Annotated in this window: 51 protein-coding genes, 1 tRNA gene and 1 pseudogene (2 of these 53 running past the window's edge); 21 read left to right on the top strand and 32 right to left on the bottom strand. The window is 65.4% G+C overall.

Annotated elements, in window-relative coordinates; translation table 11 throughout:
- From ACI48I_RS17630 to ACI48I_RS17660, 7 genes are all read right to left on the bottom strand, one after another.
- A protein-coding gene (locus tag ACI48I_RS17630; RefSeq protein ID WP_498574939.1) for a 1,6-dihydroxycyclohexa-2,4-diene-1-carboxylate dehydrogenase crosses the window boundary here: on the bottom strand, positions 1 to 514 show its 5' portion. Its footprint begins 272 nt before the window's first position; 514 of the gene's 786 nt are visible here — the first part of the coding sequence; its start codon is at positions 512 to 514; its stop codon lies beyond the left edge, outside the window.
- Positions 515 to 516: 2 nt separating this feature from the next.
- On the bottom strand, positions 517 to 1536 hold the full coding sequence (gene benC / locus ACI48I_RS17635; protein ID WP_498574940.1) for a benzoate 1,2-dioxygenase electron transfer component BenC: 1020 nt from the start codon (positions 1534 to 1536) through the stop codon (positions 517 to 519).
- Between the two features lie 85 nt (positions 1537 to 1621).
- Complete coding sequence (gene benB / locus ACI48I_RS17640; protein WP_498574941.1) at positions 1622 to 2113, bottom strand: benzoate 1,2-dioxygenase small subunit; 492 nt, start codon at positions 2111 to 2113, stop codon at positions 1622 to 1624.
- A complete protein-coding gene (benA, locus tag ACI48I_RS17645) occupies positions 2110 to 3486 on the bottom strand; it encodes a benzoate 1,2-dioxygenase large subunit (protein WP_193686023.1) in 1377 nt (458 codons plus the stop codon). Before benA ends, benB begins: the two co-directional genes overlap by 4 nt.
- Positions 3487 to 3509: 23 nt before the next feature.
- On the bottom strand, positions 3510 to 4430 hold the full coding sequence (gene catA / locus ACI48I_RS17650; RefSeq protein WP_498574942.1) for a catechol 1,2-dioxygenase: 921 nt from the start codon (positions 4428 to 4430) through the stop codon (positions 3510 to 3512).
- 31 nt (positions 4431 to 4461) lie between these two features.
- Positions 4462 to 4752 carry a muconolactone Delta-isomerase gene (catC, locus tag ACI48I_RS17655; RefSeq protein ID WP_193686025.1) on the bottom strand — a complete coding sequence of 97 codons (291 nt, stop codon included), beginning with the start codon at positions 4750 to 4752 and terminating at the stop codon, positions 4462 to 4464.
- 24 nt (positions 4753 to 4776) lie between these two features.
- Positions 4777 to 5886: a muconate/chloromuconate family cycloisomerase gene (locus ACI48I_RS17660; protein WP_498574943.1), complete on the bottom strand. Its 1110-nt coding sequence runs from the start codon at positions 5884 to 5886 to the stop codon at positions 4777 to 4779.
- Positions 5887 to 5987: 101 nt separating this feature from the next.
- On the opposite strand from ACI48I_RS17660, the gene ACI48I_RS17665 reads away from it, so the two are divergent.
- On the top strand, positions 5988 to 6902 hold the full coding sequence (locus ACI48I_RS17665) for a LysR family transcriptional regulator (RefSeq protein ID WP_498574944.1): 915 nt from the start codon (positions 5988 to 5990) through the stop codon (positions 6900 to 6902).
- Between the two features lie 71 nt (positions 6903 to 6973).
- On the opposite strand, the gene ACI48I_RS17670 is transcribed toward ACI48I_RS17665, so the two are convergent.
- The 3 genes from ACI48I_RS17670 to ACI48I_RS17680 are packed head-to-tail and all read right to left on the bottom strand — an operon-like array spanning position 6974 to position 9655.
- A complete protein-coding gene (locus ACI48I_RS17670; RefSeq protein WP_193689086.1) occupies positions 6974 to 7936 on the bottom strand; it encodes a Bug family tripartite tricarboxylate transporter substrate binding protein in 963 nt (320 codons plus the stop codon).
- Between the two features lie 41 nt (positions 7937 to 7977).
- Positions 7978 to 8316 (bottom strand): AtuA-related protein, encoded by a 339-nt coding sequence (locus tag ACI48I_RS17675; RefSeq protein WP_193686028.1) that lies wholly within the window; start codon positions 8314 to 8316, stop codon positions 7978 to 7980.
- The gene (locus ACI48I_RS17680) at positions 8303 to 9655 is read right to left on the bottom strand and encodes an acyclic terpene utilization AtuA family protein (protein WP_498574945.1); all 1353 of its coding nucleotides are present in this window, start codon (positions 9653 to 9655) and stop codon (positions 8303 to 8305) included. The genes ACI48I_RS17675 and ACI48I_RS17680 overlap by 14 nt, the downstream gene beginning before the upstream one ends.
- A gap of 117 nt (positions 9656 to 9772) precedes the next feature.
- Between ACI48I_RS17680 and ACI48I_RS17685 the strand changes: the two genes are divergently transcribed.
- Positions 9773 to 10696, top strand: a complete 924-nt coding sequence (locus ACI48I_RS17685) for a LysR family transcriptional regulator (RefSeq protein ID WP_498574946.1) — start codon at positions 9773 to 9775, stop codon at positions 10694 to 10696.
- Between the two features lie 45 nt (positions 10697 to 10741).
- Here ACI48I_RS17685 and ACI48I_RS17690 read toward each other — a convergent pair whose 3' ends face one another.
- The 9 genes and pseudogenes from ACI48I_RS17690 to ACI48I_RS17730 form a co-directional block, all read right to left on the bottom strand.
- Complete coding sequence (locus ACI48I_RS17690; RefSeq protein WP_193686031.1) at positions 10742 to 11335, bottom strand: 3-hydroxyacyl-CoA dehydrogenase NAD-binding domain-containing protein; 594 nt, start codon at positions 11333 to 11335, stop codon at positions 10742 to 10744.
- A gap of 76 nt (positions 11336 to 11411) precedes the next feature.
- The gene (locus ACI48I_RS17695) at positions 11412 to 12992 is read right to left on the bottom strand and encodes an isocitrate lyase (RefSeq protein ID WP_193686032.1); all 1581 of its coding nucleotides are present in this window, start codon (positions 12990 to 12992) and stop codon (positions 11412 to 11414) included.
- 914 nt (positions 12993 to 13906) lie between these two features.
- Positions 13907 to 14326 carry a hypothetical protein gene (locus tag ACI48I_RS17700; protein ID WP_193686033.1) on the bottom strand — a complete coding sequence of 140 codons (420 nt, stop codon included), beginning with the start codon at positions 14324 to 14326 and terminating at the stop codon, positions 13907 to 13909.
- Positions 14327 to 14373: 47 nt separating this feature from the next.
- Positions 14374 to 14592 (bottom strand): hypothetical protein, encoded by a 219-nt coding sequence (locus tag ACI48I_RS17705; protein ID WP_227496783.1) that lies wholly within the window; start codon positions 14590 to 14592, stop codon positions 14374 to 14376.
- Between the two features lie 118 nt (positions 14593 to 14710).
- Positions 14711 to 14833: pseudogene (locus tag ACI48I_RS17710) on the bottom strand (AlpA family phage regulatory protein); the annotation flags it as partial.
- 359 nt (positions 14834 to 15192) lie between these two features.
- Positions 15193 to 15267: transfer RNA gene (locus tag ACI48I_RS17715), tRNA-Val, on the bottom strand.
- A gap of 39 nt (positions 15268 to 15306) precedes the next feature.
- Complete coding sequence (gene dnaQ / locus ACI48I_RS17720) at positions 15307 to 16014, bottom strand: DNA polymerase III subunit epsilon (protein WP_193686035.1); 708 nt, start codon at positions 16012 to 16014, stop codon at positions 15307 to 15309.
- Positions 16015 to 16069: 55 nt separating this feature from the next.
- Complete coding sequence (gene rnhA / locus ACI48I_RS17725) at positions 16070 to 16510, bottom strand: ribonuclease HI (protein WP_193686036.1); 441 nt, start codon at positions 16508 to 16510, stop codon at positions 16070 to 16072.
- 24 nt (positions 16511 to 16534) lie between these two features.
- Entirely contained in the window at positions 16535 to 17308 is a 774-nt protein-coding gene (locus ACI48I_RS17730; RefSeq protein WP_498574947.1) for a class I SAM-dependent methyltransferase, read from the bottom strand.
- A gap of 11 nt (positions 17309 to 17319) precedes the next feature.
- Here ACI48I_RS17730 and gloB point away from each other — a divergent pair, with 11 nt between their 5' ends.
- A complete protein-coding gene (gene gloB / locus ACI48I_RS17735; RefSeq protein WP_498574948.1) occupies positions 17320 to 18144 on the top strand; it encodes a hydroxyacylglutathione hydrolase in 825 nt (274 codons plus the stop codon).
- 233 nt (positions 18145 to 18377) lie between these two features.
- Here gloB and aceB read toward each other — a convergent pair whose 3' ends face one another.
- Positions 18378 to 19967 (bottom strand): malate synthase A, encoded by a 1590-nt coding sequence (aceB, locus tag ACI48I_RS17740; protein WP_193686039.1) that lies wholly within the window; start codon positions 19965 to 19967, stop codon positions 18378 to 18380.
- Positions 19968 to 20150: 183 nt separating this feature from the next.
- On the opposite strand from aceB, the gene ACI48I_RS17745 reads away from it, so the two are divergent.
- Complete coding sequence (locus ACI48I_RS17745; protein ID WP_498574949.1) at positions 20151 to 21074, top strand: LysR family transcriptional regulator; 924 nt, start codon at positions 20151 to 20153, stop codon at positions 21072 to 21074.
- Positions 21075 to 21205: 131 nt separating this feature from the next.
- Here the strand turns inward: ACI48I_RS17745 and ACI48I_RS17750 are convergent, their stop codons facing one another.
- The 4 genes from ACI48I_RS17750 to ACI48I_RS17765 form a co-directional block, all read right to left on the bottom strand.
- Positions 21206 to 21409 (bottom strand): cold-shock protein, encoded by a 204-nt coding sequence (locus ACI48I_RS17750; protein ID WP_182988379.1) that lies wholly within the window; start codon positions 21407 to 21409, stop codon positions 21206 to 21208.
- A 301-nt stretch (positions 21410 to 21710) separates the two neighbouring features.
- Positions 21711 to 22091 (bottom strand): Hpt domain-containing protein, encoded by a 381-nt coding sequence (locus ACI48I_RS17755; RefSeq protein ID WP_498574950.1) that lies wholly within the window; start codon positions 22089 to 22091, stop codon positions 21711 to 21713.
- A gap of 3 nt (positions 22092 to 22094) precedes the next feature.
- Positions 22095 to 22745, bottom strand: a complete 651-nt coding sequence (upp, locus tag ACI48I_RS17760; RefSeq protein WP_193689087.1) for a uracil phosphoribosyltransferase — start codon at positions 22743 to 22745, stop codon at positions 22095 to 22097.
- 96 nt (positions 22746 to 22841) lie between these two features.
- Positions 22842 to 24518: an isovaleryl-CoA dehydrogenase gene (locus ACI48I_RS17765; protein ID WP_498574951.1), complete on the bottom strand. Its 1677-nt coding sequence runs from the start codon at positions 24516 to 24518 to the stop codon at positions 22842 to 22844.
- Between the two features lie 330 nt (positions 24519 to 24848).
- Here ACI48I_RS17765 and ACI48I_RS17770 point away from each other — a divergent pair, with 330 nt between their 5' ends.
- Both ACI48I_RS17770 and ACI48I_RS17775 read left to right on the top strand, forming a co-directional pair.
- Complete coding sequence (locus ACI48I_RS17770; RefSeq protein WP_193686043.1) at positions 24849 to 26585, top strand: putative bifunctional diguanylate cyclase/phosphodiesterase; 1737 nt, start codon at positions 24849 to 24851, stop codon at positions 26583 to 26585.
- Positions 26582 to 28075 (top strand): HDOD domain-containing protein, encoded by a 1494-nt coding sequence (locus ACI48I_RS17775; protein WP_498574952.1) that lies wholly within the window; start codon positions 26582 to 26584, stop codon positions 28073 to 28075. The genes ACI48I_RS17770 and ACI48I_RS17775 overlap by 4 nt, the downstream gene beginning before the upstream one ends.
- A 111-nt stretch (positions 28076 to 28186) precedes the next feature.
- On the opposite strand, the gene aroC is transcribed toward ACI48I_RS17775, so the two are convergent.
- Positions 28187 to 29278, bottom strand: a complete 1092-nt coding sequence (aroC, locus tag ACI48I_RS17780; protein ID WP_193686044.1) for a chorismate synthase — start codon at positions 29276 to 29278, stop codon at positions 28187 to 28189.
- Positions 29279 to 29490: 212 nt separating this feature from the next.
- Between aroC and ACI48I_RS17785 the strand changes: the two genes are divergently transcribed.
- On the top strand, positions 29491 to 31740 hold the full coding sequence (locus ACI48I_RS17785; RefSeq protein ID WP_498574953.1) for a GGDEF/EAL domain-containing response regulator: 2250 nt from the start codon (positions 29491 to 29493) through the stop codon (positions 31738 to 31740).
- Between the two features lie 48 nt (positions 31741 to 31788).
- Here the strand turns inward: ACI48I_RS17785 and ACI48I_RS17790 are convergent, their stop codons facing one another.
- The gene (locus ACI48I_RS17790) at positions 31789 to 32241 is read right to left on the bottom strand and encodes a CBS domain-containing protein (RefSeq protein WP_193686046.1); all 453 of its coding nucleotides are present in this window, start codon (positions 32239 to 32241) and stop codon (positions 31789 to 31791) included.
- A 182-nt stretch (positions 32242 to 32423) separates the two neighbouring features.
- On the opposite strand from ACI48I_RS17790, the gene ACI48I_RS17795 reads away from it, so the two are divergent.
- Genes ACI48I_RS17795 through ACI48I_RS17805 form a run of 3 tightly spaced genes read left to right on the top strand, consistent with a single transcriptional unit; the run spans position 32424 to position 34844 of the window.
- Entirely contained in the window at positions 32424 to 33734 is a 1311-nt protein-coding gene (locus ACI48I_RS17795; protein ID WP_193686047.1) for an O-acetylhomoserine aminocarboxypropyltransferase, read from the top strand.
- A gap of 1 nt (position 33735) precedes the next feature.
- The gene (locus tag ACI48I_RS17800; protein WP_498574954.1) at positions 33736 to 34557 is read left to right on the top strand and encodes an alpha/beta fold hydrolase; all 822 of its coding nucleotides are present in this window, start codon (positions 33736 to 33738) and stop codon (positions 34555 to 34557) included.
- Positions 34554 to 34844, top strand: coding sequence for an Mpo1-like protein (locus tag ACI48I_RS17805; RefSeq protein ID WP_193686049.1), 291 nt, complete (start codon positions 34554 to 34556; stop codon positions 34842 to 34844). Before ACI48I_RS17800 ends, ACI48I_RS17805 begins: the two co-directional genes overlap by 4 nt.
- Positions 34845 to 34964: 120 nt before the next feature.
- Here ACI48I_RS17805 and ACI48I_RS17810 read toward each other — a convergent pair whose 3' ends face one another.
- On the bottom strand, positions 34965 to 36338 hold the full coding sequence (locus ACI48I_RS17810) for a YihY family inner membrane protein (RefSeq protein ID WP_498574955.1): 1374 nt from the start codon (positions 36336 to 36338) through the stop codon (positions 34965 to 34967).
- A 74-nt stretch (positions 36339 to 36412) separates the two neighbouring features.
- Here ACI48I_RS17810 and wrbA point away from each other — a divergent pair, with 74 nt between their 5' ends.
- The 8 genes from wrbA to ACI48I_RS17850 all read left to right on the top strand — a co-directional run bounded on the left by wrbA (position 36413) and on the right by ACI48I_RS17850 (position 46911).
- Entirely contained in the window at positions 36413 to 37036 is a 624-nt protein-coding gene (gene wrbA, locus ACI48I_RS17815; RefSeq protein WP_193686050.1) for an NAD(P)H:quinone oxidoreductase, read from the top strand.
- Positions 37036 to 37434, top strand: coding sequence for a DUF2069 domain-containing protein (locus ACI48I_RS17820; protein WP_193686051.1), 399 nt, complete (start codon positions 37036 to 37038; stop codon positions 37432 to 37434). The genes wrbA and ACI48I_RS17820 overlap by 1 nt, the downstream gene beginning before the upstream one ends.
- Positions 37427 to 38836 carry an FAD-binding oxidoreductase gene (locus ACI48I_RS17825; protein ID WP_498574956.1) on the top strand — a complete coding sequence of 470 codons (1410 nt, stop codon included), beginning with the start codon at positions 37427 to 37429 and terminating at the stop codon, positions 38834 to 38836. Before ACI48I_RS17820 ends, ACI48I_RS17825 begins: the two co-directional genes overlap by 8 nt.
- An 11-nt stretch (positions 38837 to 38847) precedes the next feature.
- Positions 38848 to 39285 carry a DUF4124 domain-containing protein gene (locus ACI48I_RS17830; RefSeq protein ID WP_498574957.1) on the top strand — a complete coding sequence of 146 codons (438 nt, stop codon included), beginning with the start codon at positions 38848 to 38850 and terminating at the stop codon, positions 39283 to 39285.
- Positions 39273 to 41822, top strand: a complete 2550-nt coding sequence (locus tag ACI48I_RS17835; protein WP_498574958.1) for an FtsX-like permease family protein — start codon at positions 39273 to 39275, stop codon at positions 41820 to 41822. Before ACI48I_RS17830 ends, ACI48I_RS17835 begins: the two co-directional genes overlap by 13 nt.
- Positions 41822 to 42886, top strand: a complete 1065-nt coding sequence (locus ACI48I_RS17840) for a lipocalin-like domain-containing protein (RefSeq protein ID WP_193686055.1) — start codon at positions 41822 to 41824, stop codon at positions 42884 to 42886. The genes ACI48I_RS17835 and ACI48I_RS17840 overlap by 1 nt, the downstream gene beginning before the upstream one ends.
- Before the next feature lie 43 nt (positions 42887 to 42929).
- Complete coding sequence (locus ACI48I_RS17845) at positions 42930 to 44768, top strand: ABC transporter transmembrane domain-containing protein (protein ID WP_193686056.1); 1839 nt, start codon at positions 42930 to 42932, stop codon at positions 44766 to 44768.
- Positions 44769 to 44883: 115 nt separating this feature from the next.
- Positions 44884 to 46911, top strand: a complete 2028-nt coding sequence (locus ACI48I_RS17850) for a methyl-accepting chemotaxis protein (protein ID WP_498574959.1) — start codon at positions 44884 to 44886, stop codon at positions 46909 to 46911.
- A gap of 45 nt (positions 46912 to 46956) precedes the next feature.
- On the opposite strand, the gene ACI48I_RS17855 is transcribed toward ACI48I_RS17850, so the two are convergent.
- The 5 genes from ACI48I_RS17855 to ACI48I_RS17875 are packed head-to-tail and all read right to left on the bottom strand — an operon-like array spanning position 46957 to position 52604.
- Positions 46957 to 47841, bottom strand: a complete 885-nt coding sequence (locus ACI48I_RS17855) for a lysylphosphatidylglycerol synthase transmembrane domain-containing protein (protein ID WP_498574960.1) — start codon at positions 47839 to 47841, stop codon at positions 46957 to 46959.
- Positions 47834 to 48763 carry a glycosyltransferase family 2 protein gene (locus tag ACI48I_RS17860; RefSeq protein ID WP_498574961.1) on the bottom strand — a complete coding sequence of 310 codons (930 nt, stop codon included), beginning with the start codon at positions 48761 to 48763 and terminating at the stop codon, positions 47834 to 47836. The genes ACI48I_RS17855 and ACI48I_RS17860 overlap by 8 nt, the downstream gene beginning before the upstream one ends.
- Entirely contained in the window at positions 48764 to 50236 is a 1473-nt protein-coding gene (locus ACI48I_RS17865) for an ArnT family glycosyltransferase (protein WP_498574962.1), read from the bottom strand.
- A 2-nt stretch (positions 50237 to 50238) separates the two neighbouring features.
- Positions 50239 to 51240, bottom strand: a complete 1002-nt coding sequence (locus ACI48I_RS17870) for an NAD-dependent epimerase/dehydratase family protein (protein WP_498574963.1) — start codon at positions 51238 to 51240, stop codon at positions 50239 to 50241.
- Positions 51237 to 52604: a UDP-glucose dehydrogenase family protein gene (locus tag ACI48I_RS17875; protein ID WP_498575044.1), complete on the bottom strand. Its 1368-nt coding sequence runs from the start codon at positions 52602 to 52604 to the stop codon at positions 51237 to 51239. The genes ACI48I_RS17870 and ACI48I_RS17875 overlap by 4 nt, the downstream gene beginning before the upstream one ends.
- Positions 52605 to 52808: 204 nt before the next feature.
- Here ACI48I_RS17875 and ACI48I_RS17880 point away from each other — a divergent pair, with 204 nt between their 5' ends.
- From ACI48I_RS17880 to proA, 3 genes are all read left to right on the top strand, one after another.
- Positions 52809 to 53891 (top strand): threonine aldolase family protein, encoded by a 1083-nt coding sequence (locus ACI48I_RS17880; RefSeq protein WP_498574964.1) that lies wholly within the window; start codon positions 52809 to 52811, stop codon positions 53889 to 53891.
- A 23-nt stretch (positions 53892 to 53914) separates the two neighbouring features.
- The gene (locus tag ACI48I_RS17885) at positions 53915 to 54709 is read left to right on the top strand and encodes a thymidylate synthase (protein WP_498574965.1); all 795 of its coding nucleotides are present in this window, start codon (positions 53915 to 53917) and stop codon (positions 54707 to 54709) included.
- 118 nt (positions 54710 to 54827) lie between these two features.
- Positions 54828 to 55892 carry the beginning of an anti-phage protein ProA gene (proA, locus tag ACI48I_RS17890; RefSeq protein ID WP_498574966.1) on the top strand. Its footprint extends 4875 nt past the window's final position, so 1065 of the gene's 5940 nt are visible here — the first part of the coding sequence; it begins with the start codon at positions 54828 to 54830; its stop codon lies off the right edge, out of view.

A 55892-nucleotide genomic window follows, 5' to 3' on the forward strand; every position in this document is an offset into this window, starting at 1 on the left:
AGGCCAGGCTGGCGGTCAGCGCATTGACGCCGCCCTTGGCGGCCGAATAGGGAATCCGGTGAATGCCGCGCGTCGCCACCGAGGAGATGTTGACGATCGCCCCGCCCTTCTGCGCGATCATCGCCGGCAGTACGGCGCGGCAGCACCACAGGGTCGGGAACAGCGAGCGCCGGATCTCGGCCTCGATCTGCGCTTCCTCGTATTCCTGATAAGGTTTGGCCCAGATGGTGCCGCCGACGTTATTCACCAGCACGTCGATGCGGCCGAATTCGCGCAAGGCCGTCTCCATCAGTGCGCTCGCGCCAGCATACGTCTCGAGGTCGACGTTGGCGAGCGTGACCAGGGCGCCCAGCGCCTGCGCCTCGGCGCCGGTTTCCTCCAGCACCCGGGCGCGGTCGGCCAGCACCAGCTGCGCACCTTCGCGCGCCGCGGCCAGCGCGACGCCGCGCCCGATGCCCTGGGCCGCGCCGGTAACGACGACGGCCTTGCCTTCAAAACGGTTTTGGTTCGTCATCACTAAGCTCCTGCATTCGGCGAGAATTTCTCGTAATGGAAACTGGCGGGCGTGACGCCGATGTCGCCCAGCCAGCCGCGCACGGCGTCCACCATCGGCGGCGGGCCGCACAGGTAGACGTCGACGTCGCCGTCGTTCATCCAGGCTGGCTCGACATGGGCCGTGGCATAGCCCTTGCGCGGATGCGTGCTCTCGGGCGCCGCCACGCAGGTGACGTAAGTGAAGTTCGGATGGGCTGCCGCGATGCGCTCGAGTTCATCGAGGCCGATCAGGTCGAAGTCGTTGGTGACCGCATAGACCAGGCGCACCGGATGGGCGAAACCGCTTTGTTCGAGGCTGCGCAGCATCGACAGGAAAGGCGCGATGCCGGTGCCGCCGGCGAGGAACAGGACCGGCCGCGCGACCGGGCGCAGGTAAAAACTGCCGAAGGGGCCGAGGAAGCTGATGGCGTCGCCCGCGCCCGCCTGGTTGGCGAGGTAGTCGCTCATGCGCCCGTTCGGCACGTTACGCACGACGAATTCGACGCGGCCGGCGCCGGGCGCCGAACTGAAGGAGTAGGAGCGCGTCTGCTCGGTACCGGGAATCTGGACGTTCACGTACTGGCCGGGCAGGAAGCCGGGGGCCGCGCCATCGTCCAGGTCGATGGCGAAGCGGATGGTCGAAGGCGAGAACTGCTCGACCGAAGCGATCTTGCCGCCATAGCTGTGGGCGCCCGACTTGCAGGCCTGCGAGGTGGCCAGGATCTTGACCACGCAATCGCTTTTGGGGCGCATCTGGCAGGCCAGCACGAAACCCTTGGCCGCGTCGGCGGCTTCGAGCGCGTCTTCGATATAGCTGGACTCCGGCATGTCGTAGCTCCCGGACTCGCAATGGGCGCGGCAGGTGCCGCAGGCGCCGTCGCGGCAGTCCAGCGGAATGTTGACGCGCTGGCGATAGGCGGCGTCGGACAGGGTCTCCTTGTCGTTGCACGCGATGAAGCGGGTGATCCCGTCTTCGAACTGCAGGGCGATGTGATGGCTCATGGTGTCTCCTTGGCCGCGGACCGCCCTGCCGGGCTGCGTTGCGGCGATGTGTGAAGCTTGGGTAACGCTGCTTGGATGTGGCTGTTCAGATGTGATACACGTCGATCACCTGGTGGATGTAGTCATTCTTCAGAACGATGTACTTGTCCAGGATCTTCGGCTGGCTGCCGGCGAAATCGATCACGTAGCGCGACATGCCGAAATAGGAAAAATCGGTCTTGTAGCGGTGGCTCAGCGTGTGCCAGTTGAAGCGCACCGTGACCACTGTTCCTTCCTGCTTCTCGATTTCGATGTTGGCGATGTTGTGGCTGGTACGCGTGTCCGGCACCGTAGCGCTCGAGCGTTCGGTCTTGATCCGGAATACGCGGTCTTCCAGGCCCTGGCGCGTCGGGTAGTAGATCAGCGAGATCTCGCGCTGCGGGTTTGAGACCAGCTGGCCGTCGTCGTCCCAGGATGGCATCCAGAACTGCGCGTCCGGGTGGTAGCAGTCGAGCCACTCGTCCCAGGCCTCGTCGTCCAGCAGGCGCGCTTCGCGGTACAGGAATGCCGCGACGTCAGTGATGGCGATGGCGCTCATGGCTGCTCTCCCTGGGCCGCTTTGGCATTCTTCATGACGTCGAGCCAGTAGCGGTGCTGCACCGTATATAGCCCCTCGTCCTCGGTGCGCACGCCGCTCAGCACCGGCGCCAGGCCGATTTCCCTGGCCGCCTCGTCCGGGCCCTGGATCCACTGTTTGGCCCCGCGGCACATGTCGTTCCAGGGCATGGCGCTGCCGGCGTAGCCGGTCTGGCAGGCGCGGAATTCTTCCAGGTCGTCGGGCGTGGCCATGCCGCTGACGTTGAAGAAGTCCTCGTACTGGCGGATGCGGCGGGCACGCGCCTCGTCGGATTCGCCTTTCGGCGCGATGCAGTAGATCGTGACTTCCGTCTTGTCGACCGCGATCGGGCGCAGCACGCGGATCTGGGACCCGAACTGGTCCATCAGGTAGACGTTCGGGTACAGGCACAGATTGCGCGAGCGCTCGACCATCCAGTCGGCGGTCGGCTTGCCGTACTGCGCCGCATACTCGGCGTGGCGCGGGTAGTTCGGCCGGTCTTCGGGATTGGCCCACTTGGTCCAGAGCAGCATGTGGCCGTGGTCGAAGGCATAGAAGCCGCCGCCCTGGCGACCCCACTTGCCGGCATCCATGGCGCGGATCTTGTCTTCGCGCTCGGCCTCTTCCTTCCTGCGATTGGTCGTGGCGGCGTAGTTCCAGTGCACGGCCGAGACGTGGTAGCCGTCGGCGCCGTTCTCGGCCTGCAGCTTCCAGTTGCCCTCGAAGGTATAGGTCGAGGCGCCGCGCAGCACTTCCAGGCCGTCGGGCGACTGGTTGACGATCATGTCGATGATCTTGCCGGCCTCGCCGAGGAATTCCTCGATCGAGGGCACGTCCGGGTTCAGGCTGCCGAACAGGAAGCCCTTGTAGTTGGCGAAGCGCGCCAGCTTTTTCAGGTCGTGCGAGCCTTCCTTGTTGAAGCAGTCCGGATAGCCCGCGTCTTCCGGGTCCTTCACCTTCAGCAGCTTGCCGCTGTTATTGAAAGTCCAGCCGTGGAAGGGGCAGGTATAGGTCGCCTTGTTGCCGCGCTTCAGCCGGCAGAGCTGGGCGCCGCGGTGGCTGCAGGCATTGATGAAGGCGTTCAGCTCGCCCTGGCGGTTGCGTGCGATGAACACCGGCTGCCGGCCCATCTGCAGCGTGTAGTAGTCGTTGTTGTTCGGGATCTGGCTTTCATGGGCCAGGTAGATCCAGTTACCCTCGAAGATGTGCTTCATCTCGAGTTCGAACAGTTCCGGATCGGTGAACGCGCTGCGGTGCAGGCGGTGGTCGCCGGTTTCGTGATTTTCAACCAGCAGCGCGTCGAGGTCGATGTTGCTGGCCGTGGGACGTGCAGGCACGGGATGGATCGGGATCATGGTGTTCTCCTCTCAGGCTTCGCTTATGCCGCGGCGCGCTGGCGCTCGACTTGTGCGCTCGGTGCGGCTTCGATGTCGCGGTGCAGGCGGAAATCGAAATCGATCGATGCGAAGGGCTTGTCCTGGCCACGCGCGGCAATCGCTGCCGGGTCCTCCACGCGGGTGACCGGCGGCACCAGGCCTTCGCGGCTGGCGAATGCGAAGTCGTCCCACAGGTATTCATCGCCGTCGATGTTGATTTGCGTGGTCAGCTTGCGCTGGCCGGGGGCGCTGACAAAAAAGTGGATGTGGGCCGGGCGCTGGCCGTGGCGGCCCAACTGGTCGAGCAGCGTCGCGGTGCTGCCGCCCGGCGGACAGCCATAACCCTTGGGCATGATGGTCTGGAAAGCGTAGCGGCCCTGGTCGTCGGTGACGATCGTGCGGCGCAGGTTGAAGTGCGATTGAGTGGAATCGAAGAAGGAGTAATTCCCGAGCAGGTTGGCGTGCCAGACTTCGACTTTCGCGCCCGGCACCGCGTTGCCGTCGGCATCGAACACGGTACCCTGCATGAACAGTACCTCGCCCTGCCCGCTCTCGGTCCCGTCGTCGAGGCGCGCAAAGCCTTTGGCCTCCGGCGCGCCGGCCACGTACAGCGGACCTTCGATGGTGCGCGGCGTGCCGCCTTCGATGCCGGCGCGCGCTTCCGCCTCGTCGGCGCGGATGTCCATGAAGCGCTCCAGGCCCAGGCCCGGGGTCAGCAGGCCCAGTTCATTGTTCTTGCCGGCGTTGGTGAGGAATTCGACGCCCTTCCAGAATTCGCTCGGCTGGATGTCGAGGTCTTCCATCGCCTTGCACAGGTCGGCGACCAGGCGCAGGACGATGGCCTGCACGCGCGGGTTGGCGGGACGGTCGGCGGCGTCGACGATCCATTGTTTGGCCAGCAGGTCGATTTGTTGGTGGTTCATGTTTGTCTCCTAGGATTGGACTGGTTTCGGATTACAGGTCGCCAGCGCGGACGGACGAGGGGTGGCGGCACAGGGGCGTGACCGCGATCCGCATGTAAGGGAACAGCGGCAGCGACATCAACAGCGCGTGCAATTCTTCGTTGCCGGGCACGTCGAAGATGCTGACGTTGGCGTACTGGCCGGCGACGCGCCACAGGTGGCGCCAGCTGCCCTCTTCCTGCAGGCGCTGCGCGAGCGCCTTTTCTTGCGCCTTCAGGGCGTCGGCCTGGTCTTTCGGCATCGACTGCGGCAGCTGGACTTCCATCGTTACGTGAAACAGCATGGTGGTCTCCTCTTGTATTTGGGTTCAACGGCGGCGCATGCGGCGCAGCCTGGCGGCGTCGACGCGCACGCCCAGGCCCGGCTTCGACGGCACCTGCAAGGCGAAGTCGGCGTAGACCAGCGGCTCTTCCAGCACTTCCTCGGTCAGCAGCAGTGGCCCGAAAAGCTCGGTGTCCCAGGACAGGTCGGTGAAGGTGGCGCACAGGTGCGCCGTGGCGGCGGTACCGATGCCGCCCTCCAGCATCGTGCCGCCGTACAGGCCGATGCCGGCCAGCTGGGCGACGGTGGCGACCTCCTTCGCCGGGAACAGGCCGCCGGACTGGGCGATCTTCACGGCGAACACGTCGGCACCGTGGTTGCGGGCGATGTCGAAGGCGTCGAGCGGGCCATGCAGCGCCTCGTCGGCCATCAGCGCCACGTCGAAGCGGGCCGCCAGGCGGCGCATCCCGGCGCGGTTCTCGGCGCGCACCGGCTGCTCGACCAGGTCGATGCCGCCGGCTTCCAGCTGGGCGATACCGCGCACGGCATCGAGTTCGTTCCAGGCCTGGTTGACGTCGACCCGCACGCTGGCGCGGTCGCCGAGGGCGCGCTTGATGGCGAGCACGTGGTCCACGTCTTCCTGCAGGGCGCGCGCGCCGATCTTGAGCTTGAAAATGCGGTGGCGGCGCTTTTCCAGCATCGCCTCGGCCTCGGCGATGTCCTTCGCCGTGTCGCCGCTGGCCAGGGTCCAGGCCACCGGCACGCTGTCGCGCACCCGGCCGCCAAGCAGTTCGGAGAGCGGCACGCCGAGGCGCTGGCCTTGCGCGTCGAGCAGCGCCGTCTCGATCGCGCATTTGGCGAAGCGGTTGCCCTGGATGGTCTTGCGCAGCTTTTTCATCACGAGCGCGACCTTCGAAGCGTCCATGTTCATGATCAGCGGCGCGATGTGGGCGTCGATGTTCGCCTTGATGCTCTCCGGGCTTTCTTCGCCGTAGTTGAGGCCACCGATCGTGGTCGCCTCGCCCCAGCCTTCGATGCCGTCGTCGCAACGGACCCGGACCAGGACCAGCGTCTGCGTGTTCATGGTCGCGACGGAGAGCTTGTGCGGCCGGATGGTCGGGACGTCGACAAGCGTGGTTTCGATTTCGCGGATCATATTTAATTCGTATAATGGGATAAGTGAATACACGATATTCCTGAACATGATGACCGTCCAACACTGATTTGGTATCGCTTCGATACCCTGGAGGTATGAACATGGAGCTGCGCCACCTGCGCTATTTCGTCGCCGTCGCCGACGAAAAGAACTTCACGCGCGCGGCCGCACGCCTGCACATCGCGCAGCCGCCGCTGAGCCGGCAGATCCAGCAGCTGGAAGAAGAACTGGGCGTGGTGCTGATCGAAAAGGGTTCGCGGCCGGTGCGCCTGACCGAGGCCGGCAAGTTCTTCCATGCCCATGCCGCCGAACTGCTGGCCAAGGCCTCCGACCTGAAGGCCATGACCCAGCGCGTCGGCAAGATCGACCGCAAATTCGCGATCGGCTTCGTCGCGTCGACCTTGTACGGGCTGTTGCCGGAGATCGTGCGGCGCTTTCGCAACCGCTACCAGTCGCTCGAGATCAGCTTCCACGAGCTGACCACGATGGAACAGCTGCAGGCGCTCAAGGAGGGAAGGATCGATGTCGGCTTCGGCCGGCTCAAGAGTGAAGATCCGGCGATCCGCCGCATTGTGTTGCGCGAAGAAGCCTTGATCGTGGCCCTGCCCGTCGGGCACCGCCTGAGCGCGATCGAGGGTCCCCTGAAGCTGTCGCAGGTGGCGCAGGAGACGCTGCTGGTCTACCCGAAAGCGCCCCGTCCGAGTTTTGCCGACCAGGTGCTGGCCACCTTCAAGGAACGCAACCTGGTGCCGCAAACGGTGCTGGAGGTGCGCGAACTGCAGATCGCGGTCGGCCTGGTGGGCGCCGGCCAGGGCGTGGCCGTCGTTCCGCAAAGCCTGCAGGGCATGATCCGCACCGACGTCGTCTACCGGCCGCTCGACGAAGTCACGGCGGTCTCGCCGATCATCTTCAGCGCGCGCCACATGGACCGCTCACCGGAGCTGGTCAACATGCTGGAAGTGATCTACGAAATCTACGAGGAACTGGGGATCGCGCACGTCAGGCACAGCTTGTAGTGGCCCCAGCAAAAAGGCCAGCATGGAAGCTGGCCTCGTCTGTTTGTTGCCGGTCCTCGACCGGCGACTCGCTATTCTTTTTCGATCCCCGCCTTGCGGATGATCTCACCCCATTTCTTCGACTCGGCCTGCTGGAATGCCGCCAGCTCCTCGGGCGAGGTCAGGAAGATCGCGGTGCCGCTGGTCGCGTAGAAACCGCTGTTGGCGCCGGGGCTTTTCGCGGCCTTGCTCAGCAGCTCATTGAGCCTGGCGACCACCGGCGCCGGCGTTTTCGCCGGCGCATAGGCGGCGAACCAGTAACCGACGTCATAGCCCTTGACGCCGGCCTCGGCGATCGTCGGCACATCCGGCATCAGCGGCGAGCGGTGGCCTTCCGAATAGCCCAGGGCGCGCAGCTTGCCGCTCTTGATATGCGGCAGGCCGGTGGCGGAATCGGTAATCATCATCTGGATCTGGCCGCCCAGCAGGTCGGTGATGGCGTAGGTGTTGCTCTTGTAGGGAACATGCAGCAGCTGCACGTGGGCCAGCTGCTGGAACAGTTCGCCCGCCACCCGGCTCGACGAACTGCCGCTGCCGAAGCTGATCTTGCCCGGCTCCTTTTTGGCGAGGGCGATGAAGTCGGCCACGCTCTTCACGGGAGACGAGGCATTGACGACCATGATCTGTCCGCCCTTGCCGAGTGCCGTAATCGGCGCAAAACTCTTCACCGGGTCGTAGGGCACGGATTTGTACAGGTGCTCCGCAGCCGCGTGGGTGGTATTCGTCGCGATGAGGACCGTGTAGCCGTCCGGCGCGGCGCGCGCCACCTCGTTGGCGCCGATGAAGCCATTCCCGCCGGGCTTGTTGTCGACGATGACCGGCTGCTTCGTCTCCTGGCTGACCGCCTGTCCCAGTGCGCGCGCCAGCTGGTCGGTCGCGGTGCCGGCCGCGAAGGGCACGACGAAGTGGATCGGTTTTTCCGGGAAGCCGGCGGCCGATGCAGCGGCGGACAGCGCAAGGCATACGGCGGGGATGGCCAGATGACGCAGTTTCATGACACTCATTACTTGTCTCCTTGAGGGGTGGTTTTTGTATGTTAAGCGGTGGGTGCAAGGACCGTCGGACTGTCCTGGTCGGGAATGTCGAGGCTGAGGATCGCCGAACTCAGGGTTTTACCATGGGCGTCCAGGGCGAGCGAACGGGTGACGCCGCCGCTCAGGGCATCGTGCAGGACGAAGTTCAGGGCGCCAAGCGCCGGCAGCGCGAAACGCTGCACCTCCCCCGCGGCGATATCGGCGAAATGCGCTTTCACGCGCTCGGCGGTGAGGTAGTTTTCCAGCCGCGGATAGTCCTGCGGGTCGTAAGCGATCACGGAAATATTCGAGATATTGCCCTTGTCGCCGGCGCGCGCATGCGCGATCTCACGTAACAGCATGCTGGTTCTCCCCGAAGTGGACGGATGCCTGCACGGCGTCGCGCGGCAGCAGGGTCGATAATACCGCGACGATATCGCGCGCCGACTTGAAGGCGCCGCCGCCGCCCGCCGGGCCGCAGGTGTACAGGCTTTCCACTTCGTTGGCGATGCGCGCCGCTTCACGCAGGCTGTCGGTGCGTCCGGCCACGCGGATGCGCACCTCGTACGGTTCCGGATGCGGCGCGGCCAGCCGGTCGCGGTGCATGGCGTTCACGCCCAGGATGTCGTAGCGGATCTCGCTGGCCTGCACGCCGGTGATCTTCAGGCGCTCCTCGACGATGGACAGCGCCAGGCGCGCCCGGTTCAGCGCCCCCGGACCGGCGTATGACATCTGGCCCTCGCCGATATAGCTGTCGATGTAGCCGATCGAGACCTTCAGCGTATCCGGGCGCGGATGGCCGGTGGCGCCTTCGACCAGCACCCGGTCGGGGCCGATTTCCGTGATCCGCACCCCGGAGAAATCGGCGACCACGTCCGGTGTCAGGTAGGCGCGCGGATCGTGGATCTCGTAGAGCAGCTGTTCCTTGCAGGTGGCGGCCGTCACCTGCCCGCCGCTGCCTTCCACCTTGGTGATGACGACGCTGCCGTCCTCGGCCACTTCGCCGATGGGAAAGCCCAGCCGCGCCAGGCCGGCCACGTCCTTGTACCCGGGATCGGCGAAATAGCCGCCGGTGATCTGCCCGGCGCATTCCAGCAGGTGTCCCACCAGCGTGCCCTGCCCCAGCCGCTGCCAGTCGTCCATGGCCCAGCCGAATTCATGAATCAGCGGGGCCAGCACCAGGGCCGGATCGGCGGCGCGGCCGGTGATGACGACATCGGCGCCGGCGGCCAGCGCCTCGACCAGCGGCTGCGCGCCGAGATAGGCGTTCGCGGACAGCAGGCGTTCGCCGAGGCGGCTGACCGGCTGGCCGGTGTCGTCCATGAACTGCCCGGCGCGCAGCGTATCGAGCACGTCGTCGCCGATGACCGCCGCGACCTTCAGGCCTTCCAGCCCCATCGACCGGGCGATCTCGCGCACCATGGCGGCCGCGGCCAGCGGATTGGCGGCGCCCATGTTGGTCACGATCCGGATGCCCTGTTCACTGCACTGGGCCAGCACTGCCCGCATGCGCTCCGCGAGCAGCGGATCGTAGCCCCCCGCCGGATCCTGCATGCGCGCCCGCTGGGCAAGCGCGATCGTGCGTTCGGCGAGGCACTCGAAAATGAGGTAGTCGAGATCGCCTTTTTCGACCAGCTCCACGGCGGGCTCGAGACGGTCGCCGGAGTAGCCGGCACCGGCCCCGATTCTGATTCGTTTCATGGACGCTCCCTGGCAATGCACTTCCCTGCTTCACAGTGTGGCGCGCCCGACTAATTAAGTACAATGGTCATTTCAGATGGATTGATCCGGTTTTCGGATGAATCACAGGCAGGCAGGATGACGACCAATATCTCGACCAGGCTGCTGTATGCCTTCGTCGCGCTCGAGGAGACCCGGCATTTCACGCGTGCGGCCGAACGCTGCCATACCTCGCAGCCGGCCTTCAGCGCGATGATCCGCAAGCTCGAGGAAGCGACGGGCACGCGGCTGTTCGAGCGCGACACGCGCAATGTCACGCTGACCCCGGAAGGCGAACTGTTTTCCGAGGTGGCACGCTCGCTGATCGCCGAATTCGAAGCGGCCTTCGACGACATGGCCGATTACGTGGCGCGGCGGCGCGGACGGGTGTCGATCGCGGCCCTGCCTTCGCTGGCGGCGCGCGCCCTGCCCGCCGTGATCGCGCAGTACCGGCGCCAGTATCCGGGCGTGGCCGTGACCCTGCACGATGCCTTGTCCGATCAATGCCTGGCGCTGCTGCGCCAGCACAAGGCCGATCTCGTGCTGACGGCACCGGGCGCGAATTTCAACGAGTTCGAATCGCGGGTGCTGGGCAGCGATCCCTTCTACCTGGTGTGCCGGCGCGACCACCCGCTGGCCCGCAGGCGCCGCCTGAAGGCGGCCGACCTGGCCGGACAGGAACTCATTCATCTCGCCAAATCTTCGAGCGTGCGCCAACATGTCGACATCCTGCTGCGCGCCATCGAGACCGTGCATTCGGGCTTCGAAGTGGAACACCTGGCGACGGTGGCCGGCCTGGTGGAGCAAGGCCTGGGCGTGAGCATCGTACCCGAGCTGACCCTGTTCCAGTTCCGCCAGCTGGACCTGGCCGCGATCCCCCTGGACGCACACGAACAGACGCGTCCCATCCTGGTCGTCAAGCGCAAGGACCAGGCGCTGTCGATTGCGGCCCAGGTCATGCTGGAACTGATCGAGAAGCAGATCGGGCCGATCGGCACCCGGCGCCAGCCTCCGCAGCGTTAAAGCAGGTTGAGCCGCCCTGCCCTGGGCGGCTGGCGCACAGGCCGGCTATTCCAGTATCAGATCGACGCGCCAGGCCTCGCCATCGGCCACCGGCGCCACCGCGCGGAACATGGGAGCGAAGGCGATCGCGGTGGCCAGGGCCTGCGCCGAGGTCCGTTTGCCGCAAACGACTTCCCAGGTTCCGCCTGCGTCGCCAGGACCGGCGCGATGCAAGCCGAGCACCTCGCCGCTGCGCCGCGTGCAGCCGGCAACCTGGTCCACGCCGCGCTGGCTCGCAAGCGCTATCAGTATCGCGCCGGGCTTTGCCACCTGGTCCAGTCTGCGGAACAGCTTCTCCTTGCCGGCCATGTCGGTGCGCACGGCTTCGATGATCAGGTCGCAGTCTTTCAGGTGATGAAAGTTGACCGTCCCCGCCAGCAGGGCCATGCGCCGGCCGGCCGACCGGACCTGCGCCATCCCCTGGTCGAGCGTTTCGCGCCCGGTTTCGAAGAGCGTGACCGGGATGCCGGCCTCCAGCAGGTTGATGGCGATACCGGCGCCCATCGCGTTGGCGCCAATGATGCCGACCCGCCCGACAGGGCGCGGGCTGGCGTTCGCGAGCGCCAGGGCGTCGCGGCTTTCGTCGTTCATGTTGCTCATGTGGTTTCCTCGGTATGGCGCACAAATGGATCACGAAAAAAAAGCCCGCCGTGGCGGGCCTGTGCAGTGCTATGCGTCAGAACTGGTTCATCGTGTTGTGTTTGCCGGACGCCTTCAGCGCTGCCTCGCCGCTGAAGTATTCCTTGTGGTCGTCGCCCAGGTCGGAGCCCGACATGTTCTGGTGCTTGACGCAGGCGATACCCTGGCGGATTTCCTTGCGCTGCACGCCGGCCACATAGCCCAGCATGCCCTGCTCGCCAAAGTATTCCTTGGCCAGGTTATCGGTCGACAGCGCGGCGGTGTGATAGGTCGGCAGCGTGATCAGGTGGTGGAAGATGCCCGCTTCGCGTGCGGCGTCCGCCTGGAACGTGCGGATACGCTCGTCGGCCTCGCGCGCCAGTTCCGACTCGTCGTACTCGGCGCTCATCAGCTGCGAGCGCTCGTATTTCGAGACGTCCGCGCCCTCGGCCTTCATGCTGTCGAAGACCTGCTGGCGGAAGTTCAGCGTCCAGTTGAAGGACGGGCTGTTGTTGTAGACCAGCTTCGCGTTCGGGATGACCTTGCGGATTTCCTTGACCATGCCGCCGATCTGGGCGATGTGCGGCTTCTCGGTCTCGATCCACAACAGGTCGGCGCCGTTCTGCAACGAGGTGATGCAGTCGAGGACGCAACGCGCCTCCCCGGTGCCTTCGCGGAACTGGAACAGGTTGCTCGGCAGGCGCTTGGGACGCAGCAGCTTGCCGTCGCGCTTGATGATCACGTCGCCGTTGCCCAGGGCATCGAGCGAGACCTCTTCGGCATCGAGGAAGCTGTTGTACTGGTCGCCCAGGTCGCCCGGCTCGCGGGTGTAGGCGATCTGCTTGGTGAGACCGGCGCCCAGCGAATCGGTACGCGCCACGATCAGGCCGTCGTCGACGCCCAGTTCCAGGAAGGCGTAGCGCACGGCACGGATCTTGGCGAGGAAGTCTTCATGCGGCACGGTGACCTTGCCGTCCTGGTGGCCGCACTGCTTCTCGTCCGACACCTGGTTCTCGATCTGGATGCAGCAGGCACCCGCTTCGATCATCTGCTTGGCCATCAGGTAGGTCGCCTCGGCATTGCCGAAGCCGGCGTCGATGTCGGCGATGATCGGCACCACGTGGGTGACGAAATTGTCGATCTTGTCCTGGATGGCAGCGCGCGCCGGTCCTTCGGCGGCATCGAGCTGGCGGAACAGGCCGCCGAGTTCGCGCGCGTCGGCCTGGCGCAGGAAGGTGTAGAGCTCGCGGATCAGCGCGGCGACCGCGGTCTTCTCGTGCATCGACTGGTCCGGCAGCGGGCCGAACTCGGAACGCAATGCCGCAATCATCCAGCCCGACAGGTACAGATAGCGGCGGTCGGTGTTGTTGAAGTGCTTTTTAATGGAGATCATCTTCTGCTGGCCGATGAAGCCGTGCCAGCATCCCAGCGACTGGGTGTATTGGGACGGATCGGCATCGTAGGCCGCCATGTCGCGCCGCATGATGCCCGCCGTGTAGCGGGCAATATCGAGGCCGGTCTGGAACCGGTTCTGCGCGCGCATGCGGGCCGCCGACTCGGGATTGATGGCGTTCCAGCCCTCGCCCTGCTGCTGCTTGAGACTGGTGATGGCCTGGATATCGTTCTGGTACTGGGACATGATGACACTCCATGAAAGATGAATCGAAACCTGTGGCGTCCGCCGCTGAGCTGTGCTCGCGAACTGCGCCGGGATGGGTTCATCATAAATGAATACGCTCGGATATCTTCTGTCTTATATAAGACTTACCAGAATCTTTTATTCCTTTGTTTTCAATCGCTTGTATGACTCTTTTTGCAATGTGGAAGGTGGTTTTGAAGAATGGGATCATACGAACGGCGAACAGGCGTCCAATTTTTCGCAATATGAAACGAAGTTCGGCTGTGTGAAAAATAGGGCCGGCGCTGGCGAATGGACGCCTGACGCAGGGTGAGGAGGCAAAAGGCGCGATCGTGAACTGGAAGCGCCACCGAATACAGCGCGCTGCATTGCCTGGCATGAACTTTTGCAGGAACGGCTACGGAATCGCTGGGCGTGTTCGCAGCAGACCGTCTCTGGAAGGTGGAGCCTGCGGCGGCCGAGCGGCTGCTGTACGCAGGCTCCGGATACCATTCAGCGGCGTCCCTGCAGCTGCTGATCAATACAGCACCAGTGGAGAAGACGGGGTCTTCGGCCCGGGCGGTTCTTGCCGGACTGGGGAGCTTTCCGAGAGCGATCGGCTCGACTGGGCAAGAGAGCGCCTGCCTGCCGCGGGCGCGCATGCGGAGACGCTGGCCAGGATTCTCCACACGGACATCGGCGCCAGTCCATGATCGACTACGTGAAGCTCAAGAGGACGCGAGGTCTCGGAAAAGGCCGGCGTGATGAAGCCCCAGTCAGCGAGCGTCACTGTGGCATGCTTTTGGGGAATCGCACCTCGCCTTGAGGCGGGGAAATCCGGTTCGATGCAGCAAGGAAGGTCAAAGATCGAGGCCTTATCTTGTCGTCGACATGATCAGGCCTGGTCGTTTCTCTTGCCGTGAGCCCGGGATGGCTCAGTCGGGGTATAAGCGTTCGAAGACTTCCTTGAACATTAGCCACTGTTGCGGAATCGAAGTGCTCTTCAACTCTTCCTGATAAACCGCCAGCGCGATTTCAATCGCGGGAATCAGCTGCCGGGTTTTACGGAGCTTGGTTTGTTCGATCAGGTAGTTCACGAGATCGATTGGCCTGTGCATCTGCATGTCTTGCGGCACCAGAGCCGGGTACGGGACGAAATCTTGAGGATGCGCAGCGTGAAGCAGCAGAAGCGTGTATTCGCCAACCATCGCCTGAGCACCCAGCGCCCCCAAGCTATTGAGATACTTCAGCTCCAAATTGATGTTGTTGAGCAAATCGTTGTCATTACGACTGATTAGCAACGAGGGCTCATCACCTTGCCTGGTGAGTCCCACGATGAGACGTGGATCTTTCATGATCAATCCTTTCTACCCGGCCGGAGCCGGGCATGGACAAATGACGATTAAGGTGCAGGGTGCGCGCCGTTGTCAGTTAATCTTTTTGCCGTTTCGAAACAGGCAAACATCCGATCGTTAGCTTCTTGCTTGGACATTTCGACCTCTCGGTAAAGGTCCTGCCCTTTCCTTCCCTTGGCGTTGACGATCGCGTTGCAAACTCTGATCTCCGCGATATTGATGTCCACGCAAATTTGACCCAACTCGGCTTGGGTCTTGCCTCTCATTCCGCTGTCTGGCCCACGAAGGTGCCATCGTCACCCTGCCTGTGGGCCACGAGGACGTGTTTCCCTCTATTGGATCCCCTCGCTCTCCAGCCAGCCCAATGCGAGCTGATGGTTTGAGCTGCGCAGGGAACGTGCCCTGCTTGATGGCTGAGTAGATACTTGACCGCGATAGCCCAGTCATCGACATGACTTCGCGGATCCGGATGATCCGGCCGCTACCTGGAAGAGTTGGGATTTGCATCGCTGCTCCAATAAGGTTGACTGGTCCAAGAGTACCTGTACAGCCCAGGCAGGAACAGCATCTAACAGCCTGGTTTTCGCCCGGTTAGATTTGCTCATCGGTAGAGGTGGCCGTGAATGTCCGACCGTGGAGGCCAGCCGCAAAGGAGACTAGTAGCTGACCGTATCTCAGGTATCAGCCATTTGTCGCCACGCGGCATGTTGACGGGGGCTTCTTCGCGAGTCGCCATCGAAAGGCTCTCATGCTGAGCAAGTCCCATATTGTCCAGCGACGTACCGGGATGTTTCCCGTACTTTTCCCGTACAAAGCAAAAGGGCCTGTAACGCAACGTTACAGGCCCTTGACTTTGCTAAGAATTCTGGTGGGAAGTGCAAGTTTCGAACTTGCGACCCCTGCAGTGTGAATGCAGTGCTCTACCCCTGAGCTAACCTCCCTGACAACGAGGCGTATTATGCCAAAAACTTTCTCTACCGTCAAACTTTTGGCGAATAATTTCTCCACACGCATTCGCCTTTGACGCCTTTGTCGAGGCCGGCAAGCACTTCGTCGTGGAATGCCAGTTCGTCCGCACTGGCCGCGACGACGATGATCTCGCCCAGCGGCACGGCGTCGAGCTCGATGCCGTCGCTGGTGGATTCCGCCTCGTGGTCCATCGACAGCGAGTTCTGGCCGCGCGTCATGGCGAGATACACATCGGCCAGCAGCTCCGAGTCGAGCAATGCGCCGTGCAGCTTGCGGTGGGCGTTCGAGACGCCGTAGCGGTCGCAGAGGGCGTCCAGCGAGTTGCGTTTGCCCGGATGCATTTCCTTGGCGTTGACCAGTGTGTCGATCACGCCGCTGCAATGCGACGTAAAACTCGGCAGGCCGAGCCGCTGGAATTCGGCGTTGAGAAAACCCAGGTCGAACGGCGCGTTATGGATGATGACTTCGGCGCCGGAGATGTAGGCGCGAAGCTTCTCGGCGATCTCGTGGAATTTCGGCTTGTCGCTGAGGAACTCGGTGGTCAGGCCGTGCACCGCGAGCGCAGCCTCGTCGGACTCGCGCTCGGGGTTGATGTACTCGTGAAAATTGTTACCGGTGAGCGTGCGATTGACCAGCTCGACGCAGCCGATTTCGATGACGCGGTCGCCCGTGCGTGGGTTCAGGCCGGTGGTTTCGGTATCGAGGACAATCTGGCGCATGGCTGGCTAATCTTGAGTAAAGGCAAGACGAGAGTATAGCGCATGCGCCCCTGGATCAGCGTCGTACGGTGGTCACACCCCGGTTCGCCAGCACGTCGGCGCGCTCGTTGCCGGGATGGCCGTTGTGGCCGCGTACCCAGCGCCATTCGACCGTGTGCTGCTGCTGGGCCAGGTCGAGCGCCTTCCACAAATCGTCGTTCTTGACCGGCTCCTTGGCCGCGGTCTTCCAGCCGCGTGCCTTCCAGCCGTGGATCCATTCCGAGATGCCCTTCTGCACGTACTGGCTGTCGGTGTGCAGCACCACGTCGCAGGGCCGGTTCAGGACGCCCAGGGCCTCGATCACGGCCTTCAACTCCATGCGGTTGTTGGTCGTGTTCAGCTCGCCGCCAAAGATTTCCTTCTCGTGCCCGTCGGCCACCAGCAGCGCGCCCCAGCCGCCGGCGCCCGGATTGCCCTTGCAGGCGCCATCGGTAAAAATTTCCACTTTCGTCGTCATGCCAGGCGGTCTTTCCTTGATTCTTTATTCTCTGTTGGTTGCCGGGACAGCCTGCGGCGCCCGGCTCGACTTCTTGTTCCACGCCGGCCCGATCAGGTGCATGCCTTTCACGCGCTTGATCGCGTGCACGATGTAGACGGCGCCAAGGTAGGGCCACCACTTCTGCCCTGCCCCTTCCATCACCGCGAAGCGGTTGATCCACTGGGCCGTGCGAAACGGTGGCGCGTAACAGCCGAAATGGCTGCGCGTGACGCCAAGATTCAACAATTTTAACCAGTCTTTCATGCGGGGCATAGAGATGAATTCGCCTGCCGCCGGCAGGTAGCCGCTGCGCGTGACCTTGCCCAGCCCCTGGCGCACGCCCCACAGGCTGGCCGGATTGAAGCCGCAGATGATCACCTGCCCTTCGGGGATCAGCACGCGCTCGACCTCGCGCAGCACCTGGTGCGGCTCGGCCGCGAACTCGAGCACGTGCGGCAGCACGACCAGGTCCAGGCTTTGCGAAGCGAAGGGCAGCTCGGCGAAATCGAGGGCCACGGCGATCTGCTTGCCGCTGGCGGCGAACTCGAGTTCGTCGAAGGTCGAGGTGCGCGTTGCCGCCTGCCACTTGTTCGGCATACGGTTCGCGGCCAGGGCGTCGATCTGCGAGACGCCGATCTGGACCGCGTTATAGCCGAAGATATCGGCCGTCAGCTCGTCGAGGCAAGCCTGCTCGAAGGCGCGCACATAGGCGCCTGCCGGGGAAAGCAGCCATTCGTCGAGCGCTATAATGGATTTTTCTGACGCAGCGCTATCCATGCCACCCTCTCATGCAAACCAGACCAGATTCCAACGGCGATCACGCCGCGCGTAATGATTTGAGTGTCCTGACCATACCAGCGTTCAAGGATAATTATCTTTGGCTGATCCACGACGGGTCGAACGCCGCCGTCGTCGATCCCGGCGATGCGGCGCCCATCCTGGCGGCGCTCGCCGCGCACGGCCTGACCCTTACCGCCATTCTACTCACCCATCACCATGCTGACCACATTGGTGGCGTGCCCGCCCTGCTCGACCGTTTCGATGTGCCGGTATTCGGCCCGCGTAACGACGGCATCGATGCGGTGACCGAGCCGCTGGGCGAAGGCGACCGCATCACCGTACCGGGCCTGGGACTGGAGCTGGCCGTGCTCGAGGTGCCGGGCCACACGCTCGGCCATATCGCCTATGTGCGTACCACGCCGGGCCTGCATTGGCTGTTCTGCGGCGACACCCTGTTCGCCGGCGGCTGCGGCCGCCTGTTCGAAGGAACGCCAGCCCAGATGGCCGCGTCGCTCGACAAGCTCGCCAGCCTGCCCGAGGATACCGAAGTCTATTGCGCGCACGAATACACGCTGTCGAACCTGCGCTTCGCGCTGGCCGTCGAGCCGGACAACGAAGCACTGGTCCTGCGCATGCGCGACGAGAGCGCCAAGCGCGCGGCCGGGCTGCCGACGGTGCCCTCGAGCATAGGCCTGGAGCGCAGCACGAATCCGTTCATCCGTTACCGCGAGCCGGCCATTGCCGAGTCCCTGCTGGCGGCGGGCAAGCTGGAACGTGGGGCCGCGCCGGTGCAGGCATTTGCCGCCCTGCGTGAATGGAAAAACGTGTTCTGAACCGGCACTGCCGGCCTCGTGCAGCTCCCTCTCCCCTTCGGCCCTGCCAGCCTGGCGTGGACGCGTGCGTGGCCGGGCGCTGCATTTTGCTGCTTTTCCTGTGTTGGTTAGTTACATTTCGAAGGTACGCACCCTTCCCCCGATGCGGGCACCTCATGCATGCCACAGGCGAACGACGCCCGCAAAAAAAGGCGCCGTCGCGATGACGGCGCCTTTTCCCATACCGGCCTGACTCAGATTTCTTCGTACAGCGGCAGCGTCAGGAATTCCGCGAACTGTTCCGAGGTCGACATTTGCTCGAAGATCTCCGCGGCGCGCGCATAGCTCGGGTTGTCCCCGTTCGGCGCTGCTGCCTTGGCGTTCGCCAGTTCTTCCGGAATCATCGCGCGCACCATCTCGGCGGTCACCTTGCGGCCGTCGTCCAGCACGCCCTTCGGCGAACGGATCCACTGCCACACCTGCGAGCGGCTGATCTCGGCGGTGGCGGCATCTTCCATCAGGTTATGAATCGGCACGCAGCCATTGCCCGCCAGCCAGGCGCCCAGGTAGTGGATACCGACGTTGATGTTGTAGCGCAGGCCCGCTTCCGTGATCGGCGCTTCCGGCTTGAAGTCGAGCAGTTGCGCGGCAGTGACTTCGACGTCCGGACGCTGCTTCTCGATCTGGTTCGGCTTGTCGCCGAGCACCTTCTTGAATTCCGTCATCGCCAGCTCGACCAGGCCCGGGTGGGCGACCCAGCCGCCGTCGTAGCCGTCGGTCGCATCGCGCGCCTTGTCGGTACGCACGCCGCCCATGGCGATCTCGTTCTTTTCCGGATCGTTCTTGATCGGGATGAGCGCTGCCATGCCGCCGATCGCCGGCGCGCCGCGCTTGTGGCAGGTCTTCAGCAACAGCAAGGCATAGGCGCGCATGAAGGGCGCGGTCATCGTCACCTTCGGGCGGTCGGCCAGGCAGAAGTCCTTGTCATTCTTAAATTTCTTGATGCACGAGAAGATGTAATCCCAGCGGCCCGCGTTCAGGCCGGCGCTGTGCTCGCGCAGTTCGTACAGGATCTCGTCCATCTCGAAGGCAGCGACGATGGTCTCGATCAGCACGGTCGCCTTGATCGTGCCACGCGGCAGGCCCAGCGCCTCTTGCGTCGCGATGAAGATGTCGTTCCACAGGCGCGCCTCGAGGTGCGATTCCATCTTCGGCAGGTAGAAGTACGGGCCGGCGCCGCGCGCCAGCTGCTCTTTCGCGTTATGGAACATGAACAGGGCGAAATCGAAGATGCCGCCCGAGATGCGCTTGCCGTCGACCAGCACGTGCTTTTCGTCGAGGTGCCAGCCGCGCGGACGCACGACCAGGGTCGCGACCTTGTCGTTCAGCTTGTAGGTCTTGCCGTTCTGCTCGAGCGAGATCGTGCGGCGCACGGCGTCGCGCATGTTGATCTGGCCGGTAATCTGGTTGTCCCAGTTCGGCGTGTTCGAATCCTCGAAGTCGGTCATGTAGCTGTCGGCGCCCGAGTTCAGGGCGTTGATGACCATCTTGCGCTCGACCGGGCCGGTAATTTCAACGCGGCGGCACTCCAGCGCTTGCGGGATCGGCGCGATTTTCCAGTCGCCGTTGCGGATGTGGGCGGTCTCGGGCAGGAAATCCGGGCGCTCGCCGGCGTCCAGGCGTTTCGCGCGCTCGACGCGGGCGGCAAGCAGCTCCTGGCGGCGCGGCTCGAATTTTCGCGTCAACATCGCGACCAGTTCGAGCGCCTCGGGCGTGAGGATTTGTTCGAAACCGGGCTTGATCTCGGCCGAGATTTCCAGGCCTTGCGGGGTGGCGATGGTCATGTGGTGCTCCTTGAAGGGTGTCAAAAATCCTGTGCAGCGGTTGGCCAATGCCGCCCAGTATAAGCCAGCTTGGCGTTTGCCATATCATCAAGTATATTCAACAGAAAGTAGGCAAACGATACATTTGTGCATTTCATTTGTGCGTATTTGTCACAGATGGTGCATCACGATTACAGGAGCGGCGTGGGAAAGTTCAGGGAAATCTCGACCTTTGTCGAAGTGGTGGCGCGCGGCAGCCTGTCGGCGGCGGCGCGGGCCGAGGGAATCGCGCCGGCGATGATCGGGCGCCGCCTGGACGCGCTGGAAAGCCGGCTCGGCGTGAAGCTGCTGCAGAGGACGACGCGGCGCCTCGCCCTGACCGACGAAGGCGCGGCCTTTCTCGAGGATTGCCAGCGCATCCTGGCCGAGATGGAAGAGGCGGAGACGGCCGTGTCCGAACGCAGCGCGCATGCGAAGGGGCACCTGCTGGTGTCGGCCCCGGCCGGCTTCGGACGCCAGCACGTGGCCCCCCTGCTGCCCTCTTTCCTGGCCGAACACCGCGAGGTGACGGTCAACCTGAACCTGAACGACCGCGTGGTCGACGTCGTCGGTGACGGGGTCGATGTCGCGATCCGCATCGCCAGCCTTGGCGACTCGAACCTGGTGGCCGTGAAGCTGGCCGAGAATGCGCGCGTGGTGGTGGCGAGCCCCGCCTACCTGAAGCGCCACGGCACGCCGCGCACGCTGGCCGACCTGGCGCGCCACAACTGCCTGGCAATCAGCAGCGAAGGCAGCCAGCGCGGCTGGACCTTTCGCGAGCACAACAAAACGGTGACGCTGAAGGTGGCCGGCAACATGGTTTGCAACGATGGGGAAGTCCTGCACGACTGGGCGCTGGACGGGAAAGGCCTGGCCTGGCGCTCGATGTGGGAAGTCGGCGCGCACCTCGAGGCGGGGAAACTGGTGACGGTGCTCGACGATTATGCGGCGCCGGGCAACGATATCCACGCGGTATTTGCCCAGCGGCGACATTTGCCGCTGCGGATACGCGCCTTTGTCGACTTCCTGCGGCGCGCTTATGCGCAGCCGGATTATTGGCGGGCGGAAATCAAAGAGGTCGAAACCTGAGCGGGCGCCAACACGGCTGAGGAAACGGGTAGCTGTGGCGGCCTTGTGATGACTCCGCCATGCTGTGCGAAAGCGATAGACGAAAAAAAATCCCCGGCAATGCCGAGGATTTTTTCATCGTAACTCAGCGATTAGATCGGCTGAATGTTCGATGCTTGTTTGCCCTTAGGACCCGAGGTCACGTCGAACGAGACGCGCTGGTTCTCTTGCAGGGACTTGAAGCCTTGGCTCTGGATAGCCGAGAAGTGCGCGAACAGATCTTCGCCGCCTTCATCAGGGGTGATGAAGCCGAAGCCCTTCGAGTCATTGAACCATTTAACGATGCCAGTTGCCATTACAATTTCCTATTTCAGTTAAGTGGGCTTACGCCCGTTTATGATCGTTTGAAGAAGCAAGAAAGAAATGACAGACAGACTGCACTACTAGCTCGAACCCAACGATCCCGTATTATACCGAATAAAACCGCGCACAAGCAGTTTTCGCAAAATAAAAAAACAGTGTGCGTAACAATGCCGTACACCAACTATTTGCTCGACTATTGCGGGACTCGATTTGCATCGGCACTAGGGAGAATATAGGTCATCGAAGCTTGGCAAGTTTGCGCTGGATCAAACGGCTCGACGCTAGACTTTTGGCCTATGGCAACAGGGAAAACGCGGCGCTGTGATACGCCGGCGCGGGCGCCGCCAGGCCGCTGCGGACAAAATCGTCCAGTGAAGCCAGCCATGCGCGCCAGTCGTCCTCGCCCACGTGTTCGAAAGCCGTCAGCACGCGCAGGCGCTGCTCGAGTGCGCGCGCGCCCTGCCCCAGTTCGCGAAAGCCGAAGGTTACCGCGGCGCCGGCCAGCGTATGCAGCAGCGACTGCAGGTCGGCCGCCAGCGCGGGCGCCGGCGTGGCCGGATCGAAGTCCGCTCCGGCCGCGCCGAGCCGCTGCAGCGTGGCCGGCAGGCCGGCGCGGAAGTCTTCGTTCGCCTGGGTCAAGCGGACAAAGAAGTCCGTATCGTTTGCGCCCGTCACCGCTTACTTGGTGCCGAAGATGCGGTCGCCGGCGTCGCCCAGGCCCGGCACGATATACGCGTGCTCGTTCAGGTGCGAGTCGAGCGAAGCGACATACAGCTTCACGTCCGGATGCGCATCGTGGAAGACCTTGACGCCTTCGGGGGCCGCGACCAGGGCCAGGAAGATGATCTGGTCGTCGCGCACGCCGCGCTTCTTGAGCACGTCGACCGCGTGCACCGCCGAGTTCCCGGTGGCGACCATCGGATCGCACAGGATGAAGGTGCGCTCGGAGGTGTCCGGCAGGCGCACCAGGTATTCGACCGGCTCGTGGGTGTCGGGATCGCGGTACACGCCGATGTGGCCGACGCGCGCCGACGGCACCAGTTCCAGCAGGCCGTCGCTCATGCCGATACCGGCGCGCAGGATCGGCACGATGGCCAGCTTCTTGCCGGCGATGACGGGGGCGTCGATCGTCACCAGCGGGGTCTGGATCGCACGCGTGGTCAGCGGCAGGTCGCGCGTGATCTCGTAGCCCATCAGGAGCGTGATTTCCTTGAGCAGTTCGCGGAAGGTGCGCGTGGAGGTGTCGTGCTCGCGCATGTGCGACAGCTTGTGCTGGATCAGCGGGTGGTTCAGGATGTAGAGGCTCGGGAAGCGCGGGTCTTGTTTCATGATCGACATAAGAGGTGTTCTTTGGTTGAGACGTTCAACCTGCCATTATCCCAGTAGCGCGTCCTTTTGTCGCGCTCCGGCTGTAGAAACTTCATGCTAGAGCTTCAGGGCCCGCCCCAGGATCGCGTCGAGGTCGAGCCCGGACGGCAGCCGGCCGAAGGCGCCGCCCACATCCTGCGCGATGCGCGAGGCGACGAAGGCCTCGGCCACATACGGCGGCGCATGCTGCAGCAGCAGTGCGCCCTGCACCGCGATCACCAGCCGCTCGGCGAGCCTGCGCGCGCGCGCTTCGTCCGTGTCCAGCAGGTCGCGCCCGAGCTGCCCGACATACCGGGCGAAGCGCGCGTCGAGCGCCGCCGCCGGCGCCAGCTCGGCCTCGAGCGCCGCGCGCGCCGCTTCCGGCGCCTTGCCGAGTGCACGCAGCACGTCCAGGCACATCACGTTGCCCGAGCCTTCCCAGATCGAGTTGACGGGAAATTCGCGGTACAGGCGCGCCAGCGGCCCATCCTCGACATAGCCGTTGCCGCCCATGACCTCCATCGCCTCGGCGCCGAAAGCCGGGCCGCGCTTGCACAGCCAGTACTTGCCGGCCGGGGTCAGGATGCGGCCGAGCGCGGCTTCGTTCGGATCGTCTGCCCTGTCGAAGCAGCGCGCCAGGCGCAGGGCGAAGGCGGTGGCCGCTTCCGATTCGAGCGCCAGGTCGGCCAGCACGTTCTGCATCAGCGGCTGCTGCGCCAGCGGTTTGCCGAAGGCGGCGCGGCCGCGCGCGTGGTGCAGCGCGTGGCACAGGGCCGCGCGCATGATGCCGGCCGTGCCGACCACGCAATCGAGGCGGGTATGGCTGCCCATTTCGAGGATGGTCGGGATGCCGCGCCCGACCGCGCCCACCAGCCAGCCGACCGCGTCGCAGAATTCGACCTCGGACGAGGCGTTCGAGCGGTTGCCGAGTTTATCTTTCAGGCGCTGCACCCGGATCGCATTGCGGCTGCCGTCGGGCAGGAAGCGCGGCACGAAGAAACATGACAAGCCGGCACTCCCGCCTTCGTCGGTCTGTGCCAGGATCAGGTGGGCGTCCGACTGCGGCGCCGAGAAAAACCACTTGTGGCCGACGATGCGCCAGGCGCCCTCGCCTTCCTCGCCGAAGCGCGCCCTCGCCTCGCCCGGGGCAATCTCCGTTGCGCGCGTCGTGTTGGCGCGCACGTCGGTGCCGCCCTGTTTTTCCGTCATGCCCATGCCGATCAGGGCGCCGCGTTTCTGCCCGACCGGCAGCGAGCGCGGGTCGTACTCGTTCGAGAGGATTTTCGGGAGCCAGCGCTCGCCCAGCTTGCCGGCGCGGCGCAGCGCCGGCACCGAGGCGTAGGTCATCGTCACCGGGCACTGGGCGCCGTTCTCCACCTGCCCGAACAGCAGATAGGCGCCGGCCCGCGCCACCTGCGCGCCCGGGCGCGGATCGGCCCAGGGCGCAGAGTGGGCGCCGGCGCCGATCATCAGCGCCATCAATTCATGCCAGGCCGGATGGAATTCGATTTCGTCGATGCGCCGCCCGCTGCGGTCGAAGGCGACCAGGCGCGGCCCGTTGGCATTGGCCAGGCGCGCGAGGTCGAGCACTTCCGGACGGCCCAGGCGGGCGCCAAGCGCGTCGAGGCCATCGTGCGCCCACTGCGCGCCCTCGCGCGCCAGGCCCTCCTGCAAAGCCGGATCGCAGCGCAGCAGGTTGACGTCGCCGAAGGGCGGCGCCTGGTTGAAGACTTCGTGCGTGTCGAACTGGTTCATTGCGGCTCCTCGCGGCTATGCGCGTTCCGGTCTATAATGTTGCAAGAAAGCATCGAATCGAATGCTTTTGCTTTCTTAGGTGCAACTCATCGGCGACAATGGCGGTCTTGTATTGACAGCGCCTGTTAGCGATCCGTCAAGAGGCTAGCGCAAAGCGCGACGTCAGGCAAGGTGCCACTGCGGTAACGCAAATGAAGCGTAAAACACAGTGGCATCCGATCTTTTTTTAATGCCCCTTGGAATTTTTCAGTGATAAAGTGCCCTGTGGTTTGTTAAACTCGCACGGTTCCACCTGTTCAGGGTGCCCGCAATAAGGCAGATATTTCAACGATGCGCTCTCCTTCCGCCGCCGTGCCGTTCGACCAGCCGCGCCCGGCGCCGGCGCATGGCGCCGACAGCCTGCTCGAGGCCGCGGGCGATTGCGCGTTCCGGATCGCCCCGAGCGGCGAGATCCGCAGCGCCAGCCGGCGCACGCTGCGCCTGCTGGGCCTCCAGATAGCGGCCGAGGGCATGCCGCTGGCCGGCTTCGTGCTGGAGGGCGACGGCGCCGCCCTGCGCACCGCGATCGCGGAGGCCAACGCGGCGGCAGATCCGGTGCTGGTGCGCGTGCGCCTGCGCTGCGTTGACCAGGACCTACCCTTCGAACTGCGCATCGCCGAGCTCGGCGAGGACGACAGCCTGCTGGTCGTCGGGCGCGACATGAGCGCGCAGCACGCCACCGAGGAACGGCTGCGCCACATGGCGACCCACGACGCGCTGACCGAACTGCCGAACCGCCTGCTGCTGACCGACCGCATCCGCATGGTCGTCGCCAACGCGCGTCGCTCCGGCCAGGGCTTTGCCGTCGCCACGATCGGCCTCGACGGCTTCAAGAAGGTTAACGACGCGCTCGGCCACGCGATCGGCGACGCCGTGCTGCGCCAGGCCGCCGCGCGCCTGCGCCGGGCGATGCGCGACAGCGATACGCTGGCGCGCGTGGGCGGCGACGAATTCGTCGTGATCCTGCCCGGCACCGCCAGCGAGGCGCAAATCAAGCTGGTCACGGGACGCCTGCTGGCGACCCTGCAGTCGCCCTTCGAGCATGAGGGCCACACAATCCACCTCGGCGCCTCGGTCGGCGTCGCGCTCTATCCGCAGCATGCCGAGGACGACCACGGCCTGCTGGCGCTGGCCGACGCCGCCCTGTCGCGCGCCAAGGAAACCGGCAAGGGCCGCGCCGTGGTCTACAGCGCGCGCGAACAGGGTCCGCCGCAGCACGACATCTCGCTCGAGGCGGCCATGTTCTCGGCGGTGCGCGAAGGCGAATTCCTGCTCTACTACCAGCCGATCGTCGACGCCCGCACGCGTTCGATCGAAGGCTTCGAGACGCTGATGCGCTGGAAGCACCCGACGCTGGGCATGGTGCCGCCGGTGCGCTTCATCCCGATCGCCGAGACCAATGGCCTGATCAACCTGCTCGGCGCCTGGGCCCTGAAGTCGGCCTGCGCCCAGATCCTGCAGTTCGAGGAAGCGGCCAAGCGCGAGCTCTACATCTCGGTCAACATCAGCCCGCGCCAGTTCAGGAACGACAAGTTCCTCGGCGTGCTGGACGAGGCACTGGCCCTGTCCGGCATGCCGGGCAAGAAGCTCGTGCTCGAAATCACCGAGGGCACGCTGATGGTCGACCCGCTGCACGCGGAAACCATCCTCACCAAAATGGCCGAGCGCGGCGCGCGCATCGCGATCGACGACTTCGGCACCGGCTACTCTTCCCTGGCCTACCTGAAGCGCTTCCCGATCTCGGTGCTGAAGGTGGACCGCGCCTTCGTGAAGGACCTGCCGGACGCGCAGAAGGAGGCGGCGATCTGCAGCGCCGTGCTCGACATGGCGCGCCACCTCGACCTGTCGGTGGTGGCCGAAGGCGTCGAAACCGAGGAGCAGCTGGGCTGGCTCTCGGCACGCGACTGCCGCTACATCCAGGGTTATCTCACCGGCAAACCGATGCCGGCGCACGTGGCCCTCGCCGCCCTGCAGGACAACCATTACACGGCATTGCTGCCGCCAGATCTCCGGGCCAGTACACCATGACGCCACTTATGAATGAACGCGCGCCAGCAGCCGACGCCACCCTTGCCCTGCTGTGGGAGCGTATCCGCCGCCAGGGCGACATGCCCGGCTTCACGCGCGCCATCAATGCCATCCTGGCGTCGATGCGCGGCGAGGACGAGCGCGAATTCTCGATGACGCAGACCGTGCTGTCGGACCCGGTCCTGACGCAGAAGGTACTCAGGCTCGCCAACAGCGGCATGTACTCGGCCTTCGGCCAGCGCATCAACACGGTCTCGAAGGCGGTGCTGGTGCTCGGCACCGAGGCGATCGGCCATCTGGCGCTTGGTCTGAAGCTGATCGAGGAACTGGCGAAGAGCACGCCCGATTCGGCGCATGCACACGTCGAGATGGAAAAGGCCGTGCTGGCCGGGATGGTGGCCCAGCAGGTGGCCGCCAGCGCCGCCACGCGCGACCCCGAGGAAGCCGTGGTCTGCTCGATCCTGCATTCGCTGGGCCGGATGATGGTGACCTTCTACATGCCGGAGCGCTGGGCGCGCATGCGCGAGATCGCCGGCGCCGGCTGCGAGGACAATGCGGCGCAGGCAGTTCTCGGGCTGCCGCTCGAGGCACTGGGCCGCGCCACCGCCGAACACTGGGGCCTGCCGCGCAACCTGGTGGCGGGCATGCGTACGCTCGAGCCGGGCGAACGCGCCGAAGGCTTCGGCCATGACGACTGGCTCGCTGCCCTCGGCACCATGTCGACGCGCTGCGCAAACTCGCTCTGGAACGACGACGAGGCGGGCGCCACCCAGGTGGCCGAGCTGGCGCAAGCCTTCGCGCCGATGCTGGGCGTGGAGCCGGAACGGATGCTCGTTGCGATCGCCAAGGCGAAGCGCGAAGCGCAGGCCGACCTGACCATTGCGCCGCTCGCCAAGCCCCAGGAAACGCAGGCCCGCGTCGAGCAGGTGGCGCGCAAGCGCGAAGCCGGCAACCGGATCCTGATGAGCGGCGCGGCCGACATGCGCGACGCGGGTGTCGCCGTCAATCCGGGCCAGATGATGTCGATGGCGCTCGAGACCATCTTCCAGGGCCTGTCGTTTACGCGCGCCTTTGCTTTTCTGCGCAACCGGCGCGAGGGAAAATACCTGGCGCGCATGGGCTTCGGCTCGGCTGCCCGTGCCCTGATGCCGAACCTGAGTTTCGACGATGCCTATGGCGCCGACGTGTTCCATGCCGCGCTCACCAGCGACCGCGTGATCTTCATCGAGAATGCGCGCGACGAGAAATTCGCCGCCAAGCTGCCCGGCTGGTGGCGCGGCACCCTGTCCGAAGCGCGCTGCTTCGTCGTGATCCCGCTGTGCCTGAACGGCCAGCCCGTGGGCTTCATCTATGGCGACTGGGACGACACCTTCCCGTCGATCAGCCTGAGCCAGACGGAGTTTTCGCTGCTGAACGACCTGCGCTCGCTGGTCGTGCGCGCGATCGAGCGCCGCACGCAGTCCGAACTGGCGGCGGCCGGCAAGGCGTAGTCGTAGGGTGGGCTCCGCCCACGCGTGAACGTCGCACTGTGTTGGCTTCGCTTGAGGAAAGACTCCGCCAACGCGACGCCGGCGTCACGCGTGGGCATGCCCACCCTACGATCAGATCCGCGGCGTATCGACGTGCACGTCGCCGCACTGCGCACGGTGCATCAGCGCGTGGTCGATCAGCACCAGCGCCAGCATCGCTTCGGCGATCGGCGTCGCGCGGATGCCCACGCAGGGGTCGTGGCGGCCGAAGGTTTCGACCATGGCCGGCGCGCCCGTCTTGTCGATCGAACGGCGCGGCACGCGGATCGAGGAAGTCGGCTTGATCGCCAGCGAGACCGTGATGTCCTGCCCGGTCGAGATCCCGCCCAGCACCCCGCCGGCCTGGTTTCCCACAAAACCCTCGGGCGTGAGTTCGTCGCCGTGCTCGGAACCCTTCTGCACGACCGCATTGAAGCCGGCCCCGATCTCGACGCCCTTGACCGCGTTAATCCCCATCATCGCGTAGGCGATGTCGGCGTCGAGCTTGTCGTAGATCGGCTGGCCGAAGCCGACCGGCACGCCGGTTGCGACGACGTCGATGCGCGCGCCGATCGAGTCGCCGGCACGGCGCAGGTCGTCCATGTAGGCTTCCATCCGCGCCAGCAGCGCGGCATCATCGGTGGCGGCGAAGAAGGGGTTGTTCGGCACATGCTCCCAGCCGCCGAACGGGATCTCGATCTCGCCCAGTTGGCGCATGCAGCCGGCGAATCCGATGCCGTAGCGCTCGCGCAGCCATTTCTTGGCGACGGCGCCGGCGCCGACCACGGGCGCGGTCAGGCGCGCCGACGAACGGCCGCCGCCGCGCGGATCGCGCACGCCGTACTTGTGCCAGTAGGTGTAGTCGGCGTGGCCGGGACGGAAGGTATCCGCGATGTTGCCGTAGTCCTTGCTGCGCTGGTCTTCGTTCTGGATCAGCAGCGCGATCGGGGTGCCGGTGGTGACGCCTTCATACACGCCCGACAGGATCTGCACCCGGTCCGCTTCCTGGCGCTGGGTCACGTGGCGCGAGGTACCGGGCTTGCGGCGGTCGAGATCGGACTGGATGTCCGCTTCGCTGAGAAGCATGCCCGGCGGACAGCCATCGATGACGCAGCCGATCGCGGGACCGTGCGATTCGCCGAAGGTGGTGACTGAGAAGAGCTTGCCGAAGGAATTACCAGACATATGCGTATGCGGAAGGGTGCGAAAAAGACCATTCTACCAGTCCGCGCAACGATCGGCCGACGCCCCGCTTTTTCCTCCGACAATCCGCATTATGTTTCCCCGTAGATATAAATTTTTGCTTCGAGCAACAATATTTGAGCGCCGCGTTCGGTAATGTCCGCTATACTCCGTGGGTATGAACCGCCGAGCCTAATCTTGGAGACGCAACAATAATGCCCGCATCGATGTCGCCCGGGGTCGCGTTCGACGCGCACGACGACCTGATCTTCCTGGATGAGGCGCCGCTTCCGCACCAGCATGCAGGCCGGGCCGGCACGCCCGGCTGGCGCATCCTCGTCGTCGACGACGACGCCGACGTCCACTCGACCACGACCTTCGCGCTGGCCGGCCTGGAAGTGCAGGACCGCCCGCTCGAATTCCTGCACGCCTTCTCGGCGAGCGAGGCGCGCGCCCTGCTGGCGCGCGAACCCGATATCGCCGTGATCCTGCTCGACGTCGTCATGGAGCAACCCGATGCCGGCCTGCACCTGGTACGCCACGTGCGCGAGACGCTCGGCATGCTGGACGTCCGCATCATCCTGCGCACCGGCCAGCCGGGCTACACGCCCGAGATGGAAGCGATCCGCGACCTCGACATCAACGACTACCGCACCAAGTCCGAGCTCACCCGCACCAAGCTGTACACGACCGTGGCCGCCGCCGTGCGCGCCTACCAGCAGCTGCACGCGCTGGGTGTCGGCCGCGTGGGGCTGGAGCGCATCGTCCACGCCGGCACCGAGCTGATGCGCCTGCACGGCGCGCGCGACGTCGCCCGTTCGGTGCTGCAGCAGGCGGCCGCCCTGCTCGGCCAGGAAGCGAACGGCGTGCTGTGCGCGCGCGACGCCAGGGGCTTGCGCGTGCTCGGCGGCGCCGGCAGCGGGCTCGATCTCGAGCAGCGCATCCTCGACGCCCAGCACCATGCTCCCTTCAGCGGCGCCGTCAACCGCGCCCTGGCCGAGCGCCGTCCCGAATTCACGCCCACCTGCCTGGCGCTCTACTTCCCCGGCAAATCCGGGCGCGACTTCGCCGCCGCCATCCCGCTCGCACAACCGGTCAGCGACGGCAACAAGCGCCTGCTGCACGTATTCGCCAGCGTGGTGTCGGTCAGCCTCGACAACCTGGAACTGGTCGGGCGCCTGAACAACGCGGCCTTCTTCGATCCGCTGACCAGCCTGCCGAACCGCACGCAGCTGGTCGAGGACCTCGACGCCGCGGTGGCGAACGAAGGCGGATCCGAGGCCACGCTGACCCTGGTCGACCTCGACCATTTCGCCGAAACCAACGACGCCCTCGGCCACCAGTTCGGCGACCAGCTGCTGGTCACCGTCGCGCAGCGCCTGCAGACGCAGCTCGACCCGCGCCTGAAAGTCGCGCGCATCGGCGGCGACATCTTCGCGGTGCTGGGGATGGGAAGCCTGAACACCCCGGAAGCGATCCACGCCCTGTTCCGCGCGCCCTTCTCGATCGACGGCCAGGACGTGCAGATTTCAAGCACCCTCGGCCTGGTGCGCCTGGAAGAACACGACGGCAGCGGCGCCGACGCCCTGAAGGATGCGGACATCGCCCTGAAGCGCGCAAAGTCGCAGCAGCGCGGCGGCCACTTCTATTTCTCACGCAGCATGGGCGTCGAGATCCGCGAGCGGGTACGCCTGATGCACGCCCTGCGCAGCGGCGTCCAGCGCAAGGAACTCTTCCTCGCCTACCAGCCGCAGGTCGACCTGGGGACCGGGCGCCCCTTCGGCGCCGAAGCGCTGCTGCGCTGGCGGCTGGAGGACGGCACGATGATCCCGCCGGACCGCTTCATCCCGATCGCCGAATACTCGGGCCTCATCGTCGAGATCGGCGCCTGGGTGCTGCGCGAAGCCTGCGCCGAACTGATGCGCCTGCGCGCCGCCGGCTACCTCGATTTCACGATGTCGGTGAACGTGTCGCAGGCCCAGTTCCGCCATCCGCAATTCGTCGAGGTGCTGCGCCGCGCGCTGGAAGGCAGCGGCGCCCCGCCCGAATTCATCGAACTCGAAATCACCGAATCGATGGCGATGGAAGAACCGCAGTTGCTGGCCGAGATGCTGGCCCAGGTCAAGCGCACCGGGGTGTCGATCGCGATCGACGATTTCGGCACCGGTTTCTCGTCGCTGTCGCACCTGCAGCGCCTGAAAGTCGACCGCCTCAAAATCGACCGCGCCTTCGTCACCGAGATCACGGGTTCCGCACGCGGCAGCAGCATCGCCGCGATGATCATCCAGCTCGGGCGCAACCTGGGCTTGTCGGTGATCGCGGAAGGGGTCGAGGACGAGCGCCAGGCGCAGATCCTGCACGCGCTGGGCTGCCCGCTGGCGCAGGGCTACCTGTTCTCGCGGCCCTTGTCGCCGCAGGGATTACTCGAGTGGCTGGGCGCGCAGGGCGTCGGCGACGCCGCGTGACCTCATGCGCATGGTGGGCTCAGGGCGCCCACCATGCAAATGCGCGGCTTAATCCTCGGCCGCCTGCTCCGCCGGCCAATCGCGGATATACGCCTTCAGCATCCGGTTCTCGAAACTCTGCGCCTCCAGCACCGCGCGCGCGACGTCGTAGAACGAGATCACGCCCAGCAGCGTCTTGGCGTCCATCACCGGCAGGTAGCGCGCATGCTTCTCCAGCATCATGCGCCGCACTTCGTTCACCTCGGTTTCAGGGGTGACCGTGATCGGCGCCTCGTCCATGTGCTTGCGCACGGTGCCGGCGCCGAGTGCGCCGCCGTTGGCGTGCAGTACCTTGATCACTTCGCGGAAAGTCAGCATGCCGACGAGGTCGCCATACTCCATGACCACCAGGGAACCAATGTCCTTTTCCGACATCGTATTGACGGCGTCGGCGAGCAGGGTTTCGGGAGTCACCGTATAAAGGATGTTGCCCTTCACCTGCAGGATTTCTGAGACTTTCATATTAGCCACCCCGGCTTCTGTTGGAATATTCACTAGTCGATTTCTTTGTCTAAGGCATAACACGAATGTAGCCTAAGCCTAGCAGAAAATCCAGTTACGCGAGGGAGAAGCCGCGCTCAGCCTTGCGGCGCCCGTAAAGAATGTTACGATTCCGCCCATAATTATTTCTAAACGAGACGATCATGAGCGGTCCACACTACCCGGGCTTCGATACCCTGTCGCTGCACGCGGGCGCGGCAATCGACCCGGCGACCGGCGCGCGCGCCACGCCGATCCACTTCACTTCCTCCTTCGCCTTCCGCGATTCCGACCACGCGGCGTCCCTGTTCAACATGGAACGCAGCGGCCACGTCTATTCGCGCATCTCGAACCCGACCAATGCGGTGCTGGAAGAGCGCATCGCGGCCCTGGAGGGCGGCGTGGCCGGCATCGCCACCGCCAGCGGCCAGGCCGCGATGTTCCTCGGCCTCTCCACCATCGCCGGCGCCGGCTCGCATATCGTGGCCTCGCGCGCCCTCTACGGCGGTTCGCACAACCTGCTGGCCTATACCCTGAAGCGCTTCGGCATCGAGACGAGCTTCGTCGACCCGCGCGACCTCGACGCCTGGCGCGCCGCGATCCGCCCGGAGACGAAGGTCCTGTTCGGCGAAACCCTGGGCAACCCGGGCCTGGACGTGCTCGACATCCCGCGCATCGCCGCGCTGGCCCACGAGCACGACCTGCCGCTGATGGTCGACTCGACGTTTACGACGCCGTATCTGCTGCGCCCCTTCGACCTGGGCGCGGACCTCGTCTTCCACTCGGCGACGAAATTCCTGTGCGGCCACGGCACCGCGATCGGCGGCCTGCTGGTCGACGGCGGCACCTTCGACTGGCAGGCTGCGCACGACCGGAGCGGCCGCTTCGCCGAGCTGTGCACCCCCTACGAGGGCTTCCACGGCATGGTGTTCGCCGAAGAGTCGACCGTCGGCGCCTTTGCCCTGCGCGCGCGGCGCGAAGGCCTGCGCGACTTCGGCGCGGCCATGAGCCCGCACAACGCCTTCGCCATCCTGCAGGGGATCGAGACGCTCGGCCTGCGCATGGACCGCCACGTGGCGAACACGCGGCGCGTGATCGAATTCCTGTTGTCCAATTCGGCGGTCGAATCGGTGTCTTATCCTGAACTCGACAGCCACCCGGACCACCAGCTGGCGCGCACCCTGCTGCCGAAAGGCTGCGGCGCCGTCTTCACCTTCAACCTGAAAGGCGACCGGGCCGCCGGCCGCCGTTTCGTCGACAGCCTGAAGGTCTTCTCGCACCTGGCCAATGTCGGCGACGCCAAGTCCCTCGTCATCCATCCCGCCTCGACCACCCACTTCCGCGTACCGGTCGACCAGCTGGCGGCGTCGGGCATCACCGAGGGCACGATGCGCCTGTCGGTCGGCCTCGAAGATGCGGACGACCTGATCGAAGACCTGGCACGCGCCCTCAAGGCCGCGCAGAAAGGAGCCTGAGATGAAGCTCGATATCAAGGGCAAGCCAGCCTACGCCTACACCGGCGGCAAGGCTTTCGATGCGATGCTGCCGACCGTCGTCTTCATCCACGGCGCCCAGAACGACCATTCGGTCTGGGGCCTGCAGTCGCGCTGGTTCGCGCATCACGGCTATGGCGTATTGGCGGTCGACCTGCCGGGCCATGGCCGCAGCAGCGGTCCGGCACTGGCCAGCGTCGAGGAGATGGCCGACTGGCTGCTGGCGCTGCTCGATGCGCTGGGGGTGCGCAAGCCGCTGCTGGTCGGCCACAGCATGGGTTCGCTCATCGCGCTGGAAGCCGCGCACCGCGCACCCGGCAAGGTGCGCGCACTGGCCATGCTCGGCACGACTTACCCGATGAAGGTATCGGACGCCCTGCTGGCAACGGCGCGCGACGACGAGGACACGGCGATCGACATGGTCAACATCTGGTCGCACTCGAGCATCGCGCACAAGCCCTCGAGCCCGGCGCCGGGCTTTTCCGTGATGGGCGGTGCGCGCCGGCTGATGCAGCGCATGTCGGCCCTGAATCCGGCCCGGCTTTTCTACACCGATTTCTCCGCTTGTAACGCCTACGCCAACGGCGAGGCGGCGGCTGCCGCGGTACGCTGCCCGACGCTCTTCATTTTCGGGAAAAAAGACATGATGACGCCGGCGCGCTCGACCAGGCTGCTGACGGGCGCGATCGCGCACGGCAAGGTGGTACAGGTCGACGCCGGCCATTCGCTCATGAGCGAACAGCCCGATGCCGTGCTCGACGCGCTCGACGCGTTCGCGCTGTCGCTCGAGGAGCAGAGGACATGAGCTTTGCCGAGTTCTATCCGTTTTACCTGACCCAGCACGCGGACCGCCGCTGCCGGCGCACGCATTTCATCGGCAGCACGGGGGCCTTGCTGGCCATCGCGGCGGCGCTCGTGACCGGCAATGCGTGGTGGGTGCTGGCGGCCCTCGTGTTCGGCTATGGCGGGGCCTGGATCGGGCATTTCTTCTATGAGCACAACCGGCCGGCGACGTTTGCACAGCCGTGGCTGTCGTTCAGGGCGGATTGGGTGATGTACTGGCAGATGCTGACGGGGAAGCTCAGTTTCTAGCCGGGACAGTCGCGTAACGTAGGGTGGGCACTTGTGCCCACGCGGATCGCAGGTTCGAGCGGTCGAAAACGAGCCTCAGGTGCGCGACGGGCGCATTCCGCGTGGGCTCGAGAGCCCACCCTACGGTGCGCGGCCGTTATCGGCGAAATAGGAACTGATCGGCTGCTCCAGCCCCTGCCCCACCGCCGCCTCCACCTGCCGCGCCAGCGCCCCGGCATCGAGCGACAAATTCGACCCTTCCACCTGCTGCGCATTCGGCGCCAGCGCGGCTTTGGCGCCGCCGAACACGAACAGGCGGTAGACGTCGGCCACGCGCAGCTTGTCCGGGTCGGCCAGCAGTACCCAGTCGTCGGCCCCGGCGCGGTCGACGCCGCGCCAGCGGGGCTGGGCCGGCGCCTCGGGCTGCACCCGCCCGACCCAGCCGGCGGCCACCATCTGCTCGAGCAGCAGGCTCAATTCGTCATAGCCGATCCGGGTGTGCAGCCGGATCGCGCTCGACGACACCAGCGCCGACCCGGTCGCGTGGGCGCCGCCGTGCAGCACCTTCAGCACGGCCATCGCATCGACAAAGGCGCCGCCCGGCGCCGGCACATGCCACCAGCGCTCGTATTTCACGACCGGCAAGGCGGCGGCCACCACCGCGCCCAGCAGCGTGATCAGCCAGGACAGGTACATCCACACCAGGAACAGCGGCAGCGCGGCCAGGGCGCCGTAGATGATGGCGTAGGTCGGGAACTGGCGGATGAATAAAGCAAACAGGCGCTTCGCCAGTTCGAAGGCGATCGCCGCGCCGAGCGCGCCCCAGAGCGCGTCGCGCCAGTTGACGTAGCGGTTCGGCACCGTGACGTACAGCAGGGTATACGCGCCGGTGGTGAGCGCGATCGAGGCCAGCGTCGACAGCACGCTGCCGAGCATCGGCACGGCCCTGGTCACGCCGCCGGTGACCATGAACAGCTGGGCCGTGAGCGAGATCGAGAGGCCGAACAGCAAGGGGCCGAGGGTGATCAGGGCCCAGTAGGTCAGCATGCGCTGCATCAGCGGCCGCGGGCGGCGCACGCGCCAGATCTGGTTGAAGACGCGCTCGATCATGCCCATCATCGCCGTCGTCGTGAACAGCAGCACGACCGCGCCCAGCGCCGAGAGGCCCTTGGCCTTGTCGGCAAACTGGGTCAGGTTGGCGATGATCGTGTTCGAAATCGCCTTCGGCATCAGGGCCTGGGCGAAGTAGGTTTCCAATGCCGTGCGGAGCTGACCGAAGATCGGAAACGTGGTAAAAATGGCCAGTACGATCGTCAGCAGCGGGACCAGGGCCAGCGTCGTGGTAAAGGTGAGACTGCCCGCCACCTGGGGCAGCATCTCCTCGCGCAGGCGGCGCCGCGCGAAGCGCACCAGGTCCAGCACTTCGGCCAGCGTCAGCCCGCGGACGCGCTCGAAGCCGTCGCTGAACATCTCGTTCGTCGAGCGCGAAATTGCATGAACCGTCTTGGATAGCATGTTGTCGTTTTAGATTCGTCCTGAGCGCATTGTCGTGGCCAATGCGTAGAGCAAAGCATTCTATAATACCAACGATGAACCCGACCTCCCTGACTATTCTCGTTTTGTACTACTCGCGCCATGGCGCCACCCGCAAGCTGGCCGAGCTGATCGCCCAGGGCGTCGAAAGCGTCCCGGGTGTGGAGGCCCGCCTGCGCACCGTGCCGGCCATCTCGACGGTGGCCGAGGCGACCGCGCCCAGCATCCCGCTGGATGGGGCGCCGTATGTCGAATTATCCGACCTGGCCGAGTGCGCGGGACTGGCCCTGGGTTCGCCCACGCGCTTCGGCAACATGGCTTCGGCGATGAAATACTTCCTCGACGGTACGGCCGCCGAATGGCTGGCCGGCACCCTGTCCGGCAAGCCGGCGGTCGTGTTCGCGTCCACCGGCAGCCTGCACGGCGGCCAGGAGGCGACCCTGCTGTCGATGATGATTCCGCTGCTGCACCACGGCATGCTCGTCATGGGCCTGCCCTACACCCATCCCGAACTGATGACCACGTCCAGCGGCGGCAGCCCCTACGGCGCCACCCACTGGGCCGGCATCGACGGCGACAAGCAGGTCACGGAAGACGAAAAACGCCTGGCCGTCGCGCTCGGGCGCCGCCTGGCCGAAGCAGCCGCCAAATTGCACACACCACCCCACGGACCACGCTGATGCAAACCCAAAAGCTCTTTCATGGCGGTGCCATCGCCAGCCTGATCTGGCTGATCTGCTGGCTGGTGGCCTGGGAAATCTGGGTCGCCCCGCTGCACCCCGGCGGCTCGCTGCTGGCCTTGAAGGCCTTGCCGCTGCTGGTGCCGCTGCGCGGCGTCATCAAGCGCGACCTGTACACGCTGCAGTGGTCGTCGATGGTGATCCTGATTTATTTTGCCGAAGGCGCGGTGCGGGCCTGGAGCGATGCAAGCGAACTCTCGCGCATGATGGCCCTGGGCGAGGTGGCGCTGGTCTGCGTCTTTTTTGCCTGCGCCCTGCTCTACCTGCGTCCGTATAAAAAGGCGGCGCAGCGCATGGCCAAGGAATTGCTGGACAAGGTAAAAGTACCGCATGACTGAGGATTTCCTCGGACGCTGCCGCGCAATCGTCGGCGCGTCCCGGGTGCTGTCGGAACAGATCGACATGGCGCCCTACCTCACCGACTGGCGCGGCCGCTTCACCGGCCGTGCACGGGCCGTGCTGCTGCCCGCAAGCGTCGACGAGGTAGCGCAACTGGTGGCCGCCTGCGCGCACGCACGCGTGCCCATCGTGCCGCAGGGCGGGCGCACCGGCCTGGTGCTGGGCAGCGTGCCCGACGCCAGCGGCACGGCCGTCGTGCTCTCGCTGCGGCGCATGAGCCGCATCCTCGAACTCGACACCACCAACCGCACCATCACCGTCGAGGCGGGCGCGATCCTGCAGCAGATCCAGGAAGCGGCCGGCCGCGCCGGCTTATTGTTCCCGCTTTCGCTGGCGGCCGAAGGCAGCTGCACGATCGGCGGCAACCTGTCGACGAATGCCGGCGGCACCGCCGTCCTGCGCTATGGGAACACGCGCGACCTGTGCCTGGGCCTGCAGGTGGTCACCCCGAGCGGCGAGATCTGGGACGGCCTGCGCGGGCTGAGGAAGGACAATACCGGCTACGCGCTGCGCGAACTCTTCATCGGCGCCGAAGGCACGCTCGGCGTCATCACGGCGGCTGTCCTGAAACTCTATCCGCAGCCGAAGGCGTCCACCACGGCCCTGGTGGCGATGGATTCGCCGGAACGCGCGTTGTCGCTGCTGTCGCTGATGCAGGACCAGTGCGGCTCGAACCTCACCGCCTACGAGCTGATGTCGGATTTCTGCCTGCAACTCGTTTCCGAACACTTCCCGCACCTGCCGCGCCCCTTCGTCCGCAGCCATGCTCAATACGCGCTGCTGGAAGTGTCGAGCAGCGAGTCGGAAGAACACGCGGTCGCCCTGCTGGAAGGCGCGATCGAAGCTGCGCTCGAAGGGGGCTTGGCCGACGATGCCGTCGTCGCCACCTCGCTCGCCCAGTCGAGCGGCCTGTGGCAGCTGCGCGAACACATCCCCCTGGCCCAGGCCAGCGCCGGCAAGAACATCAAGCACGACGTCTCGCTGCCGATCTCGCAGATCGCCGCTTTCATTGCCGCGACCGATGCCCAGCTGGCGCACGCCTTCCCCGGCTGCCAGGTGGTCTGCTTCGGCCACCTGGGCGACGGCAACCTGCACTACAACGTCGCACCATCGAACGGGGTCTCGCACGAGGCCTTCCTCGGCAACCAGGACGCCATCAACCGTATCGTGCACGACAGCGTGGCCCGCCACGATGGCTCGATCTCGGCCGAACACGGGATCGGCGCCCTCAAGCGCGACGAGCTGCAACGCTACAAAGACCCCGTCGAACTGAACATGATGCGTGCCATCAAAGGCGCGCTCGACCCGCTCGGCATCATGAACCCTGGCAAAATTTTGTGAGGGAGAAAGCGATGCGAAGGGTGTGGGCGGTGTTCGGTTGGTTCATGCTGGCGCAGGCAGCGGCGGCGCAACCGGTCTATAAATGCACGCTGGACGGCAAGGTGAGCTATGCCGAGCATCCCTGCGCGATTGGCCGGACGACCGAGCTGGCTGTGCCGCCCGCCCCCTCGGGCGCCGAGGCTGCGGCCGCCCTGGAGCGCGACAAGGCGCGCCTGGCCGCGCTGCAGAAGGAGCGCTCGACGCTGGAAGCGCGCGCGGAACGCGAGGAGCGCGGACAGCAAGGCGCCGCGCGCGCAGCGGCGGCCACGCGCCAGAAATGCGAACGCCTGCGCCTGCAGGCCAGGTGGGCCGAGGAAGATGCCGCCCGCGCAGGCAAGGCGACATCGGCCGCGGCGCGCCTGAAGGCACGGCGGCAAGCGGAGGCGCTGGCGGTTCAATGTCCGGCCTGAACGTCCTGTCCCGCTGGCTGCTGGTCGGCGAATGGCGCGCCCACCCGCTGCGCGCCGTGCTGGCCGTGGCCGCGATCGCGGTCGGGGTGGCGATGGGTTTTGCGATCCACCTGATCAACGCCGCCGCCTTCAATGAATTTTCAAGCGCGATCAAGAGCCTGTCCGGCCAGGCGGACGTCCAGGTCGCCGGGCGCGAGGCCCTGTTCGACGAAGCCATCTATCCCCTGCTCGCGCAATATGAGGGCGTCGCCCTCGCCTCCCCGGTGCTCGAACTCCAGGCCGCGATCCCGAACGTCAAGGGCTCGCTGCGCATCGTCGGCATCGACCCGCTGCGCGCCGGCTATATCGCGCCCGACCTGCTGGGCGTGCCGGCCGAGGGACGCGGCAGCGACCTGCTGGCCGACGACGCGGTCTTCCTGTCGCCTGCCGCGCAGGGCTGGCTGAACCTGCGTGCCGGCGCGGCGCTGACCGTACGCGCCGGCACCGCGGACCTCCACCTGCGCGTGGCCGGCCCCGTGCAGCGTGCCCGGCCCGGCCAGCGCTTCGGCGTGATGGACATCGGCGCCCTGCAGTGGCGCTTTGGCCAGCTCGGCAAACTCTCGCGCGTGGATCTGAAACTGCGCGCCGGCGTCAACCGCGCGCAATTCGAGGCGGGCCTGAAGAGCGACCTGGAACGGCGCTTCCCGGGGCGCTTTCGCGTCCAGCAGCCGAACGACAGCGATCAGGAAAGCCGCAACAATAACCTCAGCCGCGCCTACCGCGTGAACCTCACCGTGCTGGCCCTGGTGGCGCTGTTCACCGGCGCCTTCCTCGTGTTCTCGACCCAGGCTTTATCGGTGATGCGCCGGCGCAGCCAGTTCGCGCTGCTGCGCGTGCTCGGCGTGGAGCGCGGCCAGCTGCTGCGGCAGGTGCTGGTCGAGGGCGCCAGTCTGGGCGTGATCGGCGCGCTGCTCGGGGTTGCCGCCGGCTATGCGCTGGCGGCGCTGGCCCTGCGCTTCTTCGGCGGCGACCTCGGCGCCGGCTACTTCCCAGGGGTCAAGCCGCAAGTCGTCTTCACGCCGGTCGCCGCCTGCGTCTTCTTCGCGCTGGGCCTGGGCGTGGCCCTGCTGGGCTGCCTGGCGCCGGCCCTGGAGGCGGCGCGCGCCAGGCCGGCCGTGGCCCTGAAAGCGGGCAACGAGGAGGCGGCCCTGTCGCACCTGGCGCGCGTCTGGCCATCCATGATCTGCCTGGCGCTGGCGGGCCTGTTCGCCTTCGCGCCGCCCGTGTTCGAGCTGCCCCTGTTCGGCTATTTCGCGATTGCCCTGCTGCTGATCGGCGGCATCGGACTGATGCCGCGCCTGGCCTCGGCGAGCTTCCGCCTGCTCGCGCGTCCGCTGCTGCGCATGCCGAACCCGCCGCCGGTGCTGGCGCTGACGCTGGCGCGCCTGGCGAACGCGCCCGGCCAGGCCTCGATCGCCCTGGGCGGCATCCTGGCCAGCTTCAGCCTGATGGTGGCGATGGGGATCATGGTCGCCAGTTTCCGGATCTCGGTCGACGACTGGATGCGCCACATCCTGCCGGCCGACCTGTATGTGCGCAGCAGCGCCGGCGGCAGCTCGGGCTTCTTCGGCAAGCCGGAGCAGGATGCGATCACGCGCGCCGCCGGCGGCAATCAGGTGCAGTTCCTGCGTACGCGCCCGATCTCGCTGGCGGCCGACCGTCCGGACGTGATCCTGATCGCGCGCGACATCGATGCGCTCGATCCGGGCCGTTTGCTGTTCCTGGTCGGTTCCTCGCTCCCGGTGCCGGCAGGTGCGCGGCCGGCCTGGGTCTCGGAAGCGATGCTCGACCTGTACGGCGTGCAGGTCGGCCAGACCCTGGCGCTGCCGCTGGGCGGGCGTCCTTCGCCCTTCTTCGTTGCCGGCGTCTGGCGCGACTATGCCAACCAGTCCGGCTCGATCGTCGTGCGCCTGGCCGACTACCGCGCACTGACCGGTGCGCTGGAAGTGACCGACGCCGCCATCTACGCCGGCAGCGCAGCGAACACGAACCGGATCGAAGGCGCGCTGCGCCGGCTGCCTTTCGGCCCGGCCCTGCAGCTGGCCCGCCCTGGCGAAATCCGCGCCGCCAGCCTGCAGATCTTCGACCGCAGCTTCGCCGTGACCTACCTGCTGGAAGCGATCGCCATCGTCATCGGCCTGTCGGGCGTGGCCGCGACCTTCTCGGCGCAGACGCTGGCGCGGGCGCGCGAATTCGGCATGCTGCGCCACGTCGGCGTGACGCGCGGCCAGGTGCTCGGCATCCTGGCCTGCGAAGGGGGACTGCTGACGACACTCGGCGTGGCCTGCGGTTTCGCGCTGGGCCTCGTGATCAGCCTGATCCTCGTATTCGTCGTCAACCCGCAGTCCTTCCACTGGACCATGGGCCTGCACCTGCCCTGGGGTTTATTGGGAATCGTCGCCGCCGTGCTGGTCGCGGCCTCGGTCGGCACCGCGCTGGTGTCGGGACGCTATGCATTGTCGGGCGGCCCGGTGCGCGCCGTGAGGGAGGATTGGTGATGCGCCTGCTGTTCGCTTTGCTGTTGTTCTGCGCCGGCCTGGCCGGGGCTGCCCCGCCTTCGTTCGCGCCCGTCAAACCGGGCATGGCGCTGGCTTTTCCGCGCGACTTCGGCGCCCATCCGGATTTTCGCACCGAGTGGTGGTATGTGACGGGATGGCTGACCACGGCCGCCGGCAAGCCGCTCGGCTTCCAGGTCACCTTCTTCCGCAGCCGCACCGAACACGATCCGGCCAATCCGAGCGCCTTCGCGCCGCACCAGCTGGTGATTGGCCATGCGGCGCTGTCGGATCCGGCGCTCGGCCATCTCGTGCACGACCAGCGCAGCGCGCGCGAGGGGTTCGGCCTGGCCTGGGCCAAACCGGGAGATCTCGACCTCAAACTCGACGACTGGCGCATGACGCGCGGGCCCGACGGCAACTACCGCGTCACCCTGAAATCGTCGGAACTGAGCCTCGAGCTGACGCTGGCGCCGGCCCAGCCGCCGCTGCTGCAGGGCGACGCCGGCTATTCGCGCAAGGGCCCGGCGGCTAAGCATGCGAGCTATTACTACAGCCTGCCGCAGCTGAAGGTGACCGGCATCGCGGGACGCGCCGGGGCCGCCGGACCGGTGACGGGCAGCGCCTGGTTCGACCACGAATGGTCGAGCGAAGCGCTGCAGCCCGAGGCGCAGGGCTGGGACTGGATCGGCGCCAACCTCGACGACGGCTCGGCGCTGATGGCTTTCCAGATACGGTCGAAGGACGGTGGTAAACTATGGGCGCACGCGGCGCTGCGCGGCCCCGACGGAAAAGTCGTCCGCTACACGCCCGACCAGGTGGCGTTCGCGCCGCAGACGCGCTGGAAGTCGCCGCGCACGAATGCCGAATATCCGGTCGCAACCACGATCACGACCGGCGCCACGCGCTGGCGCATCCTGCCCCTGCAGCCGGACCAGGAGCTCGATTCGCGCCGCTCGACGGGCGCCGTCTACTGGGAGGGAGCGGTCACGCTCGAACGGGACGGCGTGCCGGCCGGACGCGGCTACCTCGAAATGACGGGCTATGCGCGGCAGATGAAACTTTGAGCCACACGACAAAATCACAAGCAGAACAACAACAAGCGACACGATGACCCAGCGTTCACCCAGTTCCAGCACAAACACCAGCGCCAGCGCCGACACCGCCACGCCACGCAAGGGCAGCCTCGCCGCGCTCAAGGGTTTGCTTCCGTTCCTGCTCCCGTATCGCCGCCAGTTCGTCCTGGCCGGCATCGCCCTGCTGTTCGCGGCCGGCGCCACGCTGGCCATTCCCGCCGCGTTCAAGCAGATGATCGACCTCGGCTTCGGCGCCCAGGCCGGCGCCCACAGCATCAAGCACGTCGACGCCACCTTCCTCGCCCTGTTCGGCGTGGCCGCGGTGCTGGGCGTGGCGACCGCGGCGCGCTTCTACATGGTGTCCTGGCTCGGCGAACGGGTCACGGCCGACATCCGCAGCGCCGTCTACCGCCACGTGGTGCACCAGAGCCCGGAATTTTTCGAGACCACGCAGACCGGCGAAGTGTTGTCGCGCCTGACCACCGACACCACGCTGATCCAGGCCGTGGTCGGCACCAGCATCTCGCTCGCCCTTCGGAACACCCTGCTCTTCGTCGGCGGCCTGGTGATGCTGTTCGTGACCAGCGCCAAGCTGACTGCCATCATCCTGGCCCTGCTGGTGCTTGTCATCGTGCCGATCGTGCTGTTCGGGCGGCGCGTGCGCAAGCTCTCGCGCGATTCGCAGGACCGCATCGCCGACGCCTCGGCGCTGGCCGGCGAGATCCTGAACGCGATGCCGACGGTGCAGGCGTTCACCCACGAGAAGATCGAGGCCGAGCGCTTCGGCAGCTCGGTGGAAGGCGCGTTCGCAGCCGCCATGCAGCGCATCCGCGCGCGCTCCCTGCTCACCATGCTGGCCATCGTGCTGGTATTCGGCACCATCGTCTTCGTGCTGTGGCTGGGCGCGCACGCGGTGCTGGAAGGGACCATGACCGGCGGCGACCTCGGCCAGTTCATCCTGTACGCCTCGATCGTGGCCGGTTCGATCGGCGCGCTGGCCGAAGTGATGGGCGAAGCGCAGCGCGCCGCCGGCGCCACCGAACGCCTGCTGGAACTGCTGGCCGCGCGTTCCGACATCCGCAACCCGGCGCATCCGCGCGCCCTGCCTGCACGCTCCTCGAATGGCGCGGCCCTCGCGCTGCACGACCTCACCTTCGCTTATCCCTCGCGCCAGGACACGGCGGCGCTGTCGCACGTGTCGCTGGCGATCCGCCCAGGCGAAACGGTCGCCGTGGTCGGCCCGTCCGGGGCCGGCAAGACGACCCTGTTCCAGCTGCTGCTGCGCTACTACGATCCGCAGTCGGGCGCCATCACCCTCGACGGCGTCGACATCCGCGACCTCGACCTGCACACCCTGCGCGGCGCGATCGGCATCGTGCCCCAGGACACGGTGATCTTCTCCGCGGATGCGATGGAAAACATCCGCTACGGCCGGCCCGAGGCAACGGACGAGGAAGTCATCGCGGCGGCGAAGCTGGCCGCGGCCCACGAATTCATCGAGCGCCTGCCGCAGGGCTACTGGTCCTTCCTCGGCGAGCGCGGCGTGCGCCTGTCGGGCGGCCAGCGCCAGCGCATCGCGATCGCGCGCGCCCTGCTGAAAAATCCCCCGCTGCTGCTGCTCGACGAAGCGACCAGCGCGCTCGACGCCGAATCGGAACGCCTGGTGCAGGGCGCGCTGGAAGCGGCCATGGTCGGCCGCACCACGGTAATCATTGCGCACCGCCTGGCGACCGTGCAGCGCGCCGACCGCATCGTCGTAATGGAAGACGGCCGCGTGGTCGAAACCGGCACCCACGCCTCGCTGGTGGCGATGAAAGGGATCTATGCCAACCTGGCGGCGCTGCAGTTCCACAACGTGCATGTAGAACACTGATTTTGAACGGCTCTGTTGCGTAACGACAGCAAAGGAAGGGTTTTTTTCGTCGAATACTTGCTTGTAGGCAATTTGTAGGTATCATCCTACATATTTGTCACTGCCGCTTACAATCATGTCCAACAATCGGTATCACCCTGCCAACTGGAATGTCGGCACCAGGATCAGCGCCTTCAGCTTCGTCCTGGTCGGCGCCATCCTTGCCGCCCTGATCATGACGATCACGGTCACCACCGGCGCGATGCTCGAAGAGCGCGCCAGCCAGAACATGCAGAACGAACTCAAGGGTGTCGTCGACACCGTCGACTTGTTCAATCGCACCGTCTCGAGCGAAGCGGTCAGCTTCGGCAAGATCTTCGCCACCGAATTCGCCGGCGCTTTCGAAGCCGATCCCGCCAGGGCGGTCGACATCGGCGGCAAACAGGTACCAGCGCTGATCCACGGCGGCAAGGTACTCAACCTCGACTTCAGCGCGCCGGACCGCTTCAGTGCCCAGACCGGCGGGAATGCCACGATTTTCGTCGCCGACGGTGAGGATTTCGTGCGCGTCACCACCTCGGTGAAGAAGGAGAACGGCGATCGCGCCGTCGGCACCCAGCTCGACCGCGCCAGTCCGGCCTACGCCGCGCTGAAGGACGGCAAGGTCTACGTCGGCCTGGCCAAGCTGTTCGGCAAGCAGTTCATCACCCAGTACGAGCCGGTGCGCGATGCGGCCGGCAAGGTGGTCGGCGCCCTGTATGTCGGGGTCGACATCAGCAAGGACCTCGCGGCCCTCAAGGAACGCATCCGTTCGATCAAGATCGGCGACACCGGCTATTTCTATGTGCTCAATGCGGCGCCGGGCAAGGCCTATGGCGACCTGCTGGTCCACCCGAAACGCGAAGGCGAGAACATCCTCGACAGCCGCGCCTCCGACGGGCGCGCATTCGTGCAGGAGATCCTCGAGAAGAAGACGGGCTCGATCACCTACGACTGGAAAAATCCGGGCGAGACGAGCGCGCGCGAAAAAGTCGTGGCCTTCACCCACTTCAAGGACTGGAACTGGGTCATCGCGGGCGGCACCTACCGCGACGAGATCACCCAGGAAGCTGCGCGCCTGCGCAACAAGTACATCGGTTTCGGCCTGGTCGCGCTGCTGGTATTCGCGGCCATCCTGTATGCCTATGTGCGCGCCACCATCACCCGTCCGCTGGCGGTCGCCCGCGACGCCGCCGTGCGCATCGCCGACGGCGACCTGACCGTCAGCATCGAGCGCGGCCGCAACGACGAGATCGGCCTCCTGCTCGACGCGATGAACGGCATCAGCCGCAACCTGTCCGCGGTGGTGGGCAAGGTGCGCGACGGCGCCGAGCAGATCGCCAATGCCTCGAACGAGATCTCGACCGGCAACCTCGACCTGTGCGCCCGCACCGAGCAGCAGGCCGGCAGCCTGGCCACGACCTCCTCCTCGATGGGCGAACTGACCGAGACCGTGCGCCAGAACGCCGAGCACGCGCGCCAGGCCAACACGCTGGCGATGACCGCGTCGACCATCGCCCAGAAAGGCGGCAGCATGGTCTCGCAGGTGGTTGAAACGATGGAGTCGATCAACCAGTCCTCGCGCAAGATCGGGGACATCACCGGCGTCATCGACGGCATCGCCTTCCAGACCAATATCCTGGCGCTGAACGCAGCCGTGGAAGCGGCGCGCGCCGGCGAACAGGGCCGCGGCTTCGCGGTCGTCGCCAGCGAAGTGCGCAACCTGGCGCAGCGCAGCGCGGCCGCGGCCAAAGAAATCAAGGGCCTGATCGCCGCCTCCAGCAGCGAGGTCGACGCCGGCCGCGAACTGGTGTCGAAAGCGGGCGCCACAATGAACGAGGTGCTCGCCAGCGTCGGCCGCGTGACCAGCATCATGGCCGACATCACCGCCGCCAGCCTTGAACAAAGCAGCGGCATCGAGCAGGTCAACCGCGCCATCGGCGAGATGGACGACACCACCCAGCACAACGCCGCGCTGGTCGAAGAAGCCAGCGCCGCGGCGCAGGCGATGCAGGACCAGGCCGCCGAGCTGGCGCGCGCGGTGCGTCTGTTCAGGCTGGACGAGCGAACGAACGCGGCCGCGGTGCCGCAGTCGGCACGCCCGCCGGCGCTCAGCCACGGCTGACAATTGCAGCGCATTGCGGCGCGCAGTGCGCCGCAATGCGTGCCCTCACCCTGTCGCCGCTGCCCGCAGCGAAAACCGGCCCAGGAACAGTGCCCCGATCATGGATGAGAGAACCGTGATCAAAAAGAACCAGCTGGACGCAATCACACCGTAGGTGGGGTCCAGGTGAAACAGGTTCACGCCAAACAGGAAAGTCGCTTCGCGTACGCCCAGGCCGCCAACACTCAGCGGCAGCACGGCAGCAATCGATGAAACCAGGAACATGGCGAGGAAGGCCAGGTAATAGGCCGCCGGTGTACCCAGGTAAACAAGCAGCATGCCCATGCATGTCAATTGCAGGAGCTGCACCCCTATCCCAAGCGCAAACACGCGGGCGAGTCCTGCCGCGTCGAGCTTGATGAGCCAGCGATGGGCCAGGACGAATACGGCGACGATTGCGGCAACCGATGCAAGCGCGAACACGACGGCGCCAGGTGCGTGCCAGGGAAACGACAGGGTGGGCAGCAAGGTGCACAGGATGACCAGCAGGGCCAGCATGCCGCCGACACGGTCCACCAGCGTGATCGTGACCAGTGTACGCAGCGCGACGGCATGGCGACGATGCAGCACCAGGACCTTGTAGCCATCGCCGCCTATGCCGCCTGGTAAAAATAGGTTCAGGAACATGCCTGCATAATACAAACGCAGGTTTTCTGCCTCGCTCAGCTGCACTGCCGCGTGGCGTTGATACACATTCAAGCGGAGCGCCGCCACGATCTTGGACAGATTGAATGCGATGAAGGCGGCAGCCAGGATGGGTGCGCGCTGCGGGTGAAAAGCCAGGGTCCTTACCTGGCTCATGTCGAGATTCCGAAAGACGAAAACGATCAGACAGGCCGATATCAGCACCTGCAGAACGGCTTTCCATTTCTTGCCCGGCCGCTTAGACACCGATGTTTCTCTTGATCTGGTAGGGCTTCTTGTTTTGGGATTCGTAATATGTCCTCATGATCAGGTCCGCGATGAAGCCGGTGCTGATGAGCTGGATACCGGCCACGGTCAGCAGCAGTCCAAGAAACAATAGCGGCCGCCCGGCAATACTTGCTCCCATGAGCTTCTCGAACAGCATATAGGCGTTCAACGAGCAGCCCGCGAAAAACGAGACCATCCCCAGCGTCCCGAACAGATGCATCGGGCGCTGTCCGTATTTGCGCAGGAATACCATGAGCATCAGGTCGCTGGCGACCCGCAGCGTGCGGCCGATGCCGTATTTGGACACACCCGCATGGCGCGCATGGTGCCGCACCTGCATCTCCGTCATTCTGGCGCCATGCATGGTGGCCAGCACCGGAATATAGCGGTGCAGTTCGCCGTAGAGTCCCAGGTTTTTTGCGACCTCGCTCTTGAACAGCTTCAGCGTGCAGCCGTAATCGCTGATATGGACGTTCGTGGCGCGCCGGATCAGCCAATTGGCCAGCTTGCTCGGCATCCTGCGCAGCAGGAAGCCATCCTTGCGCCTGGCGCGTATGCCGGCAACCACGTCCCAGTCGCCTTCCCGCATGCGCTCCATCATGAGCGGAATATCATGCGGGTCGTTTTGCATGTCGCCATCCAGCATGACGATCAGTTCGCCATGCGCGGCGTCGATGCCCGCGGCCATTGCCGTCGTCTGGCCATAGTTACGGCTCAATACCAGCGCGCGGGTTGCCGGCGTGGCAAACCGTTCTATTTCCGCGACCGTGCAATCGCTCGAGCCGTCGTCGACGAAGATCAGCTCATGCTCTACCCGGGCAAGCGCCTCTGCAATACGCGCAATCAGGGGCTCAATGTTGCCCTGCTCATTCATGACTGGAACAACAACCGACAATAGCATTTACTTTTCCTTTACCGAGACGACTGCATAGTCGACCGCCATGGCGCCGTGCCGACCCTGTGGCTTGCCGACCTCGAGCCGCCCACGCTGGCGGAGCGCGCTCGATGGGTAAGCATTCAGAAAACTGTCCGGCCAATCTTCCGGATGGCCGCCGGAGCCGATCAGGAGTACGTCGCCACCGATGGCTGGCCGTCTCTGCAGCAGCTCGGGCAAGAGCATGACGGTCCATGCCGGATTATGCAGAGACAGGTTTCCCGCGGTCGTCAGCTCGCTTGCAACCAGTGTCTTCGCCTGCGGAAAGCGCCGCATCAGTTGGGCCGACAGTTCAGCGAACGGTACGCGCGTGTTCTTGCCCCAGTAGGCGCGGGCCGACAGGCCGGCCAGGATGAGCACGGCGAACACCCCCGCTGCCCAGAGCACGCTGCGGCATACCGTGCGCCGCGCGAGCGATGGGAAGACCGCAAAGAATGCGAGCGGCGACAGGAACAGGATCGGCTGCATCCAGCGGTCCTTGATTTTCGTGACTTCGCCGCCGAGGACCAGCGCCGTGACACATGCAAACGCCGCCAGATAAAACCAGAGAAAAAACCGGACCTCGGGACGATCGCGGGCCGCCCGTAGTTGATCCCGGCGCGGGTCCCCGTACCGCCACCAGATCCACCCGTACACGATCCACAACGGCGTGACGAACAGGAAGCTCGCGCTGAGCATGCTGCCAAGGCCGCGCGCCACGTTACCTGCATAGCCAGCGTCCTGGCCCTGCATTTTCTCCCCGGTGGAGCGGATCGCGAGATCCAGGTGATCGAGCAGCCAGAGCCCGTGCGGCGCCAGGCAAAGCATCAGCACGGCAAGCGATATCCAGGCCTTGCGGTTCCATACTGCCTGCCTGTGTTCCCGGACCAGCAGGCTGGCCGCAACCAGGCCAAGCGCAAACAGCGCAAAGTTATATTTGGACTGCAGCCCGAGTCCCATCAGCAGGCCGAACAGCGCATAGCGCAGTTTGCCCGGCTGCCGGAGCAGGCCGACATAGCACCACAGCGCCAGCGCGGCAACGCAGGTCATCAGCACGGAGTGCGTCAGGTCGCGTTGCGATTCCCATCCAATCTGTGGAAACAAGATGAGCGAGGCGGCGACCATGATGGCGCCGGCAACGCCGATGAGCGACCTGGCCGTGTAGAACATCGCCAGGTAGGTGCAGAACAGGAGCAGGTTCTTCTGGATGGACAAGGCAAGGATATTGACGCCGAACAGGGAAAACATGAGCCATTGCAGCCAGAAGTACAGCGGCGGCTGGCTGCCGTAGCCCAACTGCAAGTGCTGGGATCTGAGGATGGATTCCGATTCGTCCAGGTCGAGCACCGCAGGCGAGCTAACGCGCAGCACGACCTGCAACAGGAAATAGGCGGCGAGTACGAAGAGAAAATGCGTGCCGGCGCGCCTGTCGCAAGCCACTGGAATCGCGTCGTTTCGCATGTCTAGTCGATCTTGTTATGCGCCATCCAGGTGACCAGCCACTCCCGGAAGCGGCCCAGTCCCTCCCTCAGCGATGTTGCCGGCGCAAACCCGACCCATTCCTGCAATTTGCTCGTATCGGCATAGGTCAGCGGAACGTCGCCCGGCTGCATCGGCAGGAACGCGATCCTTGCCTTGACCCCGACTACCTCCTCCAGGGCTGCAATGAAATCCAGTACCCGGACCGGCTGGTGGTTACCGACGTTGAACACCGTGTGCGGCGCCCCGTTAGCGGCGACAACGGCGGGCTTTGCCACAACCCGAACCACCGCTTCAACGATGTCATCGATATAGGTAAAGTCCCGTTCCAGTGCGCCTTGGGCGAATACCGGAATCGCCTCGCCCTCGAGCATCTTCTGCGCGAAGCTGAAGTAGGCCATATCGGGACGCCCCCAGGGCCCGTACACGGTAAAAAACCGCAGGCCGCTGGCCGGGAACCCAAACAGGTGGCTGTAGGAATGCGCCAAGACCTCATTCGCTTTCTTGGTGGCCCCGTAGAATGAAACGGGCTCATCGGTCCTGTCGCTTTCCCTGAAGGGCGCGTTTTCGCTTGCGCCGTACACGCTGCTGCTGCTTGCATACACGAGGTGGCGTGGCCGGAACCGGCGGCAGGCTTCCAGAATATTGGCGAACGCGACCAGGTTCGACTGCACATAGGCAGCCGGATGTTCAATCGAATAACGCACGCCGGCCTGTGCCGCCAGGTGAACGACATAGGCCGGCCGAACACGGTCGAACAGGCGGTCGACCTGAAGGGCGTCAGCCAGTTCCACGGCTTCGCAGCGGATGCCATGCGGCGCAAGCAGGGCCTGCACACGCCCATGCTTCAGATGAACCGGGTAATAGTCATTGAAGTTGTCGCATGCGGCAACCGCCGCACCCATGCGAGCCAGGCGCGATGCGACAAAACTGCCGATGAAACCGGCAGCACCGGTGACCAGCACAGGGGCGCCGGCCGGGATCATTGCCGCCCCATCGGCGCGGCCCTGCCGATCCCGTGGTAGGCAAGCCCGAAGGACGCGACGAACTCGGGCTCATACAGGTTTCGACCGTCAAAGATGGCCCGGTGCCGGAGGGCGGCCGCAAGGAAGCCGAAATCCGGCGCACGGAATTCCTTCCACTCGGTGGCGATGGCCAGCACATCAGCGCCTTCGACGGCGGCCGCCGCGGAATTCGCCATCCTGAACAGTGTCTGGCAGCGTGCTTCGCCATGCTCCCTGAGCAGGACGCGCCTGGCCTCGATGCCGGCGACGGGATCGTAAGCCTGCACGCGGCAATTCGCCGCAAACAGTTCCCCTATCAGCGCGAGACTGGGCGCCTCGCGCACATCGTCCGTATTCGGTTTGAACGACAAGCCCCAGAGTGCGATGGTTTTTCCTGCAAGCTGATCGGCGCCCTTGAAGAAGCGTGCGATTTTCTTGAACAGGATATTCCTTTGCGATGCGTTCACCGCCTCGATGGCATCCAGGATGCGCAGGTCCTGCCCATGGTCGGCGGACGTCTTCAACAGCGCTTTGACATCCTTGGGGAAGCAGGAGCCTCCATATCCCATGCCGGCATACAGATAATCCGGGCCGATGCGCGGATCGGAGCCGATACCACGCCGCACCTGTTCAATATCGGCGCCCAGGGTCTCCGCCAGGTTGGCGAGTTCATTCATGAAACTGATGCGCGTCGCCAGCATGGCGTTCGCACCGTATTTCGTCAGCTCGGCGCTGCGCACGTCCATTTCGACCAGCTTTTCATGATTGCGGCTGAATGGCGCGTACAGGCGGCGCATGATTGCCGTCGCGTGCGGATCGTCGCTGCCGACGACGATCCGGTCCGGGCGCATGAAGTTCTCGATCGCCGCGCCTTCCTTCAGGAACTCGGGGTTGCTGACGACAGTGAAGTCGATGTGGGCGCCGCGTGCCCCGAGTTCTTCCTCGATGACCCTTTTCACCCGCTCGGCCGTGCCGACGGGCACGGTCGATTTGTTGACCAGAATGGTCGGCCGCTGCACGCGCCGGCCGATATTGCGCACCGCGGAAAGAATATGCGCCAGGTCGGCGCTGCCGTCTTCCTCCGGCGGCGTGCCGACGCACAGGAAAATAAGGTCGGCGTGCGCAACCGCCGTATCGTAGTCGGCGGTAAACATCAATCTGCCGGCCGCCATGTTATGCACCACCAGTGCATCGAGGCCAGGTTCGAAAATCGGGATGCGGCCGGCATTGAGCAGCTCGATCTTCCGTTCGTCCGTATCCAGGCATAACACGGCATTGCCGACATCGGCGAAGCAGGCGCCCGACACCAGCCCGACATATCCTGTGCCAATCACGGTTATCTTCATGTGCGTACAAGCAATTGACGACAAACAATCAGCAACCCTGGAGAATCCCGGGACCGGAAGTACTGAAGAGTAGACCGCTCGGGCCGGTGTGAAGTTCCCGCCGTCCGCACGCAGCCGTGCCGGACCCAGCGGCGAGCCCGGCGCCCCCTATTCCCTCTGCCGCGCCCCCGGTGTAAAGTGGCAAGCCCATCCCAGGAGCCCATCTTGACCGACGCTGAACTGATCCGCCGCTGCGACACCGTCTTCCCCGGCCACCGTGCCCGTACTCCCGCCGAGATGTACGCCGCCATGGCCGCCTGGTGCGAACAGCACGGCGTCGAGCACGACGTCTACGGTAGCGGCGAACTGATCGCGTCTTTCGAAGAAAAGATCGCTGCCCTGCTCGGCTTCGAAGCGGCCGTGTTCTGCATCAGCGGGACCATGGCGCAGGTCACGGCCCTGCGCCTGGCCTGTTCCGACCGCGGCGATACGCCTGCCGCGTTACACCCGACCTCACACATCTTAGTTCATGAACGCTCGAATTTCCAGATGCTGGGTCACTTCGACGCCCTGCAGGTCGGCGACCGGAATCGACCCTGGCTTGCAGCCGACCTCGAAGCGGTGCCGGACAAACTCGGCGCAATCGGTCTGGAAATCCCGATGCGCGAGATCGGCGGGCAAGTCTCGCCCTGGGAAGAACTGGAAAAGATCAAGCTGCACGCCAGAGCGCGCGGCGTGCACCTGCACATGGATGGCGCGCGCCTGTGGGAGGCGCAGGCCGGCTACGGACGCAGCGCCGCTGAGATCGCTGCCGGCTTCGACTCCGTCTACGTGTCGCTGTACAAGGGCGTCGGCGGCCTGGGCGGCGCCATGCTGGCCGGTTCGCGCACCTTCATCGAACGCGCCGCCGAATGGTTCCGGCGCCAGGGCGGCAACGTAATCCACCGCTCGCCTTACGTCGTCTCGGCGGCGATGCAGTTCGACGCGCGCCTGGCAAGCATGCCGGACTACTTCCGCCGCACGGAACTGCTGTATGAGGCCCTGCGCGAGCATCCCGCCATCCGCGTCAACCCGGCCAGGCCGGCCGCCAACATGCTGCACCTGCACCTGCCGGTGGGCCGCGAGCGGGCGCTGGCAATCCGCGCCGAGCTGGCCGAACGCCACGGCATCTGGCTGTTCAACCGCGTGTCGAACGGCGTGCTGCCGGACACCAGCTACTTCGAGCTCTATGTCGGCGACAACCTGCTGGCCGTTCCCGAGTCGCACCTGCGCGAGGCCCTCCGCCTGTTTGCAGATAAGTTAAAATAACGGGTTTCCCCAGAAGGACAGCAATGCGCCAATACCTCGACTTCATGCGCCATGTGAAAGAGCACGGCGCCCTCAAGACCGACCGCACCGGTACCGGCACCCTGTCCGTATTCGGGCACCAGATGCGCTTCGACCTGGCCGAAGGCTTCCCGCTGGTGACCACCAAGAAGGTGCACCTGAAGTCGATCATCCATGAGCTGATCTGGTTCCTGCAGGGTTCGACCAACATCGGCTACCTGAAGGAAAACGGCGTCTCGATCTGGGACGAGTGGGCCGACGCCAACGGCGACCTCGGTCCCATCTATGGCTATCAGTGGCGCAACTGGCCGACGCCGACCGGGGAACACATCGACCAGATCAGCCAGGTGCTCGAGCAGATCCGGAACACGCCCGATTCGCGCCGGATGATCGTCTCGGCCTGGAACGTGGCCGACATCCCGCAGATGAAACTGCCGCCCTGCCATGCCTTCTTCCAGTTCTATGTGGCCGACGGCAAGCTGTCCTGCCAGCTCTACCAGCGCAGCGCCGACATCTTCCTGGGCGTGCCCTTCAACATCGCCTCCTACGCGCTGCTGACGCACATGATGGCGCAGCAGGCGGGCCTGGAACCCGGCGACTTCGTCTGGACAGGGGGCGACTGCCACCTGTATTCGAACCACCTGGAACAGGCCGAACTCCAGCTTTCGCGCGAGCCCTTCCCGTTACCGAAGCTGGTCATCAAGCGCAAGCCGGAATCGCTGTTCGACTACCGCTACGAGGACTTCGAGTTCGTCGGTTACGAGTCGCATCCGGGGATCAAGGCGCCGGTGGCGGTGTAATCGCTGCGCGTGCCGGGTCCAGCCGTACACGATTGACAAGGCTGGACTCATCCTTTAGATTGAAGCATTGCCCGCCTCGCGCACGCCCGGCGGGTTTTCCTTTTTTCAGGATCGCATCATGACCATGGACCAGCTCGCGGAGCCAGTCTTGCCCCACCCTGCCGACGCTTCACCCCGGCCACCCGTTCTGCATATCGACCTCCATGCGGACCCGACGACGGGATATGCGGCGATCCAGAACAACCTCCCGGTCGTGCGCGCGGTAACGCTCACCAACAACGGCGACGAGGCACTCGACGACGTCGAGGTGCTGGTCGTCTGCGCACCCGCTTTCGCACGCGGCGAACGCCTGCATTTCGAGCGTCTGGCGCCTGGCGAAACACGGCGTATCGCACCGCTCGACCTGAAACCGGACCACGACTACCTGGCCGCGCTCGACGAGTCCGAACGCGGTTCGGTGACCGTCAGCGCAAGCGTGCGCGGACAGCCGGCGGCGCAGGCCGTCCACCCGGTCGAGGTGCTGGCCTACGACCAGTGGGCCGGGACACGCGCGTTGCCGGAACTGCTGGCTGCCTTCTGCATGCCCAATTCGCCGGTCGTCGACCGCCTGATCGCCAGGGCATCGAGCCTGTTGCGCGCCAACGCGCCCGGCCTGTCGATGAGCGGCTACCAGTCGAAGAACCGCGAACACGCGTGGAAGCAGGCGTCCGCCATCTACAGCACGCTCGCCGCCGAAGACCTGCAGTATTCGAACCCGCCGGCCTCGTTCGGCGGCGACGGACAGAAGATCCGCACGCCCGAGCGCATCCTCGACACCCATGTCGCCACCTGCCTCGACCTGGTCATGCTGTTCGCGGCCTGTCTCGAGCAGGCGGGCCTGCACCCGGTATTGCTGCTCAAGGAGGGGCACGCCTGGGTCGGCGCCTGGCTGGTCGAAGCGACCTTCCCGACCGCCGTGGTCGACGACGTGCAGTCGGTACGCAAGCGCGTCAAGTCGGGCGAACTGATGGTGTTCGAGACCACGTCCATCGCCGCCGGTGCGGGAACGACGCTGCGCACGGCGTGCAGGCAGGGTGAGGACCAGCTGGCCGACGACATGGCGTTTACCTGCGCCATCGACGTGCGGCGTGCGCGCGAAGCGCAGGTCCGTCCCCTGCCCTCGCGTTCCACCTCCGCCGCGCCT

Source organism: Massilia sp. LXY-5 (assembly GCF_059801075.1).

What these genes read in the sequence shown, in the direction of transcription:
- ACI48I_RS17750 (WP_182988379.1), bottom strand. Translation starts at nt 21,409, where the DNA reads ATGGCAACTGGCATCGTTAAATGGTTCAATGACTCGAAGGGCTTCGGC.
- aroC (WP_193686044.1), bottom strand. Translation starts at nt 29,278, where the DNA reads ATGTCTGGTAATTCCTTCGGCAAGCTCTTCTCAGTCACCACCTTCGGC.
- rnhA (WP_193686036.1), bottom strand. Translation starts at nt 16,510, where the DNA reads ATGACGACGAAAGTGGAAATTTTTACCGATGGCGCCTGCAAGGGCAAT.
- ACI48I_RS17800 (WP_498574954.1), top strand. Translation starts at nt 33,736, where the DNA reads ATGAAGCTCGATATCAAGGGCAAGCCAGCCTACGCCTACACCGGCGGC.
- ACI48I_RS17875 (WP_498575044.1), bottom strand. Translation starts at nt 52,604, where the DNA reads ATGAAGATAACCGTGATTGGCACAGGATATGTCGGGCTGGTGTCGGGC.
- ACI48I_RS17805 (WP_193686049.1), top strand. Translation starts at nt 34,554, where the DNA reads ATGAGCTTTGCCGAGTTCTATCCGTTTTACCTGACCCAGCACGCGGAC.
- ACI48I_RS17765 (WP_498574951.1), bottom strand. Translation starts at nt 24,518, where the DNA reads ATGAACCAGTTCGACACGCACGAAGTCTTCAACCAGGCGCCGCCCTTC.
- ACI48I_RS17685 (WP_498574946.1), top strand. Translation starts at nt 9,773, where the DNA reads ATGACGACCAATATCTCGACCAGGCTGCTGTATGCCTTCGTCGCGCTC.
- benC (WP_498574940.1), bottom strand. Translation starts at nt 1,536, where the DNA reads ATGAGCCATCACATCGCCCTGCAGTTCGAAGACGGGATCACCCGCTTC.
- ACI48I_RS17870 (WP_498574963.1), bottom strand. Translation starts at nt 51,240, where the DNA reads ATGATCCCGGCCGGCGCCCCTGTGCTGGTCACCGGTGCTGCCGGTTTC.
- ACI48I_RS17665 (WP_498574944.1), top strand. Translation starts at nt 5,988, where the DNA reads ATGGAGCTGCGCCACCTGCGCTATTTCGTCGCCGTCGCCGACGAAAAG.
- benB (WP_498574941.1), bottom strand. Translation starts at nt 2,113, where the DNA reads ATGAGCGCCATCGCCATCACTGACGTCGCGGCATTCCTGTACCGCGAA.
- ACI48I_RS17700 (WP_193686033.1), bottom strand. Translation starts at nt 14,326, where the DNA reads ATGAAAGATCCACGTCTCATCGTGGGACTCACCAGGCAAGGTGATGAG.
- catC (WP_193686025.1), bottom strand. Translation starts at nt 4,752, where the DNA reads ATGCTGTTTCACGTAACGATGGAAGTCCAGCTGCCGCAGTCGATGCCG.
- ACI48I_RS17865 (WP_498574962.1), bottom strand. Translation starts at nt 50,236, where the DNA reads ATGCGAAACGACGCGATTCCAGTGGCTTGCGACAGGCGCGCCGGCACG.
- aceB (WP_193686039.1), bottom strand. Translation starts at nt 19,967, where the DNA reads ATGACCATCGCCACCCCGCAAGGCCTGGAAATCTCGGCCGAGATCAAG.
- ACI48I_RS17730 (WP_498574947.1), bottom strand. Translation starts at nt 17,308, where the DNA reads ATGGATAGCGCTGCGTCAGAAAAATCCATTATAGCGCTCGACGAATGG.
- ACI48I_RS17695 (WP_193686032.1), bottom strand. Translation starts at nt 12,992, where the DNA reads ATGTCCCAGTACCAGAACGATATCCAGGCCATCACCAGTCTCAAGCAG.
- ACI48I_RS17845 (WP_193686056.1), top strand. Translation starts at nt 42,930, where the DNA reads ATGACCCAGCGTTCACCCAGTTCCAGCACAAACACCAGCGCCAGCGCC.
- ACI48I_RS17775 (WP_498574952.1), top strand. Translation starts at nt 26,582, where the DNA reads ATGACGCCACTTATGAATGAACGCGCGCCAGCAGCCGACGCCACCCTT.
- ACI48I_RS17810 (WP_498574955.1), bottom strand. Translation starts at nt 36,338, where the DNA reads ATGCTATCCAAGACGGTTCATGCAATTTCGCGCTCGACGAACGAGATG.
- ACI48I_RS17795 (WP_193686047.1), top strand. Translation starts at nt 32,424, where the DNA reads ATGAGCGGTCCACACTACCCGGGCTTCGATACCCTGTCGCTGCACGCG.
- ACI48I_RS17690 (WP_193686031.1), bottom strand. Translation starts at nt 11,335, where the DNA reads ATGAGCAACATGAACGACGAAAGCCGCGACGCCCTGGCGCTCGCGAAC.
- ACI48I_RS17770 (WP_193686043.1), top strand. Translation starts at nt 24,849, where the DNA reads ATGCGCTCTCCTTCCGCCGCCGTGCCGTTCGACCAGCCGCGCCCGGCG.
- ACI48I_RS17660 (WP_498574943.1), bottom strand. Translation starts at nt 5,886, where the DNA reads ATGATCCGCGAAATCGAAACCACGCTTGTCGACGTCCCGACCATCCGG.
- ACI48I_RS17820 (WP_193686051.1), top strand. Translation starts at nt 37,036, where the DNA reads ATGCAAACCCAAAAGCTCTTTCATGGCGGTGCCATCGCCAGCCTGATC.
- ACI48I_RS17850 (WP_498574959.1), top strand. Translation starts at nt 44,884, where the DNA reads ATGTCCAACAATCGGTATCACCCTGCCAACTGGAATGTCGGCACCAGG.
- catA (WP_498574942.1), bottom strand. Translation starts at nt 4,430, where the DNA reads ATGAACCACCAACAAATCGACCTGCTGGCCAAACAATGGATCGTCGAC.
- ACI48I_RS17885 (WP_498574965.1), top strand. Translation starts at nt 53,915, where the DNA reads ATGCGCCAATACCTCGACTTCATGCGCCATGTGAAAGAGCACGGCGCC.
- ACI48I_RS17860 (WP_498574961.1), bottom strand. Translation starts at nt 48,763, where the DNA reads ATGCTATTGTCGGTTGTTGTTCCAGTCATGAATGAGCAGGGCAACATT.
- ACI48I_RS17785 (WP_498574953.1), top strand. Translation starts at nt 29,491, where the DNA reads ATGCCCGCATCGATGTCGCCCGGGGTCGCGTTCGACGCGCACGACGAC.
- ACI48I_RS17705 (WP_227496783.1), bottom strand. Translation starts at nt 14,592, where the DNA reads ATGAGAGGCAAGACCCAAGCCGAGTTGGGTCAAATTTGCGTGGACATC.
- gloB (WP_498574948.1), top strand. Translation starts at nt 17,320, where the DNA reads ATGCAAACCAGACCAGATTCCAACGGCGATCACGCCGCGCGTAATGAT.
- ACI48I_RS17680 (WP_498574945.1), bottom strand. Translation starts at nt 9,655, where the DNA reads ATGAAACGAATCAGAATCGGGGCCGGTGCCGGCTACTCCGGCGACCGT.
- ACI48I_RS17835 (WP_498574958.1), top strand. Translation starts at nt 39,273, where the DNA reads ATGTCCGGCCTGAACGTCCTGTCCCGCTGGCTGCTGGTCGGCGAATGG.
- ACI48I_RS17790 (WP_193686046.1), bottom strand. Translation starts at nt 32,241, where the DNA reads ATGAAAGTCTCAGAAATCCTGCAGGTGAAGGGCAACATCCTTTATACG.
- ACI48I_RS17830 (WP_498574957.1), top strand. Translation starts at nt 38,848, where the DNA reads ATGCGAAGGGTGTGGGCGGTGTTCGGTTGGTTCATGCTGGCGCAGGCA.
- wrbA (WP_193686050.1), top strand. Translation starts at nt 36,413, where the DNA reads ATGAACCCGACCTCCCTGACTATTCTCGTTTTGTACTACTCGCGCCAT.
- ACI48I_RS17840 (WP_193686055.1), top strand. Translation starts at nt 41,822, where the DNA reads ATGCGCCTGCTGTTCGCTTTGCTGTTGTTCTGCGCCGGCCTGGCCGGG.
- benA (WP_193686023.1), bottom strand. Translation starts at nt 3,486, where the DNA reads ATGATCCCGATCCATCCCGTGCCTGCACGTCCCACGGCCAGCAACATC.
- ACI48I_RS17825 (WP_498574956.1), top strand. Translation starts at nt 37,427, where the DNA reads ATGACTGAGGATTTCCTCGGACGCTGCCGCGCAATCGTCGGCGCGTCC.
- ACI48I_RS17670 (WP_193689086.1), bottom strand. Translation starts at nt 7,936, where the DNA reads ATGAAACTGCGTCATCTGGCCATCCCCGCCGTATGCCTTGCGCTGTCC.
- upp (WP_193689087.1), bottom strand. Translation starts at nt 22,745, where the DNA reads ATGAAACAAGACCCGCGCTTCCCGAGCCTCTACATCCTGAACCACCCG.
- dnaQ (WP_193686035.1), bottom strand. Translation starts at nt 16,014, where the DNA reads ATGCGCCAGATTGTCCTCGATACCGAAACCACCGGCCTGAACCCACGC.
- ACI48I_RS17675 (WP_193686028.1), bottom strand. Translation starts at nt 8,316, where the DNA reads ATGCTGTTACGTGAGATCGCGCATGCGCGCGCCGGCGACAAGGGCAAT.